Origin of the sequence: Streptomyces spirodelae (genome assembly GCF_017676385.1) — a bacterium.
In the GTDB taxonomy this organism is placed as follows: Bacteria; Actinomycetota; Actinomycetes; order Streptomycetales; family Streptomycetaceae; genus Streptomyces; species Streptomyces spirodelae.
Genome location: NZ_JAFFZN010000029.1, coordinates 57309 through 104012 on the forward strand (window position 1 = coordinate 57309; position 46704 = coordinate 104012).

Below are 46704 nucleotides of genomic sequence, written 5' to 3' on the forward strand. Positions count from 1 at the left end.
CGCGACTCACCTACGGCACGGCACTGGAGGCGGTCGCCGCCGGGGCGCGGCCGACGCTGGTGACCGCGTTCGGCACGCTCCCAGGGCAGGAGGAGCTCGTACGGCTGCGGGAGAAGCTGGGCCGGGGTGTCGCTGTCGTGCTGGCCGGGTGGGGGCCGATGGAGCGGTGCGCGGTGGCGCCCGCGCTGCGGGTCGCGGCCCGGCTGGCCGAGCCCGCCGAGGCGGGCCCCGACTGGTGCGGCCGGGACGACCTGGAGGAGCTGGCGGCGGGCGGTGGGCTGCGGCTCGAGGGGTCGGGGCGGGTCGCCTGCCCGTTCGGCTACGCGGACATGGCCGCTGCGGTGCGCGGGCTGCTGTCGACCGGGCTGTACGACAGCGCGGTGCGCGCCACCGACGAGGAGCAGGTGCTCAAGGAGCTGGTGGAGGCGCTCCACCCGCATCTGCGCGCGGACGGCACCGTGTGGATGCCGAACCTGTTCCGGTACGTCGTCGCCCGTACGTGACCCGCCGCCCCAGCCGTACGGCGCCGCCGCCCCGTCCGACACGCGTCAGTCCAGGCCCGGCCACTCCTCAACGGTCAGCGCGAAGCGCTCGTGGTCGCGCCAGGCGTCGTTGATGAACAGCATCCGGGGCGAGAAACCCTCGTGGCGGAATCCGAGCCGCTTGGCCATGGCCAGGGAACGCTCGTTCTCCGGCTGGACGTTGATCTCCAGCCGGTGCAGCCCCAGGCCGTCGGGCCCCGGCTGGAAGCAGCGGTCGACGACCAGCCGCAGCCCTTCGGTCATCCGCCCGGTTCCGGCGTAGGGCACGTAACTGTCGTACCCCAGGGCGCCGTTGCGGAAGCGGGCCCGCACGATGTTGGCCACGTTCACCCGCCCGACCAGGCCCTCGTCCGCGCGGTCGAGGATGAGGAAGGTGCGCAGCGCGGGCCCCTGGCGGCGCAGCAGATCCGGGAAGCCGTCCGGCTCGACGGGGTTCCACGGGCGGAGATGGTCTGCCGAGCGGACGACCGCCTCGCTGTAGAGCTGCTCGTCGGCGGGCCGCGGAGGGCGGATGTATACGCGCATGAACGACATCATCCGCCTCTGCCGCGGCACGCTCACTTCGGGGGCAGGATGTCCTTGAACTCCTGGGGGAGTTCGAAGTTGCCCGGGTCCTGGCCGGGGCCCGGGATGCCGAAGGCCCCGCCCTCGCCGCCCTGTTCCCGGCGCGCGGCCGCCGCCTGCTCCTCCTGCTTGCGCTTCATCGGGTTGCCCGACTGGCGCTTGCCCTTGGCCTTCTTCTGCTTGCCCTTCTTCTTGCCGCCGCCCCCGCCGGGCATACCCGGCATGCCCGGCATCCCGGGCATGCCGCCGCCCTGGGCCATCCGGGACATCATCTTGCGGGCGTCGAAGAAGCGCTCCACCAGGCTCTTGACCGCGCTGACGTCAACCCCAGAGCCGCGGGCGATACGGGCACGCCGCGAGCCGTTGATGATCGTCGGCTCCGCGCGCTCCGCGGGGGTCATCGACTTGATGATGGCGGCGGTGCGGTCGACCTCGCGCTCGTCCAGGTTGTTGATCTGGTCCTTCATCTGGCCCATGCCGGGCATCATGCCGAGCAGCTTGGAGAGCGAGCCCATCTTGCGGACCTGCTCCATCTGGGCCAGGAAGTCGTCGAGCGTGAACTCCTTGGGCCCCTTCGCCAGCTTGGCGGCCATCTTCTCGGCCTCTTGCTGGCTGAAGGTCTGCTCCGCCTTCTCGATCAGCGTGAGCATGTCGCCCATACCGAGGATGCGCGAGGCCATCCGGTCGGGGTGGAAGGCGTCGAAGTCGTCCAGCTTCTCGCCGTTGGAGGCGAACATGATCTGCTTGCCGGTGACCTGCGCGACCGAGAGCGCCGCACCGCCGCGCGCGTCGCCGTCGAGCTTGGAGAGGACGACGCCGTCGAAGCCGACGCCCTCCTGGAATGCCTCGGCGGTGGTGACGGCGTCCTGACCGATCATGGCGTCGACGACGAAGAGGACCTCGTCCGGGTTGACCGCGTCGCGGATGTCGGCGGCCTGCTGCATCAACTCCTGGTCGATACCGAGGCGTCCCGCGGTGTCGACGATGACCACGTCGTGCTGCTTGTCACGCGCGTAGGTGATCGAGTCCTTGGCGACCTGGACCGGATCTCCGACCCCGTTGCCCGGCTCCGGCGCGAAGACGGCGACGCCCGCGCGCTCGGCGACGACCTGGAGCTGGTTGACCGCGTTCGGGCGCTGGAGGTCGGCTGCGACGAGCATCGGGGTGTGCCCCTGCTGCTGCAGCCAGCGGCCCAGCTTGCCCGCCAGGGTCGTCTTGCCCGCGCCCTGGAGACCGGCGAGCATGATGACGGTCGGCGGGTTCTTGGCGAACCTCAGGCGCCGCGTCTCGCCGCCGAGGATGCCGATCAGTTCCTCGTTGACGATCTTGATGACCTGCTGGGCGGGGTTCAGCGCCTGGGAGACCTCGGCCCCCAGCGCGCGCTCCTTGACCTGCTTGATGAAGGCGCGCACCACAGGGAGCGCGACGTCCGCCTCGAGCAGGGCGATACGGATCTCGCGCGCGGTGGCGTCGATGTCCGCCTCGCTGAGGCGCCCTTTGCCCCGGAGGTTCTTGAACGTCGCACTCAGGCGGTCGGAAAGGGTATCGAACACAGCGCTCGTCGGTCCTCGGGTCGGTGGCGGAGTCAATCTCTGCCAAGGGTAGCCGCCTCACGGGCCGCGCCATCCCGCCTGTCCCGATCCGGGACGGCACCCGGCCCGGCCCTGGCCCCGCAGGGGCTCAGCGCAGCTCGGTCTCGACGTGCTGTGCGAGGCGCGCCGCCGCCAGGTCGGTCAGGGGCGCCCCGGCGGCGTCCGTCACATAGAAGGCGTCGACGGCGTTGGCTCCCAGGGTGCTCACATGGGCGCTGCTGACCCGCACACCGGCCTCCTCCAGGGCCCGGCCGATGCGGTACAGCAGTCCGGGGGCGTCCTGGGCCCGCACCTCGATGACGGTGGCCGCGGCGGAGTCGCCCGGGGCGACGGTGGCCCGTGGCGGCGGTGGCTTCACCCCGGTGCGGCGCGGCCGGTAGGCGGCCTCCCGTTCGGCCAGCCGGGAGGCGAGGCCCAGGGAGCCGTCGAGGGCCCGGACGACGTCCTCGCGCAGCCTCGCCGCCTGCGGGAGCGACCCGTACTGCGCCGCCACCCGCCAGGTGAGCAGCAGCACGCGCGGGGTCTCGCCGTCCACCTCACCGGGCAGCTGGGCCAGTCGCAGATCAGCGGCCCGGACGGTCAGCTTGTGCAGGGCCAGCACTCCGGCGACTGCCGGGAGCACGCCCGACCGCTCGGGCAGTGCCACGGACAGCTCCACTCCGACCGGCTCGGGCCCGTGCTCACCCTCCCGGCCCGTATCGGCAGGTCCCGCCTTCTGGGTGCGCAGCGCCAGTACGGGGCCGCCCGTGCGCCACGCCTCCATCGCCAGGCGTTCGCCCTCCGCCGTCAGCTCCTGACCTGCTGCCTGGTCGTTGGCGGGCTCACCGGCCAGTACCGCTGCCACCCGGGAGACCAGGTCGGATACGAGTGCGGCGCGCCAGGCGGACCAGGCTGCCGGACCGGTGGCCAGCGCGTCGGCCTCCGTGAGGGCGTGCAGCAGCTCCAGGGTGCCGGGCGAGCCCACGGCGTCGGCGACGGACCGCACGGTGGCGGGGTCGTCCAGGTTCCGCCGGGTCGCCGTCTCGACGAGCAGCAGGTGATGGCGTACGAGGGTGGCGAGCGTCCGGGTGTCGGCGGCGTCGAACCCGATGCGGGCCGCCAGGTCCCGGGTGATGGTCTCGCCGGTGACCGAGTGGTCGCCGGGCCAGCCCTTGCCGATGTCGTGCAGCAGCGCGCCGGTCAGCAGCAGGTCGGGCCGGTGCACGCGGCGGGTGAGCGCTGCGGCCCGTACGGCGGTCTCCACCAGGTGGCGGTCGACGGTGTAGCGGTGCACGGGGTTGCGCTGGGGGCGGCAGCGGACCCGCTCCCAGTCGGGCAGCAGCCGGGTGATCAGCCCGGCTGCGTCCATCGCCTCCCACACCGGGACGGTCGCCTCGCCGGCGCCGAGCAGGGTGACGAACTCCTCGCGCGCCTCGGCGGGCCAGGGCACGGGCAGATCCGGCGCGGTACGGGCCAGCTTGCGTACGGCGGGCAGCGCCAGCGGGAGCCCGGCCTGGGCCGCGGCGGCCGCGGCGCGCAGCGGCAGCACAGGGTCGCGGTCAGGGCGGGCGTGCAGGGCGAGCGCCGCCTCACCCTCGTGCTCGACCACGCCCTCCGCAAGCGGGGTCCGCTCCTGCGCCGACGCGCCCGGGCGCCCGCCGGAGCGCTTGGCGCCCAGCAGTCCGCGCAGCCGGGCGCCGCGCGGGGAGCCGGTACGGGCCCGCAGCACCCGCTCCACCTCGCGCCAGGTCACATCGCCGGCGTAGCTGACGGCCCCGGCGGCCTCGTAGACGCGGCGCAGGAGGGCGTCGGAGTCCAGCAGGCCGAGCGCCGCCGCGACCTGGTCCTGGTCCTGGAGAGCGAGCCGGTCGGTGGCGCGGCCGGTGGTCAGATGGAGCGCGTCGCGGACGTCGAGGAGGGTGTCCCGGGCCTGGGCGAGGCCCTCGCGGGGGGCGTCGGCGAGCCAGGACGCGGCCACGGCGCGCAGCGCGGTGAGGTCCCGCAGCCCGCCGCGCGCCTCTTTGAGGTCGGGCTCCAGCAGGAAGCGCAACTCGCCGTGCCGCCGAGCCCGTTCGGCGGCGTACTCGCGCAGTTCGGGCAGCCGCGAGCGGGCTTCGGCGCGCCAGCGGGCGAGCGCGGCGGTGCGCAGCTCGGCCGTGAGGTCCTCGTCCCCGGCCACGTGGCGGGCCTCCAGCAGGCCGAGCTGCACCTTGAGGTCGTCCGCAGCGGCGGTGCGTGCCTCGGCCAGGGTGCGTACGGAGTGGTCGAGCGCCAGCCCGAGGTCCCAGACCGGGTACCAGAGGCGGTCGGCGAGAGCGGAGAGGGCGGCGGCGTCGGTGCTCCCGTCGTGCAGCAGAAGCAGGTCGAGGTCGCTGCGCGGGGAGAGCTCGCCGTGCCCGTAGCCGCCGACGGCCACCAGCGCGGTGCCAGGCGGCGCGGCGGCGAAGAGCCTGGCCAGCCACCGGTCGGTCAGCCCGGCCAGGGCGCGGCGGCGGTCGGGCCCGGACAGCTCGGTGTCCCGCAGCAGACGTACCCGGGCCGCCGCGTACCCCTCGCCCGTGCGGTCCGGGCCGCGGCCCGGGCCGCCCCCCGCAGGCGCTTCCGCACCCGGGCCGTGCTCCCCCGGGGGCACCTCGTCAGGTGCCCCCGCCGTCCGTGCCGCCGCCGCGTCCCTCACAGCGCGTCCGGTCCCCGCTCACCCGTCCGTACCCGGACGGCCGTCTCGACGGGCACCATCCACACCTTCCCGTCGCCGATCTTGCCGGTGCGTGCGGCCTTGACCACGATCTCCAGGAGCTGTTCGGCGTCCTCGTCCTCGGCGAGCACCTCGATGCGCACCTTGGGGACGAGGTCGACGGTGTACTCGGCACCCCGGTAGACCTCGGTGTGACCGCGCTGCCGCCCGTAGCCGCTGGCCTCGGTGACGGTGAGGCCCTGGACTCCGAAGGCCCGCAGCGCCTCCTTCACCTCGTCGAGCTGGTACGGCTTGATCACGGCGGTGATGAGCTTCATGCGTCCACCTTGCTGTCGTGGCTGTCGTGACGGGCGGTGTTCGCGGCCACGCTCTCACCGGCCGCGGTTCCGGAACCCGGCAGCCCGCCCCGGTCGCGGACCGAGGAGCCGCCGACGGCGCTGAAGTCGTACGCGGTCTCCGCGTGGAATGCCTGGTCGACGCCGGCCGCCTCGTCGTCCGGGTCGGCGCGGAAGCCGATGGTGGCCTGTACCAGTTTGGCCAGCAGCCAGGAGACCGCGAAGGAGAACGCCATCACCGAGAAGGCGCCGAGCGCCTGCTTGCCGAACTGGGTCAGGCCGCCGGCGCCGTCCACGGCCAGGAAGCCGACCAGCAGGGTGCCGATGACGCCGCCGACCAGGTGCACACCGACCACGTCCAGCGAGTCGTCGAACCCGAGCTTGTACTTGAGGCTGACCGCCCAGGAGCAGGCGGCGCCGGCCACGACGCCGATCAGCAGCGCGCCCATGGCGTTGACCGCGGCACCGGAGGGGGTGATCGCCACCAGCCCGGCGACCGCGCCCGAGGCGGCGCCCAGCGTGGTGAACGCGCCGTGCTTGATCCGCTCGTAGATCAGCCAGCCCAGCATGGCGGCGCCGGTGGCGAGCTGGGTGTTGAGCGCCATGGTGGCGGCGGTGCCGTCGGCCGCGAGCGCGGAGCCGGCGTTGAAGCCGAACCAGCCGAACCACAGCAGCGCGGTGCCGAGCATGACCAGCGGCAGGCTGTGCGGACGCATCGGGTCCTTCTTGAAGCCGATGCGCTTGCCGACCACCAGCACCGCGGCCAGCGCCCCGATACCGGCGTTGATGTGGACGGCGGTACCGCCCGCGAAGTCGATGACCCCCAGGTCGAAGAGCCAGCCGCCCTCGGCCCACACCCAGTGCGCGACGGGGAAGTAGACGACCGACACCCAGAGGGTGAGGAAGACCGCCCAGGCGCTGAACTTGACGCGGTCGGCGAGGGCGCCGCTCATCAGCGCCGGGGTGATGATCGCGAACATCATCTGGAAGAGGACGAAGGCGAAGACGGGAATGCCGCCCTTCCCGGTGAGGGAGTCGGGCGAGATGCCTTTCAGACCGATGAAGTCCAGATTTCCGATGACACCGCCGGTGTCAGGGCCGAAGGCCAGCGAGTATCCGTAGAGCACCCACAGCACACTGACGATCGCCAGCGAGATGAAGGACATCATCAGCATGTTCAGAGCGCTCTTGACCCGGACCATGCCGCCGTAGAAGAAGGCGAGGCCAGGCGTCATCACCATCACCAGAAACGCGCTGACCAGGACGAAGGTGGTATCCGCGCCGTTCAATGTGGACGTCTCCTCGGGGTACGCGACCCTGCGGGCCGGTGCGGCACCTCCCGGCCGGGGCCGGGGAGGCAGGGGGGCGGGTTGCGTGCAAGGTTTCCGAAGCCCGGTTTCGGCCGTCGCCTCCCGGTGTTTCGAAGCCGTGAAAACCCGCCCGCCGGTGTTACGAGGAGATGAAGCGTGAGCTGCCCAGCGGCAACGCGCGTACGCTGCGCCCGCACGTGGCTGCCGAGCGCCTTGGGGGTCTCAGCCCGCCGCGGCCTCGCTGTCGGCCAGTTCGACGCGGAGCCGCTCGCTCAGCTGCACCACATCGGCCAGCTCGCCGAACTCGCGGACGGCACCCGCCGTGGTGCGGCGCAGCCGGTTGTTGACCCGCTCCGAGCGCAGCCGCTTGGCTACGCCGAGGGCCTCGCTCGCCCGGGCCACGCACCCCTGCGGCTCCCGCTGGAGCAGGTGCACGCTGGCCATGCCGATCAGGTTGAGCGCGTAGGAGCGCTGGTGGCCGCCGCCCTCCGACTCGCGGGCCTCCTGCGCGAACAGTTCGACCGCGCGTTCCATGGCCGGGCGCGCCAGCGAGGCGTAGGTGGGGCTGCGTCCGGAGGAGTAGGCGAGGTCGCGGTAGGAGTGCGCGTTCTCCGCGTACAGCTCGGCCTCGGAGAAGAACCTGATCCAGTCGGGGTCGGCGTCCGAGCGGTCGATGTCGGAGAACGTTTCTTCCGCCATCCGCACCGCGCGTTTGCACTTGCCCGGCTGCCCCATGTTGGCGTAGGCGCGGGCCTCCATGGCGTAGAGCATGGCCTGGGTGCGCGGGGTGGCGCCCTCGCGGCTGCCGTACTGCGCGAGGTGGACCAGTTCCAGCGCGTCCTCGGGGCGGCCCAGGTGGATCATCTGACGGCCCATCTTGCTGAGCACATACGACCCCAGGGGGCGGTCGCCGGCCTCCTTGGCGGCGTGCAGCGCCAGGACGAAGTACTTCTGCGCGGTGGGCTGGAGCCCGATGTCGTAGCTCATCCAGCCGGCCAGCTCGGACAGCTCGGCGGTGACGCGGAAGAGGCGGCGCCTGACGGGCTCGGAGTGCTGCTCCTGGAGCAGGTCGGTGACCTCGTGCAGCTGGCCGACGACGGCCTTGCGGCGCAGCCCTCCCCCGCACTGCGCGTCCCAGGTGCGGAACATCTGGGTGGTCTGCTCCAGCAGCTCCAGCTCCGGTGCGGACAGCCGCGGCCCGCGCCGCAGTCCGCCACCGGCAGGTGTCTCGGGCTGCTCGCCGTACGCGTGTCGCTGCCGTCCCGGGTGCGGGCCCTGCCCGCCGCGTGCCGCCTCGCCGCGCAGGCCGTCACGGGGCGCGGGGACGGTGTGCCCCGCCGGGCCCGGCTGGTCCCCCGCCGGTCCGCCCTCGGTGCCCGTGCCGGGCACCAGCCAGCGCTGCATCGGCTCGATCAGCGCGGGGCCCGCCGAGACGTTGAGCGAGGTGCCGAGAAAGCCGCGGCGGCCCAGCATCAGATCGCTGCGGGTGAAGTCGCTGATCATCGCCACGGTCTGCGGCCCGGCCCAGGGCAGGTCCACCCCTGAGGCCGCGGGGGACTGCCGCGCCGGACGCAGCCCGAGGTCCTCGACGGCGACGACGCAGCCGAAGCGCTCGGAGAACAGTTCGGAGAGGATGCGGGGGATCGGCTCGCGCGGCTGTTCACCGTCCAGCCAGCGGCGCACCCGGGAGGTGTCGGTGCTGATGTGGTGTGCGCCCAGTTGGCGTGCCCGGCGGTTGACCTGGCGGGCCAGCTCGCCCTTCGACCAGCCACTGCGCATGAACCACGAGCCCAGCCGCTCGTTCGGGCTCTTGCTCGCCTGGCCTCGCTCAGCCACTGGTAACGCCCCCATCCCGCCTCGGTGACGCGCTCAGGCGCCGGCCGGTCCGCGCTCCCCGGCCCGTCCGCCGCACCCTCGACCCCGCCATGCCTCCGGCATAATCCGCCGCTGCGCTCTCTCCACTGTGTGTACCGAAAGTAATCCTACGATCACGAGCGGGGCGAGTGTAATTGCAGAATCGCCACCATTCGCCACCCCTTCGGATGAACCCTGAACCGCTCGGACGCGCTTGACTTGACACCTGGGGGAAAACTCCACGGAGAGGCATCCGCACCCTTCCCGTCCTCACCCAGGAGTCCGACCGTCACTGTGTGCAACGTCGCCGTAACCATAAGCATTCGGGACCCGTTGGAGTGAGCATGGGCTTCACGATCGGCGCCATCAGCGGTCTCAGCGGCATCCGCGAGATCCGCGAGCTGCGGCCCGGCGCACGCAGGCGCGAACGCGCCCAGGTGTGCACCACTGTCGCGGAGTACACGAGCCTGTGGGGCTGGGACGTGATCCCCGGCGCCCGGGCCACCCGCTCGGGCGGCCGCGTCGCCTGCTCCTGCGGTGCGCGTGCCTGCCCCTCCCCCGGCGACCACCCGCTCGACGCCTCGCTCGAAGTGCCCGCGGGCGCCACCCTCGATGAGGCCACCCGCGCCTGGTCCGCGGTCCCCGGTGCCGCCATGCTGCTCCCCACGGGCCGCGCCTTCGACGTGATCGAGGTCGCCGAGCGCGCCGGACAGTGCGCGCTGGTACGGCTGGAGCGCATGGGCGTGCCGCTCGGTCCGGTCGCGGCCACGCCGCACGGCCGGGCGTGGTTCCTGGTCGCCCCGGGCGCGGCCGCCGAGCTTCCCGAACTGCTCTACCGGATGGGCTGGGACGACGCCGATCTCGACCTGCGCGGCAGGGGCGAGGGCGAGCACATCACGGCGCCGCCGTCCGACCTCGCCGGTCTGGGCCCGGTGCGCTGGCTGCGCCCGCCGACGCTGGAGGCCGCGGGCCGCCCCCCGCAGGCCCGCCTGCTGCTGGGCACGCTGGCGTACGTGTGCCAGCGGGCCGGCGCCACGGCCCGTGGATGACGCCGACGGCCAGAGCCGACGGCCCTTAGCGGGGGCCCGGCTTGCCCCGCAGCTCCAGTGCCGGTAAGAGGCTGCCCCGGCCGGGGCGTGCGGTCTGCGGGTGTGCTGTGGCTGTGGGGGCACCTCCCGGCCGAAGGCTCGGGGAGCAGTTCCCGCGCCCCTGGCGGGGCGCGGGAACTGCTGCCGTGCGCGCTCAGCCCTCGCGGACCAGCGCGTCCACGAAAGCCTCCGCCTCGAACGGCGCCAGATCATCGGCGCCCTCGCCCAGGCCCACGAGCTTGACCGGGACGCCGAGCTCGCGCTGGACGGCGACGACGATGCCGCCCTTGGCGGTGCCGTCCAGCTTGGTGAGCACGATGCCGCTGATGTCCACGACCTCGGCGAACACCCTGGCCTGCACCAGGCCGTTCTGGCCCGTTGTGGCGTCCAGCACCAGCAGCACCTCGTCCACCGGGCCCTGCTTCTCCACGACGCGCTTGACCTTGCCGAGCTCGTCCATCAGGCCGGCCTTGGTGTGCAGCCGGCCCGCCGTGTCGACCAGCACCACGTCGGCACCTGCCTCGGTACCCTGCTTGACCGCGTCGAACGCGACCGAGGCGGGGTCACCGCCCTCGGGGCCGCGCACCGTACGGGCGCCGACCCGCGTGCCCCAGGTCTCCAGCTGGTCGGCAGCGGCGGCGCGGAAGGTGTCGGCCGCGCCGAGCACCACCGACTTGCCGTCGGCCACCAGCACCCGGGCGAGCTTGCCTGTGGTGGTGGTCTTGCCGGTGCCGTTGACGCCGACGACCAGCACCACGCCGGGCCGGTCGACGGCACCCTGGGTCTCGGTGTGCACCGTGCGGTCCAGGTCGGTGCCGACCAGCTGGAGCAGCTCCTCGCGCAGCAGGCCGCGCAGCTCCTCGGGGGTGCGGGTGCCCAGCACCTTGACGCGCTCGCGCAGCCGCTCCACCAGTTCCTGGGTGGGGCCGACGCCGACGTCGGCGGTCAGCAGGGTGTCCTCGACCTCCTCCCAGGTCTCCTCGTCCAGGTGCTCTCGGGACAGCAGGGTCAGCAGGCCCTTGCCGAGGGAGTTCTGGGAGCGGGAGAGCCGGTCGCGCAGCCGCACCAGGCGGCCCGCCGTCGGTGCCGGCGTCTCGATCTCGGGCGCGGCCGTCGCCGCCTCGGCGGTGGCCGGCGCCTCCGCCTCCTCGGCCTCGGGAAGGCCGACCTCCTCGATCGTGCGGCGGGCCCCTTCGGGCGGCGCCTCCGCCTCCTCTCCGACCTTCGGTTCCGCGGTGCGGGTGGGGGTCCGGGTGGTGCTCTCGGAGGTGTCGGGCTGCTGGGCCTCGGCCGCCTTCTTCCTGCGGCCGGTGACCACGAGCCCGCTGATCGCGGCGAGCGCGATCACAGCGATGACTACTACAAGGATGACGATTTCCATAGCCGCTCCAGTATCGGCCACCGTCAACGCTTCACCGCCATTCCCTCTTCGCGCGCGCTGGGCTACGGTCCGGCACTCACCGTTGCCGTCTGCCGGATGGAGGTCCTCGTGACCGTGACGACCAATGTCCGCTTCAACCTCGTCCAGCCCGAACAGCCGCCGGGTGGCCGGGATTCGGCCGAGCGGCCGGTGGACCGCTACCGGGCGGCCCTGGAGCTGGCGGGCTACGCCGACGAGCACGGTGTGACGTCTCTCATCGTCGAGGAGCACCACGGCTCGCCGGACGGCTGGCTCCCGGCGCCGCTCGCGTTCGCGGGCGCCCTGCTGGGCCGCACCCGCAGCACACTGGTGACGGCCTGCGCGATTCTGGCGCCGCTGTACGACCCGCTGCGACTGGCCGAGGACATCGCGGTGCTGGACCTGGCCGGGGGCGGCCGGCTGGTCACGGTGGCCGGAATCGGCTACCGGCCCGAGGAGTACGAAGCGCTCGGGCTGGACTTCTCGCGACGCGGCGCCCTGCAGGACGAGGTGCTGGAGACACTGCTGGCAGCCTGGAGTGGAGAGCCGTTCAGCTACCGGGGCCGTACGGTACGCGTCACCCCGCGCCCGCACAGCCGTCCGCATCCGCCGCTGTTCGTCGGCGGCAGCTCGCGGCCCGCCGCGCGCCGCGCCGCACGGCTGGGTCTGCCCCTCTTCCTGCCCGCGCACCTGCCCGAGCTCGCCCGCTACTACGAGGAGCGCTGTGCGGCGGCGGGCGGCGCTCCGCTGTGTCTGATGCCACCGCCCGAGCTGCCCGCCGTCCATCTGACCGAGGACCCGGACCGGGCGTGGGAGGAGCTGGGTGACCGCTTTCTGTACGAGGCGCGGCAGTACGCCTCCTGGCAGACGCCGGATGTGCACTCCGTGATGCGGGCGCGCGCCACCACCGTGGCCGAGCTGCGCGCGGAGGGCGTCTACCGCTTCCTCACCCCCGGGGAGTGCCTGTCGATGGTGGAGCGGCAACCGGCCGGGGCACGGCAGATCCTGCTGCATCCGCTGTGCGGCGGGATGCCGGCCCAGGAGGGACGGCGGTCGCTGCGGCTGCTGGTGGAGCAGGTCATGCCACATCTGAAGGAGATCGAGGAGTGACCGTCTGCCCGCCCTGCCAGTGCCCGGACAGCCCGCTGCCCCGGCTCCTGGCGAAGGAGCCGGGGCAGCGCCGTACGAGGAGTGGGCGGCGGGGGCTTAGCCCATCTCCTCCAACGCCTTGCCCTTCGGCTCCGGCACCCACTTGAGGATGAACGGAATCGAGAGCAGGGCGAAGATCGTGTAGCCGACGTAGGTGGCGGACAGGTTCCACTCCGACAGGCTGGGGAAGCTGGCCGTGATGACCCAGTTGGCGACCCACTGCGCGGAGGCGGCGACACCGAGCGCGGCGGCGCGGATCTTGTTCGGGAAGATCTCGCCGAGCAGCACCCAGACGACGACACCCCAGGAGAGGGCGAAGAAGAGGGTGAAGGTGTGCGCACCGACCAGGGCGACCACGCCCTGTGCGTCCGGCAGCGAGACGTTGTCGCCGGAGCCGGTCTTGGCGGAGAACGCCCAGGCGACGGAGGCCAGCGAGAGGGTCATACCGACCGAGCCGATCAGCGCCAGCGGCTTCCGGCCGACGCGGTCGACGAAGATCATGGCGATGACGGTGCCGATGATGTTCACGATGGAGGTCGTGAAGGAGTAGAAGAACGAGCTCTCGGGGTTGATACCCACCGACTGCCACAGCGTCGAGGAGTAGTAGAAGACCACGTTGATGCCGACGAGCTGCTGGAAGACCGACAGCCCGATGCCGACCCAGACGATGGGCAGCAGGCCGAAGCGTCCACCCAGCAGGTCCCGGAAGGTGGACTTGTGCTCGCTGCGCATCGCGGTCTCGATCTCACCGATCCGCACATCGAGGCCCTCGTGCTCGCCCTCGACGCCGGCCAGCACCTCGCGGGCCCTGTCGCGACGGCCGACGGAGATCAGGAAGCGCGGCGACTCGGGGATGGAGAAGGAGAGCAGGAAGTACCCGACCGCGGGGATCACCATGATGCCGAGCATCCACTGCCAGGCCTCCAGGCCGGCGACGTCACCGCGCTGCTTGCCGTCGGCGAGGTTGAGGATCGCCCAGTTGACGAGCTGCGAGACGGCGATGCCCAGCACGATCGCGCCCTGCTGGAAGGAGGCGAGGCGGCCGCGGTAGGCGGGCGGGGAGACCTCGGCGATATAGGCCGGGCCGATGACGGAGGCCATACCGATGGCGATACCGCCCAGCACCCGCCACATCGCCAGGTCCCACAGCGCGAAGGGCAGGGCCGAGCCGACGGCGCTGACGATGAACAGGACGGCGGCCACCCGCATGACCTGGATCCGGCCTATGCGGTCGGCTATGCGTCCGGCGATGGCGGCGCCGATGGCGCTGCCGATGAGCGCGGCGGCGATGACCTGCGCCAGCATGGCTGAGCCGACGTCGAAGCGGCCGCGGATCGCCTCCACCGCTCCGTTGATGACTGAGCTGTCGTAGCCGAAGAGAAAGCCGCCCATGGCGGCTGCGGCGGTGATGAAGACGACACGGCCGAGGGGCGCGGTGTGCGCTCCCGTGCCTGGCCGCGACTGCGGCGCTTCCTGCGCTGTGCTGGTCAAGATCTACTCCTGAGGTACCCCGGCAACGGTGCCGGGCGGGGACACCACCGTCAAAGGTCGAAGACGGGCCTGCGCGGAGGTAGCGCGCTGGCCTCCTGCTTAACGGCGGCTTCTCAGACTGTAAATCTTCAATTCATGAAGTCAATAGGTCGGCTTCTGCGAATCAGAGCACACAAGAAGCGATCATCGTTCGACTTCTGAAATGAAGCGACCGCTTTCTGACGGTTCCCGACCGTTTCAGGAGAGCCGCTGGCTGATCACCTTGGAGACACCGTCGCCCTGCATGGAGACGCCGTAGAGCGCGTCGGCGACCTCCATGGTGCGCTTCTGATGGGTGATCACGATCAGCTGCGAGCTGTCCTTGAGCTCCTCCATGATCCGGATGAGCCGCTGGAGGTTGGTGTCGTCCAGCGCCGCCTCGACCTCGTCCATCACATAGAACGGGCTGGGCCGCGCCTTGAAGATCGACACCAGCAGCGCGACCGCCGTCAGCGACCGCTCACCGCCGGAGAGCAGCGAGAGCCGCTTGACCTTCTTGCCCGGCGGCCGGGCCTCCACGTCGACGCCCGTGGCCAGCATGTCGTCGGGGTCGGTGAGCACCAGCCGCCCCTCACCGCCCGGGAAGAGCCGCGAGAAGACGCCCTCGAACTCGCGCGCGGTGTCGTGGTACGCCTCCGTGAAGACCTGCTCGACCCGCTCGTCGACCTCCTTGACGACCTGGAGGAGGTCGGCACGCGTCTTCTTCAGGTCCTCCAGCTGCTCGCTGAGGAACTGGTGCCGCTCCTCCAGCGCCGCGAACTCCTCCAGGGCCAGCGGGTTGACCTTCCCCAGCTTCTGGTAGGCACGCTCGGCCGCCTTGAGCCGCTTCTCCTGCTCGGCGCGGACGAACGGCACCGGTTTGTTGCGCGGGTGCTCGGGGTCTTCGGGCAGCTCCTCGCCCTCGGCGGGCGGGGACGGCGGCACCAGTTGTTCTGGCCCGTAGTCCCGGACCAGTCCCTCCGGCTCGACGCCCAGTTCCTCCAGGGCCTTGGTCTCCAGCTGCTCGATGCGCATCCGCTTCTCCGCGCCGAGCACCTCGCCCCGGTGCACCGAGTCGGTGAGCTTGTCCAGTTCCTCCTTGAGGGCCCGGACCGCTGTGCGCTCCTCGGCCAGCGTCTGCTCGCGCTCGGCCTTGGCCCGCTCGATGCTCTCGCGCTCCTCCCCCGCCCGCTCCAGCGATGCCTCGACACAGGCGAGCAGCTGCCGGGCACCGTCGGCAACGGCCTGTGCGACCTCGGCCTCGTGGCGCAGCCGCGCCCAGCGTTCCTCGGCCCGTGCCCGGACCTCGCGCTCGGCACGGGCGCCCCGGTCGAGCGCGTCGGCGCGGCCCGCGATGGCCTTGACGCGCTCCTCGTGCGTACGGACCTGGAGGCGCGCCTCCATCTCGGTCTGGCGCGCGTTGGCGCCGTCGGCGGCGAGGCGGTCGCGGGCGGAGGTGTCGGGGTCGTCGCTCCCTTCCCGCTCCTGGGACTCTTCCGCGGTGGCGAGGCTCTCGGCCAGCTCTTCGGCCTCCTGGCGCGCCTTCGCGAGGGCTTCCTCCGCCTTGCCGACGGCCGCGGCCGCGCGTTCGGCCTCTCCTCGCGCCGCCCGCGCCTGGCCGGCGAGGGTGCCGACCCTCCCGGCGACCTTGGACTTCTCGCGCTCCGCGCTGCTGCGCTGCCGGGCCAGGTCCTCCACCCGGGCCGCCGCCGCCCGGCGGGCCTCCTTGGCCTCGGCCTGGGCTTCCCTCAGCCGTTCGCAGCGGGTCTCCAGCTCGGTGAGCTGTGCTGCCGCCTCGTCCACGGCCGCCTGGGCCTCCAGCAGGGAGGGCGCCCCCTCCGAACCGCCGCTGGCGCGGTGTGCTGAGAGGAGGTCGCCCTCGGCGGTGACCGCCTGGTACCCGGGGTGGCGCCTGACGAGCTCCTCGGCGGCCTCCAGGGTGCCGACCACCACCGTGTTCCCGAGCAGGTACGCGAGGGTGGCGCGGAGCTGTTCCGGCGCGGCCACCAGCGAGACGGCCGGTGTGCCGTGCGCGGACGCGGGGCCGTTGCCGTCGGCGGGTGCGGCCCCTTCCTCACCGGGCCCCGGTCCGGAAGGCGCGGCCGGGCGGAACGACGGCCCACCCGCCTCGTTCGCCACCAGCAGCGTCGCGCGGCCGCCGTCCTCCTTGCGCAGCAGGCGCAGCGCCTCGGCCGCCGTGGACACATCGGTGACCGCGACCGCGTCGGCAGCCGCCCCCAACGCGGCCGCTATCGGCAGCTCGTACCCGGAGGTCACCGTCAACAGCTCGGCCGCGGGGCCGAGCAGCCCGGTGAGGCGGTCCTTGGCGGCCAGCAGTGCCGCCGTGCCGTCCTTGCGGCGGAGGTTGAGGGCGAGGGTGTCATGGCGGGCCGCGGTCGCCGCGCGGTCGCGTTCGGCCTCGGTGAGCGCTTCGCGGGCTGAGCCGAACTCCGCCTCGGCCTCGGCCAGTTCGCGCTTGGCGTGCTCGTGGCGGTCGGCGAGCTGCTCGTCGCCCTCGTCGAGCCCTTCGACCTCGCCGCGCAGCGCCTCGTACTCCGCCGCTGCCTGCTCGGCGCGGTGAAGGGCGTCGTCACGTGCGGTGGCCAGGCGGTCGATCTCGGCCTGGGCCGAGGCGACACGGCTGCGCGCAGCCCCCGCCTTGCCGCGCAGACGTTCGAGCCCCTCGCGTCGCTCGGCGAGCGCCCGCGCCTCGTCCCGCAGGCGGCGCTCCTCCTGCTCCAGCCGGCGCTCCAGCTCGGCGCGGTGTGCGACCGTCTCGTCCAGTGCCGTGGTGGCGGCCTCCAGTGCGGCCTCCAGCTCGGCCTCCTGTTCGCGGACGCGGGCCGCCTCGCGTTCCATCTCCTCCGGGTCGCGCCCCCTGCGCTCCTCCGGCTGGGGCGCGGCGGCGTGCTGGACGCGCTGGTCGGCCAGGCCGATGGTGCCGCGCACCCGCTCGGCCAGCCGGGAGAGCTCGTACCAGGTCTGCTGGGCGCGCTCCAGCCGGGGCGTGAGGGTGCGGACCTGCTGCTCGAGGTCGGCCTCGCGGCGCAGCGCCTCCTTCAGCTCCGCCTCGGCGGCCTGTTTGCGCTGCTTGAGTTCGGCCTCGTCGGCCACCTCGGTGCGCAGCGCCTCGCGCAGCGAGACCAGGTCGTCGGCGAGCAGCCGCAGCCGGGCGTCCCGCAGGTCCGCCTGGATGACCTGGGCCTTACGGGCCACAGCCGCCTGCCGGCCGAGCGGCTTGAGCTGGCGGCGCAGCTCGTCGGTGAGGTCCTGGACGCGGGCCAGGTTCGCCTGCATGGCGTCCAGCTTCCGCAGCGCCTTCTCCTTGCGCTTGCGGTGCTTGAGGACGCCGGCCGCCTCCTCGATGAAGGCGCGGCGTCCGGTCGGGTCGGCGTGCAGCACCCCGTCGAGCTGGCCCTGGCCGACGATGACGTGCATCTCGCGGCCGATGCCGGAGTCGGAGAGCAACTCCTGGACGTCGAGGAGCCGGCAGGTGTCACCGTTGATCTGGTACTCGCTGCCCCCGTTGCGGAACATGATCCGGGTGAGGGTGACCTCCGAGTACTCGATGGGCAGCGCGCCGTCGGAGTTGTCGATGGTCAGCGAGACCTCGGCCCGGCCCAGCGGCGGGCGCCCGGTGGTCCCGGCGAAGATGACGTCCTCCATCTTGCCGCCGCGCAGCGACTTGGCGCCCTGCTCGCCCATCACCCAGGAGAGGGCGTCGACCACGTTGGACTTGCCCGAGCCGTTGGGGCCGACGACGCAGGTGATGCCGGGCTCGAAGCGCAGCGTCGTGGCGGAGGCGAAGGACTTGAACCCCCGCAGTGTCAGGCTCTTGAGGTGCACGCGTCCGGACCTTACCGAGGTTGGCCCGGGGATGTCGCGCCGACGGCCCCGGAGTCCCGCGCCGGGTTTTCCGCCCCCTTGTGACCCGTTATCGGCGCGGAGGGTTCACCCGCTGTTCGCGCAGGGGTTCCAGCGCGTGTTCGTGCAGGGGTTTCACCGGGAGGGGGCCAGGGCAGATGAGACGTAACGAGACGCACCCTGACGAGCACAGACCCCACACCGGCGGACGGCCGGTGGGCAAAAACTAAGGGACGCCGGAGCGTCCCTTGAGATTTCTGAGTACGGCTGTCCTGCTCAGCCCGTCCTGCCCGGCGGGCGTGGATCAGGTCAGCGCAGGCTCGGCCGTCTTCACGTCGATGTCTTCGAACACCGAGTCGCGGTTCCGAGCGGCGGCGGACAGAGCGTCGTTCTCGGCCTGCATCCGTACGAGTTCGGATTCCAGGTCCTGCACACGCTGCTGCAGCCGTCGCATCTCGGCGAGCACCCGGGGGTCGTAGCCGCCGACGTGACCGAGAAGCGCCTTTGCCATGATGGATGGTCCTCCACACTGAGTGACCGACCGTGGGTTTGGTGGGTCGTGAGGGATTCGCACCGTTGAGGGTCTGTTCTGGACTTTTGCTAAAGGTTCTCTGGATCAAACAGCTCAGGTGCGCGGGGTTTCAGGATCTCACCAAATGGTTTGACGGTCAACACGATCACACGTCACGCCCCCCGGGCCTGCCTCGACTCGACGGCGTCCGGCGCCGGAGAAGGCTGTCCGCGAGGGTTGATGGAAGATCCACGGTGCTCACTCGTTGCCGCAGCTTTGCACGGTACGGCGGGAATGGCAACCGTATTGGATCAACGGATCGCGAAGCCGCGGTACCCCCCACGGGGTGTGTCCCAGATCTCGGTGACGCCGTCCACGTGTCCGGGCGTGTCGTCACCGCGCAGCCACTCCAGCAGCCGCTCGCAGTCCGCCCTGGTGCCCTCGGCGACGATCTGGACGCGGCCGTCACCGAGGTTGAGCGCGAAGCCGACGAGGCGGCCGATCCGCAGTGCCGCCGCCCGGGTGAACCAGCGGAAGCCGACCCCCTGCACCTCGCCCCGTACCCAGGCGGTCAGCCGCGCGGGCTCGTCGGGCCGTGCCAGGGCAGGCCGTTCGGGCAGCTGTTCGCCGCGTTGTTCACTCAACTTCTCGCGCGGTGTGCCGTCCGTGCGCTCGGTCGGGTTGATGGCAGCCATAGGTGCACGCTATCCGGACAATTCCCGAGCGGACACATCAGGCCCCGTGGGGATGCCGTACATTGCCCGGCAACTCTCTTCACACCTCGCTCACACCCGGGGGTGAAGGGGGAAGCGACAGTGCCGCCGTACCGCCGAGCAATGTGAGGACAGCACAGATGGGCCGCCATCGACGCGCTACCCCCACTCCTGCCACCGCACCGGAGCCCGCCGAGCCGCAGCCCGCGCCCCGGCACCATGCGGGCAGACGCCGCAGACGCGCGGCGGCCCCGGTACGGACCGGCCTGCTGGGGGCCTCAGCGGCCCTCGCGATGGGCACCGTGGCCGTGGCCTCCGGGCTGATACCCGCGCCCGGCGGGCTCGGCGGCCCACGGGACGGCCGGGTACAGGCCGACGGCACCGACGAACCCGCCTCCCCGCCGCTGACCGGCACCCCCTCCGACCCGGCCGCCACCACGGCCCCCGGCCACGACGACGGGCGCGACCGCAGCCCCCGGCCGACGCCCACCCGGGACCGCGCCCGTCCCAGCGGGAAGCCGGAGGCCACTCCCTCGACGCAGCCGTCGAAGACCCCCGAGCGCCCGCGCGGCAAGGGGCGCGGCTCCCGCTCGGACGACGACACCAAGGCCGGGCCGGGCAAGGCGGCGGGCGGCAGCACCGCAGCGGCCGATCAGGAGGCCGCCGCCGAGAGCGAGGTCCTCGCACTGGTGAACCAGGAACGGGCCAAGGCGGGCTGCCGGCCGCTCAAGGCGGACCGCCGGCTCACCGGGCTGGCCGGCGAGTACAGCGAAGACATGGCTCGGCGCGGCTTCTTCTCGCACACCTCACCCGACGGCAAGAGCCCCTGGGCCCGGGCCGAGGCCGCGGGCATCAGCGACCTGGGCGGCGAGAACATAGCGCGCGGCCAGGCCAACGCCCGTTCGGTCATGGACTCGTGGATGCACAGCCCAGGCCACCGGGCCAACATACTCAACTGCGACTACCGCACCCTGGGCGTCGGTGCCCACTTCGCCGAGGGCGGCCCCTGGTGGACCCAGGACTTCGGCTTCTGAGAGTGCGGCTCAGGCCCTGGCGCGGGGGGCGCGCTGGCAGCGGGGGCAGAAGTAGCTGGAGCGGTTCATCCAGGCGCTGCGCCGCATCGCGGTGCCGCAGCGCCTGCAGGGCTCGTCCTGGCGGCCGTAGGCGTCCAGTGAGCGCTCGAAGTAGCCGGACTCGCCGTTGACGTTCACATAGAGGCTGTCGAAGCTGGTGCCCCCCTGGGCGAGTGCTGCGGTCATCACGTCCCGTACGTGCCCGATCAGCTCGGTGGTCCGCGCCCGGGTCAGGGTGGCCGTGGGGCGGTCGTAGTGCAGCCGGGAGCGCCACAGCGCCTCGTCGGCGTAGATGTTGCCGACGCCGCTGATCAGCGACTGGTCCAGCAGCGCGCGCTTGATCGTCGTACGGCGGCGGCGCAGGGCCGCGTGGAAGGCGGCCTCGTCGAAGTCGGGGTCGAGGGGGTCGCGGGCGATGTGCGCGAGCACATCGGGCAGCCCGTCCTCGGCGGCCGGGTGGAGGGAGAGGCCGCCGAAGGTGCGCTGGTCGACGAAGCGCAGCTCGCCGCCGTCCGCGTCCTCGAAGGTGAACCGTACGCGCAGATGCCGCTCATCGGGGGTGCCGGGCGGCTGTATGAGCAGCTGCCCGCTCATCCCGAGGTGGGCGAGGAGTGCGTGGGAGCCGTCGTCGACGGGCAGCCACAGATACTTGCCCCGGCGCCTGGCCGCGGCGATCCGGCGGCCCGCCAGCCGCGCGGTGAAGTCCAGCGGTCCGGCGGTGTGGCGGCGGATGGCACGGGGGTGGAGCACTTCGGCGGCGGCGATGGTGCGGCCGCCTGCCCAGCGTTCGAGGCCGCGGCGTACGACCTCGACTTCCGGCAGCTCGGGCACGGGACTCCTCGTCTGGCAGGGCCCCGCATCCGGGGCCGGGAACACCACCGGCCGCCCGGGAGGGGCGGCCGGTGCGAGCGGCGCGGTCGGCGCTCGGAACGTGTGGTGCGGGCGCGGTCAGCGGGAGGCGGTGGTGCCCTCGGTGGGTTCGGTGGGCTCCGCCGGCTCGCTCCGCTGGGTGTCCGGCACGGACGGTGCCGAGCCACCGCTCTTGGCAGCCGGCACGCCCTTGTCCGCGCCCGCCGACTCGCCCTTCTCGGCGGGAGCGCCCTTGTCGACAGCGGCGCCCTTCTCGGCGGCAGTGCCCTTGGCGTCCTGGGCGCTCTTGGCCGCGGCCTCGCTGCGGGCCGTGATCGCGCGCCAGGCGGCCTCGGCTGCCTGCTGCTCCGCCTCCTTCTTGCTGCGTCCTGTGCCGGTGCCGTACGCGACACCACCGACGCGGGCAGCAGCCGTGAAGGTCTTCTCGTGGTCCGGGCCCGTCTCGGAGACCAGATATTCCGGTACGCCGAGTCCCTCGGCGGCCGTCAGCTCCTGGAGGCTGGTCTTCCAGTCCAGGCCGGCGCCGAGGTTGGAGGAGCGCTCGATGAGCGGGTCGAAGAGGCGGTGCACCAGTTCGGACGCCGCCTCCAGGCCCTGGTCGAGATAGACGGCGCCGATGACCGCCTCCAGGGTGTCGGCGAGGATCGACGCCTTGTCCCGGCCGCCGGTGCCCTCCTCGCCCCTGCCGAGGCGGATGAAGGCGCCCAGGTCGAGACCCCGGGCCACGCCCGCGAGGGCGCGCGAATTGACCACCGCGGCCCGCAGCTTGGCGAGCTGGCCCTCCGGAAGGTCCGGATGCATACGGTAGAGGGTGTCGGTGACGACGAGTCCGAGGACGGAGTCACCGAGGAACTCCAAGCGCTCGTTGGTGGGCAGCCCGCCGTTCTCGTACGCGTAACTGCGGTGCGTCAGCGCACGCACCAGAAGGGCGGACTCCAGTTGGTAACCGAGCCGCCCTTCCAGAATCGCGTGGGACGAGGCCGCGTCCACCAGCTCCGCAGAATCTCCTCCCTTCCCGGGAGCGGGGTTCTGAGGAGTGCCGGCGTTGGACATTGAGCCTGTCACCAGCCGATCAGACCTCGAGGACCTGGCGCTTGTTGTAGGTGCCGCAGCTCGGGCACGCGATGTGCTGCTGCTTGGGCTCGCGGCAGCGCTCGCACTTCACCAGGGTGGGGACCGCAGCCTTCCACTGCGACCGGCGGTGGCGCGTGTTGCTGCGCGACATCTTCCGCTTCGGAACAGCCACGGCTACTTCTCCTGTGAGTCATCCCCGTCGGTGCGGGGCTCGTTGTCCTTCTCGCCGTCCGTCATGGTCTCGGCGAGTCCCTGCAGTGCCGCCCACCTGATGTCGACGGCGTCTTCGTGCCCGTGGTCAGGATCGTCCGCCAGCCGGGCCCCGCACTCGGGGCACAGCCCTGGACAGTCCTCGCGGCACACCGGCTGCAGCGGCAGTGCGAGCACCACCGCGTCACGCAGCACGGGTTCGAGGTCGAACAGGTCGCCCTCGAGGAAGAGGGTGTCCTCTTCCCCCTCGGCCCCCTCGCCGTCAGCGGGCTCCGCCACAGGGCGGCCCCGGTCGTCGGCCTCGGGGTAGGAGAACATCTCCTGGAAGTCCGCTTCGACCCTCTGGTCGAGCGGCTCCAGACACCTTACGCACTCCCCTGTCAGCGGCGCACGGGCGGTGCCCGTGACGAGCACCCCTTCCATGACCGACTCCAGGCGGAGGTCCAGCTCGATCGTCGCCCCGTCGGGAACCTTGATGAACTCCACACCAAGATCGCCGGGGGACTCCACCTCGCGGGTGAGCCGCTTCATCGCACCAGGACGCCGCCCCAGCTCGCGCGTGTCGAACACGAGAGGAGCACGGTGGTCGAGGGGGGATTTCAGGGCTTCCTGCTTTCTACGGGGTGGGGCCGGGGCCGCGCACGTACTCACGGCCGAAGAGACAGGATACTTGACGGCTCCCCCATGACCCAATCCGCGCCCGCGGTGCCGCCCCGCACCGGGCCCGGGGGTCAGCCGCCCTGGCCGTGCCGCTGCTCGTACGCCCTGAGCTGGTCGATGTCGATCATGCTGGTGTCGAAGAGGCTGGTCTCGTCGAGCTGCGCCTGCGGCTGATGCTGCGAGTGGTGCTGGGGCTGGTGCTGGTGCTCGGGCTGCGGCTGGTAGTGCTGCTGTTGCTGCTGCGGGTAGTACCCGTCCTGCTGCTGGCCGTAGCCGTACGGATCGTGCTGCTGGGGTGCGTAGTACGCCTCCTGCTGGGCCTGCTGGGCGTACGCGTACGGGCCGTGGTGCTGCTGACCGCCGTCGTACGGCATCTGCTGCTGCCCGTAGTAGGGGTCGGCGGCGACCGGCTGCCCTTGCGGCTGCGGCGGGATGTGCGGGGCCTGGGGCGGCTGGGCGGGCGGCTGCGGGAGCTGCTGTTCCTGCGCCGGCTGCGCCGCCGGGTCGGCGGTTGCGAGCCCGGCGAGGTAGTCGGCGTCGCTGGTGTGCCCGGTGTGGTTCTCGGCGCCGTCCTGCGCGGCCATGTGCGCCGCCAGCTCGTCCACGGGGTCATGGCCGTGCAGCTTGAGCCGGCCGCGCCCCACCGCCTCCAGCGTCTTGGCGAGCACAGCCGCGACGGAACCGAGCCGCGCCTCGACGTAGCTGTCAGCACGGCGCTGCAGCTCGCGGGGGTCGCCGGTGCGCTCGGGGGCCTCGTGCGCGTACTCCTCGTGCCACTCCTCGGCCCCGGGCCCGCTGCCCAGCAGCTTCTCCCTGCCGCGTTCGATCGAGCCGATGGTCTTGGAGAGCACCGCCTCGAAGTTGGCCAGCTTGCTGTCGACGTAGTCGTCCGCCTCGGCGCGGATCTGGCCCGCCTCCCGGCGGGCCTCGCCCAGGATGCGGTCGGCCTCCTCCTGGGCACGGCGGGCCACCTCCGTGCCGGACACCAGCGCGGCGCGCTCGGCCTGAGCCGCCTCGATGATGCGCTGCGCCTCCTGGTGCGCCCCGGCCACGACCTGCTCACGGCCGCCGATCACCTCGCGGGCCTCGGCGAGCGAGCCGGGCAGCGCCTGGCGCACTTCCTCGAGCATGCCGAGCAGCTCGGCCCGGTTGACCACGCAGGAGGCGGACATGGGCATCGAGCGCGCGCCGTCGACGGTCGCCACGATCTCGTCGAGTTTCTGCTGTACGTCCACGCAGGCGACTGTACGGCCAGTGGGCGCGGGCCCGTTACTCCTTGCCCGAAACCGGCGAATCCGGGCAGGTCACAGTCGCCGGACCGGGGTCACGGCTTGGTGAGGCGCTCGGCCAGCGCGCGGTTGACGGCGTCCGGAACCAGGTGGGAGACGTCGCCGCCCCAGGTGGCGACCTCCTTGACTAGGCTGGAGGAGAGGAAGCTGTAGGTGGGGTTGGTGGGGACGAACAGCGTTTCGACGCCGGAGAGGCCGTTGTTCATCTGGGCCATCTGCAGCTCGTAGTCGAAGTCGCTGACCGCGCGCAGCCCCTTGACGATGGCCGGGATGTCGCGCTCCTTGCAGAAGTCGACCAACAGCCCGTGGAACGCCTCCACCTGGACGTTTCCGAAGCCCTCGGTGACCTGGCGGATCAGGTCGATGCGCTCGTCGACGGAGAAGAGCCCCTGCTTCGATTTGTTGATCATCACGGCGACGTGGACCACGTCGTACAGCCGGGAGGCGCGGTCGATGATGTCGAGGTGGCCATTGGTGATGGGGTCGAAGGACCCCGGGCAGACTGCGCGGCGCACTGGCACTTCCTCGCTCTCCTCACGGCGGGCACGGGGCCCCGCCTCAGGTGATCTCAGCATGACGCGCGAGTAACTTCCCGCGCGGCGGCGCGACCGTACCAAAGCGTTCCCTCGCCGTAACGACGGGATCTGAGCGACTCGAAACCCTCCGGCCAGCGGAAATCACCGCCCCTGGTGCTGCGCTCCACGGTGGCCAAGGCACCGGGTGCCAGCCAGCCCTTCGCGCGGAGTGTGAGCAGTGTCTCCCGCAGTTCGTCGTCGGTGACGGCGTACGGAGGGTCGAGGAAGACCAGGTCGAACGGGTGCTCGGGCGGCTCTCCCGCGAGGACCTGCCCTGCCTTGCCCGACCGCACCTGAGCGCCCGGCAGCCCGACCGCTCGCACGTTCTCCTTGATGGTGCGCACCGCACGCGTGTCCGTCTCGACCAGCAGTACGTACGCGGCGCCCCTGGAGAGCGCCTCCAGACCGACGGCGCCCGAGCCGGCGTACAGATCCAGCACCCGCAGCCCCTGCCAGCCCGCGGCGCCTCCCAACTGCGACTCCCAGCTGGAGAAGAGGCCCTCGCGGGCCCGGTCGGAGGTGGGCCGGGTGCCGGTGCCCGGTGGGACGGCCAGCCGCCGCCCGCCTGCGGCTCCGGCGATGACGCGGGTCATGGGTGCGGATCGATCCTCTGTGTGGGGTGGATGCTCGGAATCAGGATCCCACGCGGGCACGCGGCCTGCGTGGGGGTGCTTCAGCCCTTGTCGAGGTACTCCTCACGCTCCTCGTCCAGCAGCGCTGCCAGCGCCGTACGCAGCTCCGGATGGCCGGCCAGCTCCGGGTCGGCAGCCACCAGGGCCATGGCCTCTTCGCGGGCCTCGGCGATGACCTCCTCGTCCTCGATGACGGTGAGCATCCGTAGCGAGGAGCGCACCCCCGACTGCGCCTGACCGAGAACATCGCCCTCGCGGCGCTGTTCGAGGTCGATGCGGGAGAGCTCGAAACCGTCGAGCGTGGCGGCGACGGCCTGCAGCCGGGCCCGCGCCGGGCTCTCCTGCGGCATGTCCGTCACCAGCAGGCACAGGCCGGGGGCCGAGCCCCGCCCGACGCGACCGCGCAACTGGTGCAGTTGGGAGACGCCGAAGCGGTCCGCGTCCATGATCACCATGCCGGTGGCGTTGGGCACGTTCACCCCGACCTCGATGACCGTGGTGGCCACCAGCACATCGACCTCGCCCGCGGCGAACCGCCGCATCACCTCGTCCTTCGCCTCGGGCTGCATCCGTCCGTGCAGGGCCGCGACCCGCAGCCCTGCGAGCGGGCCGGAGGCGAGCTGGTCGGCGATGTCGAGGACCGCCAGCGGCGGGCGCTTCTCCTCGCTGTCGGCGCCCTCGTCCCCGTCCGCCTCGCCTTCGGGGAGCTGCTCCTCGTCCGCGGTCCGCTTCGCTGCCGCGCCCTTCGCCGGCGCCGTCTCCTCGTCGTCGCCGATCCGCGGGCAGACGACATACGTCTGATGCCCCGCCTCGGCCTCCTCGCGCACCCGCTCCCAGGCCCGGGTGAGGAAGTGCGGCTTGTCCCTGACGGGCACGACGTGGGTGGCGATCGGGGAGCGCCCCGCGGGGAGTTGGTCCAGGACGGAGGTCTCCAGATCGCCGAAGACGGTCATGGCGACGGTCCTGGGGATGGGCGTCGCCGTCATCACCAGCAGGTGCGGGGGTTGCTTGCCCTTGGAGCGGAGCGCGTCGCGCTGTTCGACGCCGAAGCGGTGCTGCTCGTCCACCACGACCAGGCCCAGGTCGTGGAAGGTGACCTTGTCCTCGATCAGCGCGTGGGTGCCCACCACGATGCCCGCCTCGCCGGTGGCCAGGTCCAGCAGCGCCTTGCGGCGGGCCGCGGCGCCCATCGAGCCGGTCAGCAGCACCACTTTGGTGCCCTGCTCGGCGCCGCCCAGCATCCCGCCCTCCGCGAGTTCACCCATCATCTCCGTGATGGACCGGTGGTGCTGCTGGGCCAGCACCTCGGTCGGCGCGAGCATCGCCGCCTGGCCGCCCGCGTCCACGGTGGCGAGCATGGCCCGCAGTGCCACCAGCGTCTTGCCGGAGCCGACCTCCCCCTGGAGCAGCCGGTGCATGGGGTGCTCGGTGGCCAGATCGGCGAAGATCTCCCGGCTGACCTCGCGCTGCCCGTCGGTGAGGGTGAACGGCAGCCGCGCGTCGAACGCGTCCAGCAGGCCGCCGGGGGCCGGCTGCCGCGGCACGGCGGGCAGTTCGGTCTCCTTGGCGCGCCGCCGGGCGAGCGCCACCTGGAGGACGAACGCCTCGTCCCACTTGAGCCGGGCACGGGCCTCACCGATGTCCGCCTTGCTGCGCGGCCGGTGGACCTTCTCGAACGCCTCGGGGAGCGCGATCAGTCCGCGCTGCTCGCGCAGCGCCCCGGGCAGCGGGTCGCTCAGCCCGCGCCAGCCGGTGGCCTCCAGCGCGCCGAGGACGGTGGCGACCGACTGCTCGATGTTCCAGGACGAGAGCTGCTTGCACGCCGGGTAGAGCGGCAGCAGCGCGCCGGCGAACCGCTGCACCGTCTCCTCGTCGCTGTCCTCGTCCAGGAGTTTGTAGTCCGGGTGCGACAGCTGGAGCCTGCGGTTGAAGACCCCGACCTTGCCGGCGAACATGCCGCGCTTGCCCGGCAGCAGCGTCCGCTGGTGGTAGTGGACCGAGCGGCCGAAGAAGACGAGCTGGAGCCGTCCGCTGCCGTCCGTCAGCGTGACCTCCAGGCGCTGCCCCGTGCCCCGGTTGAACTTGTGCACTCGCGCGTCATGAATCCGCGCGACGACGGTGACGTGCTCGTCCAGCGGCAGCTCGGACAGCCGGGTCAGCTCGCCGCGCTCGGCGTACCGGCGCGGGTAGTGGTGCAGCAGGTCGCCGACCGTGCGCAGCCCGAGATGCTCGGACATCACCTTCGCGGTGTTGCCGCCGAGCAGCGCCTTCAGCGGCTCCTGGAGGGGTTCGCTTCGCGTCGTATCAGTCGAGGGCACGGTTCCATCCTGCCGGACGGGGGTGACAGCGCCGCTGTCCCTCGCCAGGAGATCCTTCCACTCCCCAGGAGAGATCGGCTGCTCGCCGACAGGGGCTACTCGACGCCGATCAGCAGCTGTGTCTCCTGTTGCTGCCCCTCGTAGACGACCGTGTCCACGGCGAGGTGGTTGGTGCGCACATAGTGCTCCAGAGCCGTGGCGAGCCCCTCGGGTGCTCGCGCGCCGACCACGAGGGTGACCAGCTCTCCCCCGGCCGCCAGCATCCGGGCCAGCACTTCGGTGGCGACTCGCACGGTGTCGCCGCCGATCAGCGCCACGTCCCCCTCGACGAGCCCGAGCACGTCCCCGGCCTGGCAGACACCCGCCGTCGTCCACGACTGACGCTCGGCGACGGTCACCTCGCCGTACCGGGTGGCTCCGGCCGCCGAAGTCATGGTGACGACGTCCTCGTCGAAGCGGCGGTCGGGCTGGTGCACGGCGAGCGCCGCGAGTCCCTGGACGGCGGCCCGGGTGGGGATGACGGCGCACCTGACGCCGGCGGCGCGTGCCGCGTCGGCCGCTCGCGCCGCCACCGGGTGCAGCTCGGTCTCGTTGGGCAGCAGCGCCACCTCGGCGGCCCCCGTCGCCCGCACCGCGGCGACCAGCGCGTCCTGCCGCACGGCATCGGCCGCGGGCAGCACAGCGGCACCCGCCCGCCGGCACAGCGCGGCCAGCCCGTCCCCCGGCACGACGGAGAGGACGGCACGCGCCGGAGTGCCCGGCTCGGGCGTCTCCTCCGCCACGGCACAGGGCGCTCCGCCCCGCACGGCCCCCGCGGCGCCGTCCCGGGCAGCCGCGCTGCCGCTCTCGGCGGTCGGCAGGTGGGTGATGCGGATGCGGTACGGGCGTCCCGCCGCCAGGCCCGCCTCCACGGCTGCCCCGGCGTCGCCGACGTGGACGTGCACGCTCCACAGCCCTTCGCCGCCGCCGACGACCAGGCTGTCCCCGAGCGGGTCGAGCCGGTCGCGCAGCGCGTCGACGGCCTCGGGGTCGCCGGACTCCAGCAGGTACATCACCTCGAACTCGGGGCGGAAGGGTGCCTGCGGCGATCCGTCGGCGACCGACACCGCCGGCTCGTGGTCCGGTCCGGCACACGCCGCCGGACCGGTACCTGCCGCCGCTCCGGGCGCCGTCGCGGACGCCGGCTGCTGGGGGACGCGCTCGCCCAGCGCCGCCCACAGCGAGGTCAGCAGCGCCGTCAGGCCCAGCCCGCCCGCGTCCACCACGCCCGCGCGTGCCAGGGCCGCCAGCCGCCCGGGGGTGGCGGCCAGGGCCTCGTACGCCGCCACCGCTGGATCGCCCCCGGCCTCGGCGGCGTCGGCGGCGGCCGCCGCCACCGTCAGCATCGTGCCCTCGACGGGGTGCGCGACAGCGGCGTACGCGGCGCGCGCCCCGTACCGCAGGGCGCGCGGCAAGGCCCCGGACGGCTCGCCGCCCTCCGCCGCGAGGCCGTGTGCCATACCGCGCAGATACTCGGCCAGGATGGTGCCCGAATTGCCCCTGGCGTCCAGCAGCGCGGCCCTCGCCATCGCACGCAGCGCCTCGGCGGCCGTCGCCTGCGCTGCCGTCGCCTGCGCTGCCGTCGGCTCCCCTGCCGTGGTCTCTCCTGCCGTCGGCTCCGGGGCCGGGAGCGCCGCGACCGCCGCCTCGAAGGTGAGGCACAGATTGGTGCCGGTGTCCCCGTCGGCGACCGGGAAGACGTTGATGGCGTCCATGCGCGCGCAGTGAGCGCGCAGCGACTCGCGGCCGAGGGCGCTCCAGCGGCGTACCGCGGCGGCGTCGAGCGGTAGCGGCACGTGCGGGACCTCCTTCGGGGCAGCGGCCGGGCCGGCGGCCGGGGCGGCTGTGTTGCGGGAAGGCTAGTGGGGAGCCGGGCGGAAGCCCAGGTCGGGACCGGGACGAAGGCCGTGGTTTCGCTGTTCGAGACCGTCCGTTGTATGCTGCTCCGGTTGCCTGATCCGGATGTTTCGTTCCGGTCGGTAACGATCTCCCTGGCACAGCCGGTCATCTGGTCCTGCGTCGCCGGGATTCACCGTACGTGCATCTGAAGTCTTTGGAGTGACCCGTGGCTGCGAACTGCGACGTCTGCGGCAAGGGGCCGGAGTTCGGCAACAACATCTCCCACTCGCACCGCCGCACCCGCCGTCGCTGGAACCCGAACATCCAGCGCGTGCGTGCCGTGGTCGGCGGGACGCCGAAGCGCCTCAACGCCTGCACCTCGTGCATCAAGGCCGGCAAGGTGTCGCGCTGACGTCCTCGACGTAACGCAGCGCGGCTCACGCCGAGCCGAACGCAGAACCGGCCCGCACAGGCGGGCCGGTTTTTGTGTGTCCGGAGGCTTTCGCATGTCCGGGCGCTCTCACCTGTCCTGGTCGTTTCCATGGAGCCGGACGCGTTCGCGGCGGGCGGCTCAGCCGCGCTCGCCCAGCCGCCACCCGTGGTCCACGGGCCCCAGTCCGGCACCCAGCGGGAAGCCCGCCGCGATGGCGCCCGTCGTGTACTCCTTGGCAGCCCTCGCGGCCTCGGGCACCGGCAGCCCCTTGGCCAGATACGAGGCGAGCGCACTGGCCAGGGTGCAGCCCGTGCCGTGGGTGTGCCGGTTGTCGTGACGCGGCGCGCGCAGCCAGTGCTCCTCGGTGCCGTCGGTGAGCAGGTCCACGGCCTCGCCCCGCAGATGCCCGCCCTTGATCAGCGCCCAGCGCGATCCGTGGGCCAGCACGGCGACCGCGGCCTCACGCAGCCCGGTCTCGTCGGTGACCCGGACGCCCGTCAGCTGGGCCACCTCGTCGAGGTTGGGGGTGACGACGGTGGCGACGGGCAGCAGCTTGCCGCGCAGCGAGTCCACCGCCTCCCCTGCCAGCAGCGGGTCCCCGTGCTTGGAGACCCCCACCGGGTCGACGACCACCGGCGCCTCGGTCCCGGCCAGCAGTTCGGCGACGGTCTCCACGAGCTCCGCCGAGGCCAGCATGCCCGTCTTGACGGCCTGTACCCCGATGTCGTCCACGACGCTGCGGTACTGGGCGCGGACCGCCTCCGCCGGAAGCTCCCAAGAGCCCTGCACGCCGAGGGAGTTCTGCGCGGTGACGGCCGCGACCACACTCATGCCGTGGGTGCCGAGCGCCAGCATGGTCTTCAGGTCGGCCTGGATGCCGGCGCCGCCGCCGGAGTCGGACCCGGCGACGGTCAGCACACGGGGCGGCGCGCCGGGAGTCACCGGGCGCTGTACCCGCGCACCGTCCGCACCGCCCGCACGGGGGTTCACATCGTCCATGGGACGACCGTACTCAGTGCTCCTCGTCGTCGGAGAAGTGGTCCCAGCCGCCCGCCTTGGCCCAGGGTGCGCCATCCACGGTGACGCGCGGCCGCGCCGAGGCGCCCTGCACCTCACCGATGACGCGCCAGCGCGCCGGAAGCTTCTGGTCGCGGGGGAAGGTGGCGACGATGGCGTGGTCCTCTCCCCCGGTGAGCACCCACTGGAGCGGGTCGACGCCGACGGCCTGTCCGATGTCGGCCATCTGCGCGGGGATGTCCAGGTCGGCGGAGCGCAGGTCGATGCGCACCTTGCTGGCCTCGGCGATGTGTCCGAGGTCGGCCACAAGTCCGTCGCTGACGTCGGTCATCGCTGTCGCGCCCAGCCCGGCGGCTGCGGGCCCGGCGTGGTACGGGGGCTCGGGGCGGCGGTGCGCCTCCACGAAGGCCCGGGGCGAGCGGAAACCGCGGGAGAGCACCGCGTGCCCGGCCGCCGACCAGCCCAGCCACCCGGTGACGGCCACTACGTCGCCGGCGCACGCCCCGGAGCGGGTGACCGGCTCCCGGTTGCGCAGATCGCCCAGGGCCGTGATGGAGACGGCGATGGTGTCGCCGCGTACCACGTCGCCGCCGACCACGGCCGAGGCGGCGACCTGCGCCTCGTCCCGGATGCCGTCCATCAGCTCGGTGGGCCAGTTCGCGGGGAGGTCGGCGGGGACCATCAGACCGAGCAGCAGCGCGGTGGGGACCGCTCCCATGGCGGCGATGTCGGCCATGTTCTGCGCCGCGGCCTTGCGCCCCACGTCGTAGGCGGTCGACCAGTCGCGCCGGAAGTGCCGTCCCTCGACGAGGATGTCGGTGCTGGCCACCACGCGCCGGTCGGGTGCGGCCACCACAGCGGCGTCGTCCCCGGGGCCGATCCGCACCGCGGAGGTGGTGGTCAGCCGGGAGGTCAGTTCCCGGATGAGGCCGAACTCCCCCAGTTCGCCCACGGTGCCCTTGGTCCGCCCCGGAACGGGCCCGTGGGGGGCCGCGGGGTGCGCAGGCTCCGACGCGGTACCGCCGTTCACATCCCGCATTGCTCTGCCCCTTCGCTCGTTTCGCTCATCGTGCTCTCCCGTGCGTCGTCCACCCGCCGGTGGTACGTGTCCGTACGTGTCCGTCCGGCGCCCGCCCCACCCACCGTGGTGCCCCCGGTCCGTCCGCGCTTTGCCGCTGCCCCCTGCTGCCCGTGCGCCCGGCCGCCACGAGGGCGGCGCTGTGGTCTCCCCGTGGCAGGGGCGACGCGGTACGGTGGCGTTTCTCTCTCGCCCCGCATGATCCTCGCAGCCCCCGTGGAGGTTCCGTGGTCCAGGCGTACGTCTTGATTCAGACCGAAGTTGGCAAGGCTTCGACCGTCGCGGAGATCGTCTCCAAGATCCCCGGCGTGATCCAGGCCGAGGATGTAACGGGTCCGTACGATGTGATCGTGCGTGCCCGCGCGGAGACGATGGACGACCTCGGCCGCATGGTGGTCGCCAAGGTGCAGCAGGTGGAGGGCATCACCCGCACGCTGACCTGCCCGATCGTCCATCTCTAGGCCCCCCGTATGCTCGCCCGGTGAGCATTCGACGCCCGGCTGCCTCCCCTCGTTCCCGCCGGACCGTGCCCGCTGCCGCCGTGGGCGCGCTCCTGGTTCCGTCGGCCCTGCTCACGGCGGGCTGTTCGGTCACAGGCCAGACGGGGCCCACCCCGCCCAGCCCCTCCGGCAGGGCGGCGAAGGTCTGCCGTGCGCTGCACGACGCACTGCCCGGGCGGGTGGACGGGCAGCGGCGTGGCGAGGCCGACCCCGCATCCGACTACACCGCAGTGTGGGGCGACCCGGCCATCGAGCTGCGCTGCGGCGTGCCCAGGCCCGCCAAGCTCACCCCAGGTGACGAAGAGTACAACCCCACAGCCGACGCGGCGGAGGTGAACGGGGTCCCCTGGCTGATCGAGAAGCAGAACGGCGGGTACCGCTTCACCACGACCGACCGGGTCGCCAACGTCGAGTTGACCGTGCCCGACGACTACGCGCCCGAGGCCGAGGCGCTCGCCGATCTGAGCGACGCGGTCCGGCACACGGTGCCGAAGCGGCAGCTCTGACCGGAGTCACGGAGCATCCCCGGCGGCGTCAGCGCCCACCCGACGCCCCCAGCGCCTACCGCAGGCCGGTGGGGCGGTTGAGGGCCGACTGGATGAGGCGGTCGACCAATTCGGGGTAGCCGACTCCGGTCTCCTGCCACATGCGCGGATACATCGAGATGGGGGTGAAGCCCGGCATCGTGTTGATCTCGTTGATGACGAACTCGCCGTCCTCGCCCAGGAAGAAGTCGGCCCGCACCAGCCCCTCGCAGGAGGCGGCCTCGAAGGCGCGTACCGCCAGCTCCCGCACCCGCGCCGTCTGCTCCTCGGTCAGCGGCGCCGGCACGATGCCGGAGGCGGAGTCGATGTACTTGGCCTCGAAGTCGTAGAAGTCGTGGTTGCTGACCGGCGGGATCTCGGCGGGGACGCTGGCACGCGGGCCGTCCTCGAACTCCAGGACGCCGCACTCGATCTCCCGGCCGCGCAGCAGGGACTCCACGATGATCTTCGGGTCGTGGCGCCGCGCCGTCTCCACGGCCTCGTCCAGCCCGGCCAGCCCTTCGACCTTGGTGATGCCCATGGAGGAGCCGGCCCGCGCCGGCTTCACGAACACCGGCCAGCCCTGCTCGGAGGCGAAGTCGACGATCTTCTTGCGCGCCGCGGCGGGATCGGTCTCCCACTCCCGGGGCCGGACGGTGACATAGGGGCCGACCGGCAGCCCGAAGGAGGTGAAGATCCGCTTCATGTACTCCTTGTCCATGCCGACGGCCGAGGAGAGTACGCCCGAGCCGACATACGGCACCTCGGCCAGCTCCAGCATCCCCTGCAGGGTGCCGTCCTCGCCGTACGGCCCGTGCAGCACCGGGAAGACGACGTCGATCTCGCCCAGCGCCTTGGGCACCTGCCCCGGCTCGGTGTGCACGACCTCGCGGCTGCCGGGTGAGACGGGCAGCAGCACGCCGCCGGTGTCCGACTCGGAAAGCTGCTCGACGGTGGGCAGCTCGCGGTCCTCGATGGCCATCCGGGCCGGGTCGTCGGCCGCCAGCGCCCAGCGGCCGTCCGCGGTGATACCGATGGGCAGCACCTCGTACTTGTCGCGGTCGATGGCGCTGAGCACCGCGCCGGCCGTGAGGACGGAGATCTGGTGCTCTGAGTTGCGTCCGCCGAAGACGACGGCGACTCGGGGCTTGGGGGCGGGGCTCTGGCTGCTCATATCGCTGGGACTTTACCGCCTCCCGCCACCCCGGCACTCCGCCGACACCTTGTGCCGCGCCCCGAAGGGGCGCGGGTAACCGCTCCCCTGGGGCACCTCCCGGCCGGAGGCCGGGGGACTCCGGCCGGGTGGGGGCACCTCCCGGCCGGAGGCTGGGGGTACCCCCGCAGGCCACAGCGGACGGACGGCCCGCGTAGGCCAGGAAGGAGCACCCCCGCATCGGACCGGAACAGGCGGCTACCCGTTCTCCGGCTTGGCGCTGCGAGCCATCAGTTCCTTCAACGCCACCAGCGGCGGCTTGCCCTTGTGGACGATCTCCACCACCGTCTCGGTGATCGGCATCTCCACCCCGTGCCGGCGCGCCAGGTCCAGCACGGACTGGCAGGACTTGACGCCCTCCGCGGTCTGCTCGGTGACCGCGATCGTCTCCTCCAGGGTCATGCCCCGGCCCAGGTTGGTGCCGAAGGTGTGGTTACGCGACAGCGGCGAGGAGCAGGTGGCAACCAGGTCGCCCATCCCGGCGAGACCGGCGAAGGTGTGGGCCTCGGCGCCCATGGCGAGGCCGAGCCGGGTGGTCTCGGCCAGGCCCCGGGTGATCAGCGACGCCTTGGAGTTGTCGCCCAGGCCCATCCCGTCGGCGATGCCCACGGCCAGCGCGATGACGTTCTTGACGGCACCGCCCAGCTCGCAGCCGACCACGTCGGTGCTGGTGTAGGGCCGGAAGTACGGGGTGTGGCAGGCGCTCTGCAGCGCGCGTGCCGCCTCCTCGTCCGCGCAGGCGGCAACGGCGGCGGCCGGCTGGCGGGCGGCGATCTCGCGGGCGAGGTTCGGCCCTGTCAGTACGGCGACCCGCTCGGCGGGGACACCGGCCACCTCCTCGATGACCTCGCTCATCCGCTTGGCGGTGCCCAGTTCGATCCCCTTCATCAGGGAGACGAGCACCGTGCCGGGGTGCAGCAGCCCGCGCCAGGACTCCAGGTTGGCGCGGAGGGTCTGGGAGGGCACGGAGAGCACCGTGAACTCCGCGTCCCGGGCGGCCTCGGCCGGGTCGGTGGTGGCCCGCACCCGGGCGGGGAGCTCGGTGTCGGGGTGGTATCCGGGGTTCCGGCGCGTGGTGTTGATCTGCTCGACGACCTCGGCCCTGCGGCCCCACAGGGTCACCTCGACCCCGGCGTCGGCGAGCACCATCGCGAAGGCGGTGCCCCAGGAACCGGTGCCGAACACGGCGGCCTTCCTGCGCTGTTCCCCTTGCCGCCGGTCCTGCTGCCCGTCCTGCCGGCTCACGCGTTCTTCTCTCCCTCTGCCGCCTCGGCCGTGGCCGGCGCCTGACCGGCCGTCTCCTGCTGTCCGTCAGCCCCGCGCGGCTGGGCCGGGCGCTCCCGGGCGGCCCGCTGCTCGTGCCTTTGGACCGCCGCCTTGCGCATGTCGTACCGCTCGGCGGGCGCCGGCTCGCCGCGGACGGCGGCGAGCTGCTCGGTGACGGCGTCCATCATGACGTCGGTGACCTCGCGAAGCACCTCGGCGGTGGGCTCACGGTCGTAGTACGCGGACAGGTCCAGCGGCGGTCCCGCCTGCACGATCAGGGTCTTGCGGGGGAAGAGCCTGAGCTTCTTCTCCTTGGCGTAGGGCGGCATCGCCAGATTGGCGCCCCACTGGGCGACGGGGATGACGGGCGCCCTGGTCAGCAGCGCGACCCGGGCGGCGCCGGTCTTGCCGGTCATCGGCCACATCTCCGGGTCGCGGGTGAGGGTGCCCTCCGGGTAGAAGGCGACGCACTCGCCCTTCTCGATGGCCTCCACAGCGGCCCGGAAGGCGCCCACCGCGTCAGCTGACTCGCGATAGACGGGAATCTGCCCGGTGCCGCGCATCGCAGCGCCCACGAAACCGCCCTTGAACAGACCCACCTTGGCCAGGAACCGCGGGACCCGGCCGGTGTTGTACTGGAAGTGGGCGTAGGAGAGCGGGTCGAGATACGAGTTGTGGTTGACGACGGTGATGAAGCCGCCGTCCTGCGGAATGTGCTCCACTCCGCGCCAGTCCCGCTTGAAGAGCAGGATCAGCGGGGGTTTCAGCAGGAACGCCGCCAAGCGGTACCAGAAGCCGATCTTCCTGCGTTTACCGTCACTCCCCGGCATTGCACTCCCCCTTCGGCTCGGCTTTTCCTGCCGAGGGTCCTGGGGTTGCTCCCGGGGCGGACACGGTTTGGCGGGACACCCGGACACCATCTCCTTAGGGGGCTCCTTGTGGGGCCCTTCCACTGAGGGCAAATCGACAACCGCACAAGTGTCGCCGCGGACTGCCTCACTGTCGAGCACACTGTCCGTGCCCGACCGTGTGGCACACGGTAACCCCACCCCCGGTCCGCCGCTCGGGGGCAGGCGAGAATGAGGCCGATGCAGCCATACGTGACGCCCGTGACCTGGACTCTCGTGGTGCCGCTGAAGCCTCTCTTCCGGGCCAAGAGTCGGCTGACGGGCGCCCCGACGGGCCTCCCTGTGCCCGAGCTCGCGCTGGCGTTCGCGCAGGACACCGTGCGCGCGGCCCTGGAGTGTGCGGCGGTGCGGGGTGTGGTGGTTGTCACTGACGATTCGCTGGCGGCAGGCGAACTGCGGGCCCTGGGGGCACGCGCGGTGCCCGATCTACCGGGCGACGGGCTCAACGCCGCGCTCGCGCACGGAGCGGCCGCGGCACGCGCCGCGGAGCCCGATACGCCCGTCGCGGCGCTCAACGCCGATCTGCCGGCCCTGCGGCCTGCGGAATTGGAACGGGTACTGAATGCGGCTTCCGGATTTTCCCGTGCTTTTCTTCCGGACGCCGCGGAAATCGGCACAACTGTGCTGACGGCCCTGCCTCGGACTGGGCTTTCCCCTGCTTTCGGGGGCCCTTCCCGGACCCGGCACCGGGCGTCCGGCGCCGTGGAACTCCCGCTGACGGGGGTGGCGAGTGTGCGCCAGGACGTGGACACGCCCGAGGATCTGCGCGCCGCGCTGGAGCTGGGAGTCGGCGGTTTCACCTCGGCGCTCCTGGCCGGGCCCGTCCCGGGGCCGGGCCGCTAGGCTGCCGGTATGCAGGCCACCGCGTACACCTACGACCCTCAGTCGCGGTCCGGCAGCGTGCTGCTGGACGACGGCACCCCGCTGCCCTTCGAGGCCCCCGCCTTCGACGCGGGCGGGCTCCGCCTGCTCCGTCCAGGCCAGCGGGTCCGCATCGAGGTCGAGGGCGAGCGGGACGACCGCCGGATCACCCTGGTGACGCTCCAGACCCTGTGAGACACGCGGCCGCGCGGTGAGACCCCGGCAGCCCGCTTCAGGCGCCCCGGTGAGTCTCGTACGGCCGGGCTCAGCAGCGCGAACGCCGCGGGCCGGGCTCCCCCGAGGGAGCCCGGCCCGGCGCTGGCGTGACGGCCCGCGAGGGCCGCGTTCTTCTTTCCCGGCCCGTGGGACCGGGTTCCCCGGTCCGTGGAACCGGGAGGTTTCCCTTGCCCCTCGACGGCGGTGCCGCAGGCGGGAGGGATCGATTCCGCAGCTGACCCGCGAGGCGGGTTAGCGCCGCCGCGACGTGGTCTTCTTGGCGGTGGTCTTGCGGGCGGCCGTCTTGCGCGCGGGCGCCTTGGTGGCGGTGCTCTTGCGCGCCGGAGCCTTCTTGGCCGTGGTCTTGGCCGGAGCCTTCTTGGCGGTGGTCTTCTTGGCGCCGGTGGTCTTCGCCGGAGCCTTCTTGGCCGTGGCCTTCTTCGCCGGGGCGGTCTTCTTCGCCGTGGCCTTCTTCGCCGGCGTGGCCTTCTTCGCGGTCGTCTTCTTGGCGCCCGCCTTCTTGGCCGTGGCCTTCTTGGTGGCGGTGCCACCGGAGAGGCTGCCCTTGGGGGCCTTCTTGACCGCGACATCGTTCTTGGGGAGCTTCTTCGCCCCGCTCACCAGGTCCTTGAAGCCCGCACCCGCGCGGAAGCGCGGCACGGAGGTCTTCTTCACCCGCACCCGCTCGCCGGTCTGCGGGTTGCGGGCGTAACGGGCCGGGCGGTCGACCTTCTCGAAAGAGCCGAAGCCGGTGACCGAAACACGCTCACCGGCGACGACCGCACGAACGATCGCGTCCAGGACTACATCGACCGCATCCGCGGCCTGCTGGCGTCCACCGAGGTCATCTTGGATAGCTTCAACGAGCTGCGCCTTGTTCACGTCTTCCCCTTCGGAGACATTGCCGGAACGAATGTGTTCAGCTTTTTCGCACGTTAGGCAGATATATACCGCAAATCAAACACGAAACGGGCGAATCACCCTTGTGCCGCAACGAACTCGCCCGTCACGGAGTTCCGTCCGCGCACACGTCCCCTTGGCCGGAGCTGAATCGCCCCTCGTCGACGTCGGCCATCAGGCGCTCCAGACGCCGTTCGGCGTCGGCGAGATCGTGTTTGGAAGCCGCGGTGATGACGAGCAGCTTCCGGGTCAGCGGCACCCGTGCGCTCTGCGGAATTTGCGGGGAGCGCACTCGGGAGTGCGCTTCCTTGAGTCGGGCGGCGAGTCGGTCGTAGAGCTCCAGTTGACCGTCGCGTTCCATGCGGTGATTGTGCCATCTGGGATGAGTTGTCGCTTCCAGCGGGTCAGCCTAGGCGGGAATGTGCCAGGTGTGAGCGCCAACTCCACTGGGCAGAGCCTTTGTTGACACCTCCCGGCGAGTCGTGCGGGCGAGTCGCGAACAGCACAGTGCCTTAGTGCGACAGGAGCCGACGTCAAGACTAATTCACGTCAATCGTCAGCGCACGCGTGCGCGCACACGTGCCGCACAACAACACCGCGCCCCCGCCGGGTGCGGCGGGGGCGCGGTGGCGCTGCGGGATGCTTGCCGGAAGAGCTCAGGCGGCCAGCGTGCGCGGTTTGAAGGAGGCCCGCGACTTCTCGAATTCCGCGATGGCGTCCTCGTTCTTCAGGGTGAGACTGATGTCGTCCAGCCCCTCCAGCAGCCTCCAACGGGCGTTCTCGTCCAGTTCGAAGTCCGCCTCGACGCCGGGCGCCACCACCTTGCGGCGCACCAGGTCCACGGTCACCTCGGCGGCCGGGTCCGCCTCGGTCAGCTCCCACAGCGCGTCCACCGTCTCCTGCGGCAGCACCACTGTGAGCAGGCCGTTCTTGAGCGAGTTGCCCCGGAAGATGTCGGCGAACCGCGAGGAGATGACGGCCTTGAAGCCGTAGTTCTGCAGCGCCCAGACGGCGTGCTCACGCGAGGAGCCGGTACCGAAGTCGGGCCCGGCGACCAGCACCGTGGCGCCCTGGTGGGCCGGCTGGTTGAGTACGAACTCCGGGTCCTTGCGCCATGCCTCGAACAGGCCGTCCTCGAAACCGTCGCGGGTGACCTTCTTGAGCCAGTGGGCCGGGATGATCTGGTCGGTGTCGACGTTGCTGCGGCGCAGCGGGACGGCCCGGCCGGTGTGTGTGGTGAAGGCTTCCATGTCTTCCGTATCCCTTCGGGTTCCTCGGTCCGTCGGCCCGTCAGGCGACAGCCGGCTCGCGGACGTCGGCCAGGTCGGCGGGCGAGGCCAGGTGGCCCAGTACCGCTGTCGCCGCCGCGACCTGCGGCGAGACCAGATGGGTGCGCCCGCCCTTGCCCTGGCGGCCCTCGAAGTTGCGGTTCGAGGTGGAGGCGGCGCGCTCACCCGGCTGGAGCTGGTCGGGGTTCATGCCCAGACACATCGAGCAGCCGGCGTGCCGCCACTCGGCGCCCGCCGCGGTGAACACCTTGTCCAGCCCTTCCTCGACGGCCTGGAGCGCGACCCGCACCGAGCCGGGTACGACCAGCATCCGCACGCTGTCTGCCACCTTGCGGCCCTCCAGCACGGCGGCGGCCGAACGCAGGTCCTCGATACGGCCGTTGGTGCACGAGCCGACGAAGACGGTGTCGACGGCGACCTCGCGCAGCGGCTGACCCGCGCTCAGGCCCATGTAGTCCAGTGCCTTCTCCGCCGCGTACCGCTCGCTGGCGTCCTGGAAGGAGGCCGGGTCGGGCACCGAGTGCGACAGCGGGGCGCCCTGTCCCGGGTTGGTGCCCCAGGTGACGAACGGTGCCAGCTCGGAAGCGTCGATGACGACCTCGTGGTCGAAGACGGCGTCCTCGTCGGTGCGCAGCGTCTTCCAGTAGGCGACGGCCTCGTCCCAGTCCGCGCCCTGGGGGGCGTGCTCGCGGCCCTGGACGTAGGCGAAGGTGGTCTCGTCCGGGGCGATCATCCCGGCGCGCGCCCCCGCCTCGATGGACATGTTGCAGATCGTCATCCGCGCCTCCATCGACAGCTTCTCGATGGCCTCGCCGCGGTACTCGATCACATAGCCCTGTCCACCGCCGGTGCCGATCTTGGCGATGATGGCGAGAATCAGATCCTTGGCTGTGACGTCCTCGGGCAGCTCGCCGTTCACGGTGACCGCCATGGTCTTGAACGGCGCCATGGGCAGCGTCTGGGTGGCGAGCACGTGCTCGACCTGGGAGGTGCCGATGCCGAAGGCGAGCGCGCCGAACGCGCCGTGGGTGGAGGTGTGGCTGTCGCCGCAGACCACCGTCATCCCGGGCTGGGTCAGCCCGAGCTGCGGTCCGACGACGTGTACGACACCCTGTTCGACGTCACCGAGCGGGTGCAGGCGGACCCCGAAGTCCGCGCAGTTCTTGCGCAGGGTCTCCAACTGGGTGCGCGAGACCGGGTCGGCGATCGGCTTGTCGATGTCGAGGGTCGGGGTGTTGTGGTCCTCGGTCGCGATGGTCAGGTCCGTGCGCCGTACGGCACGGCCCGCCTTGCGGAGTCCGTCGAAAGCCTGGGGACTGGTCACCTCGTGGAGCAAGTGCAGATCGATGAAGAGAAGGTCCGGCTCGCCTTCCACACGCCTGACGACATGGTCGTCCCAGACTTTTTCCGCGAGTGTGCGTCCCATCGCATTCCCTCCGGCCGGCAGCGCCGCCGACCACATGTCGAGACCAGTTCCTCCCCCGACCCTCAGCCGGGGGGACCCCCGAGAAGCGGCGGCCGTTCTTCAAGGTTGGCGGGTCGCCGGGAAAATTGAACTTGCGTTTCATACTCTGAGACATGAGTATCGACGCATGGACAACTCTAGCGGCGTCGGCGTTCTCGACAAGGCAGCTCTGGTACTGAGCGCTCTGGAGTCCGGTCCGGCCACCCTCGCCGGGCTGGTCTCAGCGACCGGTCTCGCGCGCCCCACGGCGCACCGGCTCGCGGTGGCTCTTGAGCACCACCGCATGGTGGCCCGCGACATGCAGGGCCGTTTCATCCTCGGGCCGCGGCTGGGCGAGCTGGCCGCGGCGGCGGGCGAGGACCGGCTGCTCGCGGCGGCGGGCCCGGTACTCACCCACCTACGCGATGTGACCGGCGAGAGCGCCCAGCTCTACCGGCGCCAGGGCGATATGCGCATCTGCGTGGCCGCCGCCGAGCGCCTCTCAGGGCTGCGCGACACGGTGCCGGTCGGCTCCACCCTCCCCATGAAGGCGGGCTCCGCCGCGCAGATCCTGATGGCCTGGGAGGAGCCGGAGCGGCTGCACCGCGGCCTGCAGGGCGCCCGGTTCACCGCCACCGCGCTCTCGGGCGTACGGAGACGGGGCTGGGCGCAGTCGATCGGCGAGCGCGAACCGGGCGTCGCCTCCGTCTCGGCGCCCGTACGCGGCCCCTCCAACCGCGTGGTGGCCGCCGTCTCGGTATCCGGACCCATCGAGCGACTGACCCGGCACCCGGGCCGGATGCACGCCCAGGCCATCGTTGACGCCGCTGCCCGCCTCAGCGAATCGCTGCGCCGGCCGGGCTGAAGACAGCAGTCCATGCGGACCGAGCGGGCCGCGCGAGCCGCCGTCGACGACCGGACCGAGGCGACCCGAGACACCCGACGCCGTAGTGAGCGGCCCGCCCGGCGGGCCCGTCAGGGCCTTCCGGACGCGGCCGTCAGCCGCTGTCCCGCACGGTCCGTCCGCCGCCCCACCGGAGCGCTGCCGTGCGCTGCCGCCAGGCCGTAGGGCGGCATGTCGACGTAGATGCTCTCGTGTGCCCCGGTCGGCACGACGTAGGTCTCGTGCCAGATGCCCACCGCGCCCTTGGCGTCGCGGGCCCGGCGGTTGAAGGCCGCCCACGCGGGCCGGTGCTCACGGTCCGTGTCGGCCGCGTACGCCAGCAGCTTCTCCGCCGACTCCCAGTGCTGGATCACCCCGAACTCGCGCGGCCCGCTGGTGACCAGCCTGCTGTCGAGCAGCCCCGCCCCGGGGTCGGCGCGCAGCTCGCGCAGCATCCTCGGCATCGCCGCGAACACCGGAAGCCAACGCCGCACCGCGCGGAACCGGTTGACGCGCATCCCGATCAGGAAAACCGTCACTTCGCCTGCCGTGTCCGCCGTCCTGCGACCGTCCAGTATCCGAGGTGTCATCCGTCCCCCTGGTGCATTCCGGCGCGGGCGGTCCGCGCTGTCGGCATGATTGGATAGTGCCACTTTCCAACACTCGGCGCCAGACGATTCCAGGAGCGGTCCCATGCGCATGGCCCAGGTGAGCGAGCACAGCGGCGTCCCGATCGCGACGATCAAGTTCTACTTGCGCGAAGGGCTGCTCCCGCGCGGCCGCAGGATCAGCACCACACAGGCCGAGTACGGCGAGGAGCACCTGCGCCGGCTGCGGCTGATCCGGGCGCTGATCCAGGTGGGCCGAATGCCGGTGGCGACGGCTCGCGAGGTGCTGGCCGCCGTGGACGACGAGTCGCTCTCCCAGCACCAACGGCTGGGGGCGGCGGCCTGGGCGCTGCCCGGACCCGTGCCGCCGGAGCAGGACGGGAGCGGACCGGACGAGACGGAGCAAGCGCGGCGCGAGGTGAGCGCCCTCCTCGCCCGGCTCGGCTGGCAGGCCGCAGGTCCCGACTCCCCTCCCGGCCAGGCGCTGACCGCGGCGGTCGCGACGCTGGCGCGCCTCGGCTACCCCTGTGACGCGGACCATCTGGCACTGTGCGCCCGGGCTGCCGAGCGCACAGCGGAGGCCGAACTGGACCTGCTGGAGAGCTTTCCCGACCGGGCGGCACAGGTGGAGGCGAGCGTGGCGCTGACCGTGCTGTACGAGCCGGTACTGCTCAGCCTGCGGCGGCTGGCGCACGTGGAGGAGTCCGCGCGGCGGTTCGAGGACTGAAACCGGACAGAACACGCCGAAGGCCCCGCACCTTCGGGTGCGGGGCCTTGGTGATCGAGTACCCCCGACCGGATTCGAACCGGCGCTACCGCCTTGAGAGGGCGGCGTGCTAGGCCGCTACACAACGGGGGCCCTACTTGCGATTCCGCCTTGACCTTGCAGCCCTGGACGGAATCCGTACCCCCGACCGGATTCGAACCGGCGCTACCGCCTTGAGAGGGCGGCGTGCTAGGCCGCTACACAACGGGGGCTCGATCTCGCAGAATGTGAACACTGCTGAACACAATGCGGATCTTGCTGGGCTACCAGGACTCGAACCTAGACTAACTGAACCAGAATCAGTCGTGCTGCCAATTACACCATAGCCCACCGAAACGCAACCCCCTGCGGGGATTTTGTCTGGGTGACCGCCTCCCGGCTCCGGCCTTTGCGGCCTGCCCCGTTCGGCGACAGGAAGAACATTACCTGATCGAGGACGGTGCTCCAAAACGAGTTCCGGGCGCCCGCCGAGGGGCACCGTCCCCACCTCGGCAGCTACGAACCGAGCTTGGCCAGGGCCGCGTCGACGCGGGCGAGGGAGCGGTCCTTGCCCAGGACCTGGAGGGACTCGAACAGGGGCAGACCCACCGTGCGGCCTGTGACGGCCACCCGGACCGGGGCCTGGGCCTTGCCCAGCTTGAGGCCGTGCTCCTCGCCGGCTGCCAGGACGGCGTCCTTGAGGGCCTCCGGAGAGTTCCAGTCGGCGCTCTCCAGCTTGGCGCGGGCCGTGCGCAGGAGGTCGGCCGAGCCCTCCTTCATCGCCTTCTGCCAGGACTTCTCGTCCCACACGGGCTCGTCCAGGAAGAGGAAGTCGACGTTGTCGGTGATGTCCGCCAGGACGGTGAGGCGGGTCTGGGCCAGCGGGGCCAGCTCCTCGAACGCCTGCTGGGAGAAGTTCTCCTCGGGCCACGGCGCGTAGGGGGCCCTCAGCCACGGCTCGCAGGCGGCGACGAAGTCCTTCAGCGGCATCTCGCGCAGGTGGGTGGCGTTGATGGCCTCGCACTTCTTCAGGTCGAAGCGCGCCGGGTTGGCGTTCACCTCGTGGATGTCGAAGGCGGCGACCATCTCGTCCCTCGAGAAGATGTCCCGGTCCTCGGCGATCGACCAGCCCAGCAGGGAGAGGTAGTTGAGCAGGCCCTCGGGGAGGAAGCCCCGCTCCCGGTAGAGGTTGAGGGAGGACTGCGGATCGCGCTTGGAGAGCTTCTTGTTGCCCTCGCCCATGACATAGGGCAGGTGTCCGAACTCCGGGACACGCTTGGCGATGCCCAGCTCCATCAGCGCCCTGTAGAGCGCGATCTGGCGGGGAGTGGAGGAGAGCAGGTCCTCACCGCGCAGCACGTGCGTGATGTCCATCAGCGCGTCGTCGACCGGGTTGACCAGCGTGTACAGCGGGGCGCCGTTGGTACGCAGGATGCCGTAGTCGGTGACGTTCTCCGGCTGGAAGGTGATCTCGCCGCGTACCAGGTCGGTGAAGGTGATCGGCTCGTCCGGCATCCGGAAGCGGACGACATGGCTGCGGCCCTCGGCCTCGTAGGCGGCGATCTGCTCGCCGGTCAGCTCGCGGCAGCGGCCGTCGTAGCCGGAGGGGCGGCCCTGTTTGCGGGCCTGCTCACGGCGCTGCTCCAGCTCCTCGGCCGTGCAGTAGCAGGGGTAGGCGTAGCCGCCGTCCAGCAGCTTGCGTGCGACGTCCGCGTAGATGTCCGTCCGCTGGGACTGCCGGTAGGGGCCGTGCGGGCCGCCACCCGCGACGAAGTCGCCATCAGACACAGCAGGGCCCTCGTCCCAGTCGAGGCCCAGCCAGCGCATCGCGTCCAGCAGCTGCTCGTAGGACTCCTCCGAGTCCCGGGCCGCGTCGGTGTCCTCGATGCGGAAGACCAGGGTGCCGCCGGTGTGCCGGGCGTACGCCCAGTTGAACAGGGCGGTACGGACCAGACCCACATGGGGGTTACCGGTCGGGGAGGGACAGAAACGTACGCGGACGTCCGTGTCCGCGGTCCCTTTCCCTCCGGAGAACTCAGTAGTCACGCTTGATCACCTTATTGGTGAGAGTGCCGATTCCTTCGATGGTGACGGCGACCTCGTCGCCGACGTTCAGGGGGCCGACGCCCGCGGGGGTGCCGGTGAGGATGACGTCACCCGGCAGCAGGGTCATGGCCTGGGTGATGTGGACGATCAGGTCCTCGATGGGCCGGATCATCTCGCTGGTACGGCCCAGCTGGCGCTGTTCCCCGTTGACGGTGCACATGATGCCGATGTCCGACGGGTCCAGCTCGGTCTCCGTCCAGGGGCCCAGCGGACAGGAGCCGTCGAAGCCCTTGGCGCGGGCCCACTGGTTCTCCGCGCGCTGCACATCGCGCGCGGTGATGTCGTTGGCGCAGGTGTAGCCCAGGATGACGTCCTTGGCGCGCTCCCGGGGCACGTCCTTGCACAGCCGGCCGATGACCACGGCCAGCTCCGCCTCGTGGTGCAGCTCCTGGGAGAAGGAGGGGTAGCCGATCGGGTCGTTGGGGCCGATCACCGCGGTGGACGGCTTGAGGAAGGTGACCGGGGTCCCGAGGACCTCGTTGCCCAGTTCCTTGGCGTGTTCGGCGTAGTTCCTGCCGATCGCCACCACCTTGTTGGGCAGGGTGGGCGGCAGGATACGGACCTTCTCGTCCCGCATGGGGAGCTTCTGTCCGGTGCGCTCGAACTCCGCGAAGGGGTGGCCCTTGATGATGTCGAGGACGGGGCCCTCAGGGGATGAGGGCTCGCCCTCGACGACGCCGAACCCTACGGTTCCGTCCAGAGAGAATCTTGCGATGCGCACGGGGGTCCTTCGATGCGGGGGTCACTGGGCTGGAGCCCAGCGTATTCCACCCACCGCAACCACAGGGGCGCGGGGAAACTGCGCGACAAGCCACTGGGGGCACCTCCCGGCCGAAGGCTGGGGGTGCACCCGCAGACTGCGACGTACCGCAAGAGGCACCCCGGAAGCAGGAGCCCCTATCGCAGGCGGGCCATCAGCGCGTGCTCCACCAGCGTGATCAGCGCGCTCTTGGCGTCCGCGCGGTGGCGTGCGTCCGTGGTGATGATGGGCGCATCCGGGCCGATCTGGAGGGCCTCGCGGACTTCCTCC

43 protein-coding genes, 3 tRNA genes and 1 pseudogene (1 of these 47 cut by a window edge) are annotated in these 46704 nt (G+C 71.8%); 11 read left to right on the top strand and 36 right to left on the bottom strand.

The genetic code is table 11. The features are described from left to right. Positions 1-503, top strand: the 3' portion of a protein-coding gene (locus tag JW592_RS26460; RefSeq protein ID WP_209267754.1) for an MDR/zinc-dependent alcohol dehydrogenase-like family protein. It extends 373 nt beyond the left edge of the window; the window shows 503 of its 876 coding nt (coding positions 374-876); its start codon lies beyond the left edge, outside the window; the stop codon is at positions 501-503. 45 nt (positions 504-548) lie between these two features. Here the strand turns inward: JW592_RS26460 and JW592_RS26465 are convergent, their stop codons facing one another. From JW592_RS26465 to JW592_RS26490, 6 genes are all read right to left on the bottom strand, one after another. Then, complete coding sequence (locus JW592_RS26465; protein WP_229376897.1) at positions 549-1067, bottom strand: GNAT family N-acetyltransferase; 519 nt, start codon at positions 1065-1067, stop codon at positions 549-551. Positions 1068-1099: 32 nt separating this feature from the next. Beyond that, the gene (gene ffh, locus JW592_RS26470; protein ID WP_209267755.1) at positions 1100-2659 is read right to left on the bottom strand and encodes a signal recognition particle protein; all 1560 of its coding nucleotides are present in this window, start codon (positions 2657-2659) and stop codon (positions 1100-1102) included. Positions 2660-2786: 127 nt separating this feature from the next. Next, positions 2787-5204 carry a [protein-PII] uridylyltransferase gene (locus JW592_RS26475; protein WP_229376912.1) on the bottom strand — a complete coding sequence of 806 codons (2418 nt, stop codon included), beginning with the start codon at positions 5202-5204 and terminating at the stop codon, positions 2787-2789. A 146-nt stretch (positions 5205-5350) separates the two neighbouring features. Beyond that, a complete protein-coding gene (locus JW592_RS26480; protein WP_099884599.1) occupies positions 5351-5689 on the bottom strand; it encodes a P-II family nitrogen regulator in 339 nt (112 codons plus the stop codon). Continuing rightward, positions 5686-6996 (bottom strand): ammonium transporter, encoded by a 1311-nt coding sequence (locus JW592_RS26485; RefSeq protein ID WP_209267756.1) that lies wholly within the window; start codon positions 6994-6996, stop codon positions 5686-5688. Before JW592_RS26485 ends, JW592_RS26480 begins: the two co-directional genes overlap by 4 nt. A gap of 243 nt (positions 6997-7239) precedes the next feature. Further along, the gene (locus JW592_RS26490) at positions 7240-8868 is read right to left on the bottom strand and encodes an NsdA family TPR-like regulatory protein (RefSeq protein ID WP_209267757.1); all 1629 of its coding nucleotides are present in this window, start codon (positions 8866-8868) and stop codon (positions 7240-7242) included. Positions 8869-9215: 347 nt separating this feature from the next. Between JW592_RS26490 and JW592_RS26495 the strand changes: the two genes are divergently transcribed. Continuing rightward, entirely contained in the window at positions 9216-9920 is a 705-nt protein-coding gene (locus JW592_RS26495; protein WP_209267758.1) for a bifunctional DNA primase/polymerase, read from the top strand. Between the two features lie 193 nt (positions 9921-10113). Here the strand turns inward: JW592_RS26495 and ftsY are convergent, their stop codons facing one another. Next, positions 10114-11340: a signal recognition particle-docking protein FtsY gene (gene ftsY / locus JW592_RS26500; protein WP_209267759.1), complete on the bottom strand. Its 1227-nt coding sequence runs from the start codon at positions 11338-11340 to the stop codon at positions 10114-10116. 108 nt (positions 11341-11448) lie between these two features. On the opposite strand from ftsY, the gene JW592_RS26505 reads away from it, so the two are divergent. Beyond that, positions 11449-12468, top strand: a complete 1020-nt coding sequence (locus JW592_RS26505) for an LLM class flavin-dependent oxidoreductase (RefSeq protein WP_307805557.1) — start codon at positions 11449-11451, stop codon at positions 12466-12468. Positions 12469-12564: 96 nt separating this feature from the next. Here JW592_RS26505 and JW592_RS26510 read toward each other — a convergent pair whose 3' ends face one another. The 4 genes from JW592_RS26510 to JW592_RS26525 all read right to left on the bottom strand — a co-directional run bounded on the left by JW592_RS26510 (position 12565) and on the right by JW592_RS26525 (position 18993). Beyond that, positions 12565-13998, bottom strand: coding sequence for a sugar porter family MFS transporter (locus JW592_RS26510; protein ID WP_209267761.1), 1434 nt, complete (start codon positions 13996-13998; stop codon positions 12565-12567). A gap of 237 nt (positions 13999-14235) precedes the next feature. Further along, a complete protein-coding gene (gene smc, locus JW592_RS26515; protein ID WP_209267762.1) occupies positions 14236-17862 on the bottom strand; it encodes a chromosome segregation protein SMC in 3627 nt (1208 codons plus the stop codon). Between the two features lie 322 nt (positions 17863-18184). Next, positions 18185-18391 (bottom strand): hypothetical protein, encoded by a 207-nt coding sequence (locus tag JW592_RS26520; RefSeq protein WP_209267763.1) that lies wholly within the window; start codon positions 18389-18391, stop codon positions 18185-18187. A gap of 311 nt (positions 18392-18702) precedes the next feature. Then, positions 18703-18993 (bottom strand): acylphosphatase, encoded by a 291-nt coding sequence (locus tag JW592_RS26525; RefSeq protein ID WP_209267797.1) that lies wholly within the window; start codon positions 18991-18993, stop codon positions 18703-18705. Positions 18994-19244: 251 nt separating this feature from the next. Here JW592_RS26525 and JW592_RS26530 point away from each other — a divergent pair, with 251 nt between their 5' ends. Then, entirely contained in the window at positions 19245-20138 is an 894-nt protein-coding gene (locus tag JW592_RS26530) for a CAP domain-containing protein (RefSeq protein WP_209267764.1), read from the top strand. 9 nt (positions 20139-20147) lie between these two features. On the opposite strand, the gene mutM is transcribed toward JW592_RS26530, so the two are convergent. The 9 genes from mutM to JW592_RS26575 all read right to left on the bottom strand — a co-directional run bounded on the left by mutM (position 20148) and on the right by JW592_RS26575 (position 29640). After that, complete coding sequence (mutM, locus tag JW592_RS26535) at positions 20148-21008, bottom strand: bifunctional DNA-formamidopyrimidine glycosylase/DNA-(apurinic or apyrimidinic site) lyase (RefSeq protein WP_209267765.1); 861 nt, start codon at positions 21006-21008, stop codon at positions 20148-20150. A 117-nt stretch (positions 21009-21125) separates the two neighbouring features. Next, positions 21126-22100 (bottom strand): ribonuclease III, encoded by a 975-nt coding sequence (gene rnc, locus JW592_RS26540; protein ID WP_209267798.1) that lies wholly within the window; start codon positions 22098-22100, stop codon positions 21126-21128. Positions 22101-22119: 19 nt separating this feature from the next. Beyond that, a complete protein-coding gene (rpmF, locus tag JW592_RS26545) occupies positions 22120-22293 on the bottom strand; it encodes a 50S ribosomal protein L32 (protein WP_016470089.1) in 174 nt (57 codons plus the stop codon). A gap of 2 nt (positions 22294-22295) precedes the next feature. After that, the gene (locus JW592_RS26550) at positions 22296-22862 is read right to left on the bottom strand and encodes a YceD family protein (RefSeq protein WP_229376915.1); all 567 of its coding nucleotides are present in this window, start codon (positions 22860-22862) and stop codon (positions 22296-22298) included. 200 nt (positions 22863-23062) lie between these two features. Continuing rightward, positions 23063-24226, bottom strand: a complete 1164-nt coding sequence (locus tag JW592_RS26555) for a F0F1 ATP synthase subunit B family protein (protein ID WP_209267767.1) — start codon at positions 24224-24226, stop codon at positions 23063-23065. An 89-nt stretch (positions 24227-24315) separates the two neighbouring features. After that, positions 24316-24795 (bottom strand): pantetheine-phosphate adenylyltransferase, encoded by a 480-nt coding sequence (coaD, locus tag JW592_RS26560; RefSeq protein ID WP_209267768.1) that lies wholly within the window; start codon positions 24793-24795, stop codon positions 24316-24318. Positions 24796-24848: 53 nt separating this feature from the next. Then, on the bottom strand, positions 24849-25448 hold the full coding sequence (rsmD, locus tag JW592_RS26565) for a 16S rRNA (guanine(966)-N(2))-methyltransferase RsmD (RefSeq protein WP_209267769.1): 600 nt from the start codon (positions 25446-25448) through the stop codon (positions 24849-24851). Positions 25449-25528: 80 nt separating this feature from the next. After that, positions 25529-27724, bottom strand: a complete 2196-nt coding sequence (gene recG / locus JW592_RS26570; RefSeq protein ID WP_229376917.1) for an ATP-dependent DNA helicase RecG — start codon at positions 27722-27724, stop codon at positions 25529-25531. Between the two features lie 176 nt (positions 27725-27900). Beyond that, positions 27901-29640 (bottom strand): DAK2 domain-containing protein, encoded by a 1740-nt coding sequence (locus JW592_RS26575; RefSeq protein ID WP_209267771.1) that lies wholly within the window; start codon positions 29638-29640, stop codon positions 27901-27903. Positions 29641-29909: 269 nt separating this feature from the next. On the opposite strand from JW592_RS26575, the gene rpmB reads away from it, so the two are divergent. Further along, a complete protein-coding gene (rpmB, locus tag JW592_RS26580) occupies positions 29910-30095 on the top strand; it encodes a 50S ribosomal protein L28 (protein ID WP_016470082.1) in 186 nt (61 codons plus the stop codon). Positions 30096-30254: 159 nt separating this feature from the next. Here the strand turns inward: rpmB and thiD are convergent, their stop codons facing one another. After that, complete coding sequence (gene thiD / locus JW592_RS26585) at positions 30255-31115, bottom strand: bifunctional hydroxymethylpyrimidine kinase/phosphomethylpyrimidine kinase (protein WP_209267772.1); 861 nt, start codon at positions 31113-31115, stop codon at positions 30255-30257. 13 nt (positions 31116-31128) lie between these two features. Then, positions 31129-32172, bottom strand: coding sequence for a thiamine-phosphate kinase (locus JW592_RS26590; protein WP_209267773.1), 1044 nt, complete (start codon positions 32170-32172; stop codon positions 31129-31131). A gap of 266 nt (positions 32173-32438) precedes the next feature. On the opposite strand from JW592_RS26590, the gene JW592_RS26595 reads away from it, so the two are divergent. Next, the gene (locus JW592_RS26595; protein WP_019355801.1) at positions 32439-32672 is read left to right on the top strand and encodes an Lrp/AsnC family transcriptional regulator; all 234 of its coding nucleotides are present in this window, start codon (positions 32439-32441) and stop codon (positions 32670-32672) included. Positions 32673-32692: 20 nt separating this feature from the next. Continuing rightward, on the top strand, positions 32693-33217 hold the full coding sequence (locus JW592_RS26600; protein WP_307805558.1) for a DUF3515 domain-containing protein: 525 nt from the start codon (positions 32693-32695) through the stop codon (positions 33215-33217). Between the two features lie 55 nt (positions 33218-33272). Here the strand turns inward: JW592_RS26600 and JW592_RS26605 are convergent, their stop codons facing one another. From JW592_RS26605 to JW592_RS26615, 3 genes are all read right to left on the bottom strand, one after another. Further along, positions 33273-34409, bottom strand: coding sequence for a D-alanine--D-alanine ligase family protein (locus tag JW592_RS26605; RefSeq protein ID WP_209267774.1), 1137 nt, complete (start codon positions 34407-34409; stop codon positions 33273-33275). Between the two features lie 237 nt (positions 34410-34646). Further along, positions 34647-35597, bottom strand: a complete 951-nt coding sequence (locus JW592_RS26610; RefSeq protein WP_229376921.1) for an NAD(P)H-dependent glycerol-3-phosphate dehydrogenase — start codon at positions 35595-35597, stop codon at positions 34647-34649. 92 nt (positions 35598-35689) lie between these two features. After that, on the bottom strand, positions 35690-36544 hold the full coding sequence (locus JW592_RS26615; RefSeq protein ID WP_209267776.1) for a lysophospholipid acyltransferase family protein: 855 nt from the start codon (positions 36542-36544) through the stop codon (positions 35690-35692). 279 nt (positions 36545-36823) lie between these two features. Between JW592_RS26615 and cofC the strand changes: the two genes are divergently transcribed. Together cofC and JW592_RS26625 are read left to right on the top strand one after the other, a co-directional pair. After that, positions 36824-37465: a 2-phospho-L-lactate guanylyltransferase gene (gene cofC / locus JW592_RS26620; RefSeq protein WP_209267800.1), complete on the top strand. Its 642-nt coding sequence runs from the start codon at positions 36824-36826 to the stop codon at positions 37463-37465. Between the two features lie 9 nt (positions 37466-37474). Continuing rightward, entirely contained in the window at positions 37475-37678 is a 204-nt protein-coding gene (locus JW592_RS26625) for a hypothetical protein (RefSeq protein WP_209267777.1), read from the top strand. 273 nt (positions 37679-37951) lie between these two features. Here JW592_RS26625 and JW592_RS26630 read toward each other — a convergent pair whose 3' ends face one another. The 4 genes from JW592_RS26630 to leuC form a co-directional block, all read right to left on the bottom strand. Next, positions 37952-38581 (bottom strand): HU family DNA-binding protein, encoded by a 630-nt coding sequence (locus JW592_RS26630; protein WP_209267778.1) that lies wholly within the window; start codon positions 38579-38581, stop codon positions 37952-37954. A gap of 124 nt (positions 38582-38705) precedes the next feature. Then, on the bottom strand, positions 38706-38960 hold the full coding sequence (locus JW592_RS26635) for an SCO5555 family protein (RefSeq protein WP_209267779.1): 255 nt from the start codon (positions 38958-38960) through the stop codon (positions 38706-38708). Between the two features lie 295 nt (positions 38961-39255). Beyond that, a complete protein-coding gene (gene leuD, locus JW592_RS26640; protein ID WP_209267780.1) occupies positions 39256-39849 on the bottom strand; it encodes a 3-isopropylmalate dehydratase small subunit in 594 nt (197 codons plus the stop codon). 40 nt (positions 39850-39889) lie between these two features. Beyond that, positions 39890-41314 carry a 3-isopropylmalate dehydratase large subunit gene (leuC, locus tag JW592_RS26645; protein WP_209267781.1) on the bottom strand — a complete coding sequence of 475 codons (1425 nt, stop codon included), beginning with the start codon at positions 41312-41314 and terminating at the stop codon, positions 39890-39892. Between the two features lie 166 nt (positions 41315-41480). On the opposite strand from leuC, the gene ndgR reads away from it, so the two are divergent. Continuing rightward, positions 41481-42197 (top strand): IclR family transcriptional regulator NdgR, encoded by a 717-nt coding sequence (gene ndgR, locus JW592_RS26650; RefSeq protein ID WP_099884559.1) that lies wholly within the window; start codon positions 41481-41483, stop codon positions 42195-42197. Between the two features lie 110 nt (positions 42198-42307). Here the strand turns inward: ndgR and JW592_RS26655 are convergent, their stop codons facing one another. After that, positions 42308-42805 carry a DUF4188 domain-containing protein gene (locus tag JW592_RS26655; RefSeq protein WP_209267782.1) on the bottom strand — a complete coding sequence of 166 codons (498 nt, stop codon included), beginning with the start codon at positions 42803-42805 and terminating at the stop codon, positions 42308-42310. Positions 42806-42908: 103 nt separating this feature from the next. Here JW592_RS26655 and JW592_RS26660 point away from each other — a divergent pair, with 103 nt between their 5' ends. Continuing rightward, positions 42909-43550, top strand: coding sequence for a MerR family transcriptional regulator (locus JW592_RS26660; RefSeq protein ID WP_209267783.1), 642 nt, complete (start codon positions 42909-42911; stop codon positions 43548-43550). Positions 43551-43609: 59 nt separating this feature from the next. On the opposite strand, the gene JW592_RS26665 is transcribed toward JW592_RS26660, so the two are convergent. From JW592_RS26665 to JW592_RS26690, 6 genes and pseudogenes are all read right to left on the bottom strand, one after another. After that, positions 43610-43682, bottom strand: a tRNA-Glu gene (locus tag JW592_RS26665). Between the two features lie 46 nt (positions 43683-43728). Next, positions 43729-43801: transfer RNA gene (locus tag JW592_RS26670), tRNA-Glu, on the bottom strand. A gap of 46 nt (positions 43802-43847) precedes the next feature. Beyond that, positions 43848-43919: transfer RNA gene (locus JW592_RS26675), tRNA-Gln, on the bottom strand. Between the two features lie 165 nt (positions 43920-44084). Further along, on the bottom strand, positions 44085-45614 hold the full coding sequence (gene gltX / locus JW592_RS26680; protein WP_209267784.1) for a glutamate--tRNA ligase: 1530 nt from the start codon (positions 45612-45614) through the stop codon (positions 44085-44087). Next, on the bottom strand, positions 45604-46395 hold the full coding sequence (locus JW592_RS26685; protein WP_209267785.1) for a fumarylacetoacetate hydrolase family protein: 792 nt from the start codon (positions 46393-46395) through the stop codon (positions 45604-45606). The genes gltX and JW592_RS26685 overlap by 11 nt, the downstream gene beginning before the upstream one ends. A gap of 176 nt (positions 46396-46571) precedes the next feature. Beyond that, positions 46572-46704, bottom strand: a pseudogene (locus JW592_RS26690) (ATP-binding protein); the annotation flags it as partial.

Coding starts and splice junctions, on each gene's coding strand:
- JW592_RS26465 (WP_229376897.1), bottom strand. CDS start 1,067: ATGCGCGTATACATCCGCCCTCCGCGGCCCGCCGACGAGCAGCTCTAC.
- JW592_RS26480 (WP_099884599.1), bottom strand. CDS start 5,689: ATGAAGCTCATCACCGCCGTGATCAAGCCGTACCAGCTCGACGAGGTG.
- JW592_RS26490 (WP_209267757.1), bottom strand. CDS start 8,868: ATGGGGGCGTTACCAGTGGCTGAGCGAGGCCAGGCGAGCAAGAGCCCG.
- JW592_RS26495 (WP_209267758.1), top strand. CDS start 9,216: ATGGGCTTCACGATCGGCGCCATCAGCGGTCTCAGCGGCATCCGCGAG.
- ftsY (WP_209267759.1), bottom strand. CDS start 11,340: ATGGAAATCGTCATCCTTGTAGTAGTCATCGCTGTGATCGCGCTCGCC.
- JW592_RS26520 (WP_209267763.1), bottom strand. CDS start 18,391: ATGGCAAAGGCGCTTCTCGGTCACGTCGGCGGCTACGACCCCCGGGTG.
- JW592_RS26530 (WP_209267764.1), top strand. CDS start 19,245: ATGGGCCGCCATCGACGCGCTACCCCCACTCCTGCCACCGCACCGGAG.
- rnc (WP_209267798.1), bottom strand. CDS start 22,100: ATGTCCAACGCCGGCACTCCTCAGAACCCCGCTCCCGGGAAGGGAGGA.
- JW592_RS26550 (WP_229376915.1), bottom strand. CDS start 22,862: ATGAAGCGGCTCACCCGCGAGGTGGAGTCCCCCGGCGATCTTGGTGTG.
- rsmD (WP_209267769.1), bottom strand. CDS start 25,448: ATGACCCGCGTCATCGCCGGAGCCGCAGGCGGGCGGCGGCTGGCCGTC.
- recG (WP_229376917.1), bottom strand. CDS start 27,724: ATGTCCGAGCATCTCGGGCTGCGCACGGTCGGCGACCTGCTGCACCAC.
- thiD (WP_209267772.1), bottom strand. CDS start 31,115: ATGGACGATGTGAACCCCCGTGCGGGCGGTGCGGACGGTGCGCGGGTA.
- JW592_RS26590 (WP_209267773.1), bottom strand. CDS start 32,172: ATGCGGGATGTGAACGGCGGTACCGCGTCGGAGCCTGCGCACCCCGCG.
- JW592_RS26605 (WP_209267774.1), bottom strand. CDS start 34,409: ATGAGCAGCCAGAGCCCCGCCCCCAAGCCCCGAGTCGCCGTCGTCTTC.
- JW592_RS26610 (WP_229376921.1), bottom strand. CDS start 35,597: ATGGTGCTCGCCGACGCCGGGGTCGAGGTGACCCTGTGGGGCCGCAGG.
- JW592_RS26615 (WP_209267776.1), bottom strand. CDS start 36,544: ATGCCGGGGAGTGACGGTAAACGCAGGAAGATCGGCTTCTGGTACCGC.
- JW592_RS26625 (WP_209267777.1), top strand. CDS start 37,475: ATGCAGGCCACCGCGTACACCTACGACCCTCAGTCGCGGTCCGGCAGC.
- JW592_RS26635 (WP_209267779.1), bottom strand. CDS start 38,960: ATGGAACGCGACGGTCAACTGGAGCTCTACGACCGACTCGCCGCCCGA.
- leuD (WP_209267780.1), bottom strand. CDS start 39,849: ATGGAAGCCTTCACCACACACACCGGCCGGGCCGTCCCGCTGCGCCGC.
- leuC (WP_209267781.1), bottom strand. CDS start 41,314: ATGGGACGCACACTCGCGGAAAAAGTCTGGGACGACCATGTCGTCAGG.
- ndgR (WP_099884559.1), top strand. CDS start 41,481: ATGGACAACTCTAGCGGCGTCGGCGTTCTCGACAAGGCAGCTCTGGTA.
- JW592_RS26655 (WP_209267782.1), bottom strand. CDS start 42,805: ATGACACCTCGGATACTGGACGGTCGCAGGACGGCGGACACGGCAGGC.
- JW592_RS26660 (WP_209267783.1), top strand. CDS start 42,909: ATGCGCATGGCCCAGGTGAGCGAGCACAGCGGCGTCCCGATCGCGACG.